Consider the following 57671-nt stretch of genomic DNA (forward strand, 5'->3'; position numbering starts at 1 on the left):
TAAAGATCGTTCCAAATGGAACAGAGTCCGTACTTGATCCGATAGCATTTAATTTTTCTGGACTGTTTGTAGCAATGGTTTTCATACCGTCGAACATGTTTCCATCACCTAACGCCAGAAAACCAAGAACGGGTACAAGGATACCTACTATTAAAAGACCCACTCCGTTAATCGTATCTGAAACAGCAACCGCTTTCAAACCTCCAAAGATTGCATAAACAGCTCCTATGATTCCAATTATCCAAATGAGAAGCCACACAGACTGACCATATGAAATGCCCAAAATTTCTGGCACATCAAACAATTTCAGGATGGTTAAAGCTCCAGAATATAGAGTTGATGGAATAGTCACCAGAATATAACCGAGCATAAAAAGTAGGACCGTATAACGACGAACACCTTCATCAAAACGGGTACTTAGGAACTCAGGCAATGTTGTAAAAGCCCCGCCTAAATATTTTGGCAATAAGTATAGAGCCATAATGACGATGGCAAATCCTGCTGTAACTTCCCACGCCATGTTTGACATATTTGCCCGATAGCCTTGTCCATTAAGACCTATTAAGTGTTCAGCGGAAAGATTGGTAAGAAGAAGTGAACCCGCAATAAATGTTCCGTTTAACCCCCGGCCCGCAAGAAAGTAACCTGTTGAATTCTCGGTTTCACCTTTCGTCTTTAAATATGAAATCCATGCGACGAGCCCCATAAAAAATGTACAAGATATAAGTGTAAAACCAATTCCTGAAAACATTTTCAATCCCCCAGTCCATTCATTATTATCAAATCAAAACTTCTAAATTTTCTCCTATGATCCCTGGGTGTGCCCCCTTCTCAATAAGGGGTTTTCGATCAGGGTGTGCAAGTAGCCATTTGTTTTTCATAAATAGTAATTTATCTTCGTCCGTTATATTCTTCCGTTCAGCTAAAGGAGTTTCTAATGGAGAATTCGTTCCTTCAGGTAAGATCACAATACATTTAAAACCTGAATCATGAACTTTACATGGCGCAAAATGTAGTGTTGTTTCATAAAGTTCAATCGCAGTTCCTTTTGGAATAAAGTAAGCCCTTACATTTTTCGAATGAAATGTGTTGTTTACGATATCTTGTACTTGTCCAAGCAGCAATACCATATCAGTTACAGCAATATTTATCTCACTTCCTTTGTGATACTCTAAACCATTTAGTGTTGAATTACGCCCATTGCAATAACCAATTTGCACTTTCATCTCACCATAAAAGTTTGATTCAAGCCGCTGCTTTATCGGATCTCCTTCAAGCAGAGGGTCTGAAGCTACATAACTATTTTCTCTTTCTGGAATCGTTGTAAAGTGTTCCATCGTCCGACATAAATCAGTAAAATCGTAACCTGTTATAACTTTTCCATACGTGGTGAATGACGAATCATCAATGGATAATACGGAAAAGTTGTTTTTTTTGGTTATTTGAACCTGCAAAAGAATGAACCTCCTCTTGTTTCTTTTTGGAAAAACATAGGTATCTTTACAAATACATCATTACCTTTAGTCTTAAAAAAAATAGGACTGTTTCAGTCGTTGTTTTTCATTGTATGAAAACGCATCCAAAAAATCAAGGCTTTTTTTCAGACAATTCTTTACATTTCAGATTCTTCCTCTGTTAGAGAGGGTTAGTTTTAATTTGCTACCCCCTTCTTTTTTTCCTCTTTGAGATGGAGTTAATAAAAAAAGAAGCTTACTAAAAAATAAGCTCCTTAAATGAATAGTTTAAATTTAATTCAGAATCTAATCAATCGGTTTCTAGTAAGCACCTTCTGAATATGTTAATTCGTAACTATGTGTGTATACTTCGAAAATATTTCCAAATGGATCTTCTACATATACCATCTTAAATGGTTTCTCACCTGGATAGTATTCACGAATAGGCATACGCTGTTTACCACCATGTTGCTTTATTTTCTCAACCATTCCTTCAATATCGGGATCTTGAATACAAAAATGGAATAATCCAGTTTTCCAGTATTCAAAGTTATTTTCGGGTTGTTTGTTCTCTGGGAATTCAAACAATTCGATTCCGATTTTATCACCAGTGGCTAAATGAGCGATTCTAAATGTGTTCCAATTCTCTCCGAATACATCTCGACACATTTGTCCGATTGGAGTATCATCGTTTTGTACATCAGAAGGCTCCATGATAATATACCAACCAAAGACTTCCGTATAAAATTTGATAGCTTCCTCGAGGTTTGGGACAGATAGTCCAATGTGAGAAAAAGTTCTTGGATATGTTAACATAGTATGATATTCCTCCTCATATTTTTTATGACTACAAATACATTATATATGGCTTGTTATCACATGATAAGAACGCACTTTTTTGTGAGAAACTAACCTAAAGGTAAGTAAAGGACTGAATAAAGTATGGACACCCAAATGAATAATAACGAAAAACTAAAATGTTCAATCGAATATACACTAAAGAAGATTGGCGGTAAATGGAAGACCGTTATTTTATGGCATTTAGGAGTAGATGGTAGCCTTAGATATAACGAATTACGCAAATTATTATCAGGTGTGACTCATAAAGTAATGAGTCAGCAATTAAAAGAATTGGAAGAGGATGGGTTCATTGACCGCACCCAATATAATACGATCCCTCCAAAGGTTGAATACGCCTTGACGGAAAAAGGTAAAACCTTAATGCCTATACTTGAACAGATGCACTTATGGGGTACAGAGCATAGTGACAATAGTTAGATTATCCCTATTATATAGTTTTATACGAACAACAAAGCGCAATTCTTTTATTAAGAAATGCGCTTTGCTGTTCGTTTACTATGACAAAAAGAGTGTACACTGATAGTAAATGACTCTCAAAAAGATGCAAGAAGGTGATTCCATGATGAAAGCCGTGCAAGTGACAGGTTATGGAGATGTAGACAAATTAGAAGTTGTCGAACTGCCGATTCCACAACCAAAAGAAAATGAAGTGCTCGTTAAAGTTAAGGCATGTGCTATTAATAATACTGAAATTTGGATGAGAGAAGGAGCCTATGGAACCAATTCAAAATCAGGCTGGCGCCCTGAAGGTGTTCAGTTTCCAAGAACACCTGGATCCGATATAACTGGCACTATTGTAAAAGTAGGGAGTACCGTAAATGATCCTATGGTCGGAAAGGATGTCGTTCTTTTCCCATTTACATCAAGTGGCAAAGAAGGTACCGAACATATTGCGGAAGATATGTCCTTTATTGGCTCTGAGTATGATGGGGGTTATGCAGAATACGTCGTTTGGCCAGCTGAGCTTTGCTATGACATGCCACTTTCCGACTATACAGAGAGTGCCGTTTTCTCTGTAAGCGGTTTGACTGCTTGGCATATGGTTGAACAAATTCAAGTTCAGCCATATGAGACCATTATGGTTACTGGCGCAAACGGTGGTGTCGGTTCTTTAATAGTACAGATCGCCTCTAACGTTTTTGGAGCAAAAGTCATTGCAATCGTAGGGGATTTAGCTTTAAAAGATCAATTGAAAGAGCTAGGTGCAGCCCATGTGTTGTCATATAAGTCCGATAACCTTGCGGAAGAAATAATAGAAACAAATGGCGGCCCTATAGATTCAGTACTAGATGTTGTAGGAGATGCACTGTTCTCCACCTCTTTACACGTATTGAAAAAGGGTGGGAAGTTCTGTACATCAGGATCTGCTGGAGGGCAAAAGACAGAGCTTGATTTTAGAACGTTGTACCTGAAACACATCACTCTGTATGGTTCTGTATTAGGTACACGATCTGAATTCAAGAGGATGCTAGAGGTAATCGCGGAAGGAAAAATGAAGCCAGTCATTGATCGTACCTTCCCATTAGAAGAAGCAAAAGAAGCACAACAATACTTTAAAAATGCAGGGAAATTAGGAAAGATTGTCTTACTACCGTAAAAATAAAGTTGTAACATCCAATTAGAACAAAAGGAAGAAGGAAAGCCGGCCTCACAGAGAGACCCACTTTCCTTCTTTAAAACAACGTTGTAAGTGATTGGTAATTCAATTTATCTTGCTGAAGCTTGGATAAACTACTATCAAGATGTCGAAGAAGCAACGATCGTAACTTTTTCTCATCTCTACTTTCAATGTACTCAATCATTTCTTCATGTTCTAGAATATCCCGTTCCTCATTGTCATTTTCTCCGTTAAAGACATCATAAAGCACCATATAAATCGTAATCCGGTTCAATATTTTCTCCATAAAATCAATCAAATAGCTGTTTCCAGTTGCCTTCGCTAGAACAAGATGGAAAGCATTATTTTTCTCTTGATACATTACGATTTTTCGTTCATGATATGCAATTTTCATTTCATAGAGGTATTGTTTAAGTTGCTGTACTTCATTCACTCCGAGGTTTGAGAATCCTTTTTGAACCGCCATCTCCTCGAGCCCTTTTCTCATTTCAAATGCCTGAATCATCTCTTCGATCGTTGGCTGAACGATGAATGCTCCCTTATTTGGAATGACATTCACTAACCCTTCTGATTCCAGCTTCATGATTGCGCTTCGAATCGGCGTCCTGCTCGCATTGACCTTCTCGGCAATGGCACTTTCAAACAACTGGTTACCAGGGGCAATTTGCCTATTCATGATGGCATTTTTTATGAGTTGATACACCTTTTGCTCTACTGTTTCTTTCCGCATTACAATTAACCCGCCTATACGTTCTTTTATCTTATTTTAACATAGAGAATATGGATTAGGATTAATTTTGAACAAGATTGTTGAACAATCTTGTTCAAAGTATTTCCTTGTGATATATTATCCTACGTATTCAAATAGAACGGAGTGATAATATGAATAATACAGGGAAAGAAATCACATTGATTATTATAGGATCCCTGTTTTTTGCGCTTGGCGTAAACTGGTTTGCTATCCCAAACGAACTTGGGGAAGGCGGCGTTACAGGTATTTCAATGACCCTTTATTATTTATTAGGATGGTCACCGGGTATTACAAACTTCATTATGAACGGCGCACTCTTAGCGATCGGTTATAAAGTTCTAAATAAACGAGTGACATGGTATACCATGGTTGCCATCTTCTTTACCTCACTCTTTATTCATTTAACTGAAGGCATGGGCAAACCCGTCGACATTATGCTTGGGACTGTCTTTGCAGGTGTTTTCATCGGGATTGGGCTGGGGCTAGTGTTGCGTTCAGGGGGAACAACAGGGGGCTCAACCATTATTGCACGGATGCTAAACCAGCATTTTGGCTGGGGTGTTAGTACCTCTATGTTTGTTTTCGATATTCTTGTTGTTATTGGGTCATCGTTTGTTATCGGGATTGAAAATACGATGTACACGGGAATATCCATCTATATTAGCACTAAGATTCTTGATTACTTGATTGATGGTTTTGATACGAGAAAAGCGGTCACGATTATCTCTCAAAGCACGGTAGAAATCGCTGAAAAAGTAAGCGATGAAATGGATCGTGGAGTTACCATTATTAATGCAAGAGGTCATTACTCGAATGAAGCAAAAGATATTTTATATGTAGTAATTAATAAACAGGAACTGTTCCTTTTAAAGAAGATGATCCAACAAGTAGATGAAAAAGCGTTTGTCGTCGTTCACGATGTAAGAGATGTGTTTGGTGAAGGTTTTACATTTCCTAAAACATAAGTAGACCCTTATGGTGATAGTGTTGTTGCCTTGATGGCGTAAGTAAGTTAAAGGAGGTCGATTCCATCTGAATCGACCTTTTTCTAATTCATCATCTCCTATGTGATGTGCTTGTGCGAGCCGTCACAGTTTGGCGGCTTTTGAGATTGTCCACATGTGCAATCATTTAATCCCTTCCCATTGAGAATTTGCTGCACATATTTTTCAACCCTTGAGTCTCGAGTTTTGGATTGTTTGGGCTCAGAAAAATAACGAATATATCCTTTTTGCCGTCCCGGCGTCAATGCTTCAAAAGCCGTTTTCAAGTCTGGCATTTCATCGCATTTATTTTGAAATTCTTCAGGAACTTTTAACTCTGTTGTCTTCTTAACTTTCACTTCCAACCCTGATTTTTCAACTTCTACAGCTTCATTAATATAGGCTTTCAAGACGGTTTCCATCTTAACAATTTCTTGAACATTGGTGAACCGAATTTGGCGCGCTGCCTGTACATTTTCCGTTTGTTGGATCAGAATTCCATGCGTATCCTGCAACAAGGCACCTTTGTGAAACAGAAGTGCACAATATTCTTTAAATCCATGTATTAAAACGATGTTTTTTTTCTCGAACGTGTAACAAGGATGCATCCACTTAAATTCTTCGGTCAGCTCACAGTCAAGAACGATATGTCTCAGCTTTTCAAATTCTTCCCTCCACTTGTCAGCTTTGCTTAAAAATTCATCAACTTTAGGATTGATTGTTCTACTTGTCATCAAAGAACACCTCTCTTAAGTTTTAGATTAGTTTGATTTCTCCAATTCTTTCTGTCAGTTTATATATTCATCAGCCATGACTCATCTTCCTACCCACTCGGGCAAGCTTTCTTGAACTAAACTTTTTCGGTCATAGTGGCGAACTTCTTTCATAATCCTGATACGTATAATAAAAAAGAGCGTTCCTAAACATCTATGCTGCAAAGATGCTTAAGAAAAACTCCTTACTCTTGTACATATTTTCATTTAGCAGTCCATTCATAAAGAATATCTGGGAGATTTTCTTCATTTTCATGCCCTCTACCTATGATTTGAAATCCATGCTTTTCATAAAATCGTTGTGCTTTTTTATTTACTTCAAATGTGTATAGTGTTAATCTCCCAGATGATTGTTCTTTTGCCTTTTTAAGTAACCTTTCCCCCATACCTAGTCCTTGATAATCGTTATGAATATAGAGCTGGCTTATTTCCGAATCGTTATATGCTATTATCCCTATCACTTTTTCATCGAAAAGTGCTATATCAATGTGGAATTCTTTATGTAATATATGATTTAAAAAGTACACATGGTTTTCAAAACTATGAATCTCTTTTTGACCAATCGCCTCGTACTTGCTATCTCTCCACATTTTAACGGTTTGTTCAGCGTATTTTGGAACATAAGGAGCAATTATTATGTTATTTCGGTCCATTCGAGTACATCCTTCCGTTCTTTTTTTAGGAAGCTATCTATTTAAATATGCCTCACCTACAACAATTCTATAGTTTTTCACTTACTTTTAAGAAAAACAGTTCCTCAACAATTGCTCCACTACCGCTCTTCTCTTATACAGAGTCGCACACATTTCTTAAATAATTTTCGGGACTTTAACGTAATTTTATGTAAGTAACTTGACAGTACTAAGTTAAGTATATGTAAAAAATAGTGCACTCTACTTTGTAGTCTGTTTATTCAAAGTTCATTCTTACTAGTATCCTTTCTTAAGAACACCCCTTTAATAAACCCATTTTGAAAAACTTTCATTTGTGTTTTTCACTGTAAAGTCTGAGGATATTTCTCGAAGATAGTTAGATGCTTGTTCAAAGTTTTTGAAGGAAGGTATATTTTTTGCAATATCTTTTTCAGCGTAATCACACCCAACTAAAAATTCAAGAATTTTTCTAGTAATTTCTTTTTCATCCTCTTTTAAGTAAGCTTGATTCTTCTTATCGTTAAGCGTTAACTTGACAACACCTCGGCACATTACACTATCCATCACGAGAATAGACCTTTCACAATTCATCTGATTAAACTTTAAATACTCGCTTTCAAAGGACTTAAAATCATCATTAACATATATTGGTGAGTTGTTTTTATACATTTGGTATTTAGGGAGTACTTTAATTGCAATTTCATGCATAAGCACATTTGTGTTTGCTACTTGTTCAAAAAAAGCATTAAACTCTTCAAATCTCATATCAACTTTTTCATTAATATGAGGTTTTAACGATTGATGAATCTTAGGAATAAAAGGTTTAAGTTCATCCAGATAGTCCATTCCATCCTGACTCAAGGACCCTAGTATTCTTTCAGATCGCTGAGTACCCATAAACAGTTCATATATACGCAAACACTTCCAGCTTAAATCCTTGTCCTTTACTACCTCACCCTGTTCCTTTACAATGAGAAACCGCTTCAGGTTTTTACCAAGGATCGAGGGGAAGATTCCTACAAACTTATATATTTTGTCATCAAAAATCAGATCATTGCTCATGTGAACAGAGCCCAATAACCCTTTTAATGGTTTTGCTGCTTCTAAATAAACACCAGTTGCAGGTGTCATAATTGGTGCCATTGCCATGTTCATTACTCCTTAAGAATCTTTTATTGAAAGATTTACTAGACAGCCCATTTTTTAAATGATTTGTCTGTATTAACGATGGAAAAGTCTCCAGATATTCCTTTTAGATAACGAATAGAATGCTCAAAATTTTTATATGATGGAATTTTATAGGCTAAGTCTTTTTCTGCTTGATCACAGCCTCTTAAAAAATCCACTAAATTTTTCGCTACTTCTATTTGTTGTGAATTTAAGACCTTAAGATTTTCTTTTGTGGTTAATTCAAAACTAACCACACTTCTCGGCAATGCATATTCTAAAAGCCATATGGATCTCTGACAGTTCAGTTCAAAAAATTGAATATACTCTTTATGAAAATCCGAAAAATCATTTAAATAATCAAAAGGTTTTCCGTTTAAGTAAAGTTTGTATTGAGGAAGTATTTTTTTTGTATGATTATGCATAATTAAATCGGTTTTTATCATATAAGAAAAGAAGACCTTAAACTTTTCAAACTCAGCTAGTACAAAATTGTTTACCTTTCCTCTTAAAGTCTCAAAAAGGTCATCTATATGTGGTTCTAGCTCCTTTAAATAATCCATATCTGGCTGACTTAAATGGATCATTAATTTTTCAGATGAATAAACCACCACAAAAAACTCATAAACTCGCAAACACTTCCAGCTCATATCTTTATCTTTTACTACTTCACCCTGTTCACTCATAACGAGAAAGCGTTTTAGGTTTTTACCAAGAATCGTGGGAAAAATTCCTACAAATTTGTAAGTCTTATTATCAAAAATTATATCGTTGCTCATATACACAGAGCCCATTAATCCTTTAAATGGTTTTGCTGCTTCTAAATAAACACCAGTTGCAGGTGTCATAATTGGTGCCATTGCCATGTTCATTTCTCCTTAACTAGACGGCCCATTTTTTAAATGATTTGTCTGTATTGGTAATGGAAAAATCCCCTGATATTCCTTTTAAATAAATAATGGCTTGTTCAAAAAGGAGGGAACAGTATAAGCCAAGTTCTTTTCAGCTATGTCGCATCCATATAAAAACTGCACTACTTTATTTACTACCTCTTTCTGAGTTTGGTTTAAATGTGAAGTTTTATCTTTTGAAAGCAACATTCTCTTTACTACTCGACGTGATAATGCATATTCCAGAAGCCATATAGATCTTTGGCAATTCAATTCAAAAAACTTTCTAAATACATTTTTAAAACCAATAAAATCCGTTTGATAATTAATTGGTTTACCTTCACAATTACTTTGGTATAATGCCCTAATTTCTTTTGCGTAGTCATACATGGTAATATTAGAATCGGCATTATTCATAAAAAATCTTTTGAAACTATCCATATCCTCCTTTACTAAATCATTTACATGTTCTTTTAAAACATCAAATATCCCATTAATATGAGGCTCCATTTCTTTTAATAAAGCATCTCCGGTTCACCTAGTGCCTTTAATAATCCTTCAGAGGATTTGACCACAACAAAAAACTCGTAAACTTGCAAACACTTCCAACTTAAATCCTTATCTTTCACTACTTCACCCTGTTCATTCACAATCAGAAAGCGCTTTAGGTTTTTACCAATTACTGAAGAAAAAATACCAACAAACTTATATATATTTTCATCAAAAATTAGGTCGTTGCTCATGTAAACAGAACCTAATAACCCTTTTAATGGTTTTGCTGCTTCTAAATAAACACCAGTTGCAGGTGTCATGATTGGTGCAATCGCCATGTTTATTCTCCTTAAGAATCTTTTATTATAAGACTTGACTAGACGGCCCATTTATTAAATGACTTGTCTGTGTTAACGATGGAGAAATCTCCAGAAATTTCTTGAAGATAATGAATGGCTTGCTCAAAGTTTTTAAATGACGGAATGGTATAAAATAAGTCTTTTTCGGCTTCATCACATCCTCTTATAAAATTTACTAAATTTTTTGCTGCTTCACTTTGTTGTATATTTAAGAGTTTAAGATTTTGTTTTGTCGAAAATTCCGAAATAACCACACATCTAGGCAATGTATATTCTAAGAGCCAAATGGATCTTTGACAGTTCAGTTTAAAAAATTGTATGAACTCTTTATGAAAAACTGAGAAATTATCTAAATAATCAAATGATTGTCCATTTATGTAACTTTTGTATTGAGGGAGTATTTGTTTTGCGTACTCATGCATAATTAAATCGGTTTTTACCATATGAGAGAAAAAAACTTTAAACATTTCAAACTCAGCTTGTACCCGTTCATTTACCTTTTCACTTACAGCTTCAAAAAGACCATCGATATGTGGTGCCAATCCCTTTAAATAATCCATATCAGGTTCACTCAAGTGATTCAATAAACCTTGATAAGAGTGCACCACCACAAAAAACTCGTAAACTCGCAAACACTTCCAACTTAAATCCTTATCCTTCACTACTTCTCCGTACTCATTTACAACTAGGAATTTTTTTAAGCTTTTACCTAGTAAATAAGGAAAGATTCCTACCAATTTATAAATCTTTCCGTCAAAAATCATATCGTTGCTCATATACACAGAGCCCAATAATCCTTTAAATGGTTTTGCTGCTTCAAAATAAACACCAGTTGCAGGTGTCATGATTGGTGCCATTGTCATGTTTATTCTCCTTAAGAATCTTTTATTGAAAGATTTACTAGACGGCCCATTTTTTAAATGATTTGTCTGTATTAACGATGGAAAAGTCTCCAGAAATTTCTTTTAAATAGTGAATAGTATGTTCAAAATTTTTAAATGATGGGACTGTATAAGCTAAATTTAATGTTGCCTGTCTACAACCCCTTAAAAAATCTACTAAATATTTTGCCGTCTCCCTCTGCTGTTCATTTAAAACTTTAAGGTATTTACTTCTTGTGAATGTTGTGTTTACCACAGTTCTCGGCAATGCATATTCTAAGAGCCAAATGGATCTTTGACAGTTTAGTTCAAAAAATTGGATATACTTATTATGAAAAACGGAAAAATTATTTGAATAATCGAATGGTTGTCCATCTATGTAATTTTTGTATTGAGGAAGTAATTTTTTGGCGTACTCATGCATAATTAAATCGGTTTCAACCATATGGGAGAAAAAAACTTTAAACTTTTCAGACTCAGCTTGTATCTGATCATTTACCTTTTCTCTTACAGCTTCAAAAAGACCATCAATATGTGGTGCCAATCCCTTTAAATAATCCATATCAGGTTCACTCAAGTGAGTCAGTAGTCCTTCAGAAGAGTGCACCACCACAAAAAACTCGTAAACTCGTAAACACTTCCAGCTTAAATCCTTATCCTTCACTACTTCTCCGTGCTCATTTACAACTAGGAATTTTTTTAAGCTTTTACCTAGAAAAGCAGGAAAAATTCCTACCAATTTATAAATCTTTCCGTCAAAAAGTATATCGTTGCTCATATACACAGAGCCCAATAATCCTTTAAATGGTTTTGCTGCTTCTAAATAAACACCAGTTGCAGGTGTCATGATTGGTGCCATTGTCATGTTTATTCTCCTTAAGAATCTTTTATTGAAGATTTACTAGACAGCCCATTTATTAAATGATTTGTCAGTATTAACGATGGAGAAGTCTCCAGAAATTTCTGTGAGATAAAGAATGGCTTGCTCAAAGTTTTTAAATGAAGGCACTGTATAAACTAAGTCTTCTTCGGCTTTATCACATCCCCGTAGAAAATCAACTAAATTTTTTGCCGCCTCCATCTGCTGTGCATTCAAAAATTTAAGGTTTTCATTTCTTGTAAATATAGTGTTAACCACACTTCTCGGCAATGCATATTCCAAGAGCCAAATGGATCTTTGACAGTTTTGTTCAAAAAAATCAATATACTCTTTATGAAAAACTGAAAAATCATCGAAATAATTAAATGGTTTTCCGATCGTGTAACTTTTGTATTGAGGAAGTATTTTTTTTGCATATTCATGCATAATTAAATCGGTCTCTACGATATGGGTGAAAAAGACTTTAAACTTTTTAAATTCAGCTTGTACCCGTTCATTTACCTTTTCTCTTACAGCCTCAAAAAGACCGTCAATATGTGGTGCCAATCCTTTTAAATAATCCATTTCAGGTTCACTCAAGTGAGTCAGTAGTCCTTCAGAAGAGTGCACCACCACAAAAAACTCATAAACTCGCAAACACTTCCAGCTTAAATCCTTATCCTTCACTACTTCTCCGTGCTCATTTACTACAAGGAATTTCTTTAAACTTTTACCTAGTAAAGAATGAAAAATCCCTACAAATTTGTAAGTCTTATTATCAAAAATCAGATCGTTGCTCATATACACAGAGCCCAATAACCCTTTAAATGGTTTTGCTGCTTCTAAATAAACACCAGTTGCAGGTGTCATGATTGGTGCCATTGTCATATTCATTTCTCCTTAAAATAATAGTTACTCAAAACTTTTTTTCACGCTCTCCCTTTCAAAAATTCAACCATTTCTTTGAAATGTCGTTCTGATGATGTGTTAAGTATTTAGTTTTTTTTAGTTGTCATTTAATACTTCTTGGCAGCGCATATTTTAAAAGCCAAATAGAATACTAGTAATTCTTTTCAATAAACTCCAGAAAACTATTGGATATTTAATTACTTCTTTATTTAAAAAACCTTTATATGTAGTTCATAAATTGAGAATTAACCATACACTATTTCATCGTCTTATTCTGTTCATCTTGTACCTCACACCTTTTTTACCAAGTCAATGTCAATGTCCATAAGACTCGACTTCTATTAACCTAACCTTAATAATAAGAATACTTTGTCTTTTTAAAGTAATGCACCCTTTACTTGACTGATAATTTACTCCCCTTCGTTTAAACGGTACAACTAGAAAAAAGTTCCATATTATCATGACATAAATCTTAATAATAGGCTCGTATTTCATCTGAACATAACGTTCTAGGTAGATTGAACTTTTATAAAGATGGAGATATGACATTTGACTTTTATTACTCAATATGGAGAAACAATCAACACATTCCTCCAATCGATGATTGCTATGCCATGAACGTTACACCTGATAGTACAAACATTTATTATTACAGTGACTTCCCATTTGTAAAAATAATTGGTGAAAATAAATTTGAACTCTATGAGGATATTCCAATTGAAGGAAGTGAAGCTTTTGCTATCCGTGGGAACGATGTTTTATTTAGCCAGGATTACGATGCAAAACCTGAAGTATATTTATATTCTCTGCTGGATTAGAAGAAAGTTACTTTTAAAACAATAAAACTTGAAGGAAGTATTTTAAACTATAATTATTCTTTTGGTCGTGGAACAAAGCTATTTTAAATAAAAGAAACAGAGGTGTATATATTAGATATAAAAAATCTAATTACAAAATGAAGCTTATTTTAAAAAGAAATTTTTTAATTTGTTTTCGTGCTTTTACAAAACTCTTTTCTTCTAAAAAAAAGACACTTACCTTATTACAGATAAGCGTCCAATAATTAATTCTTGTTATAAATCGAAAGTTTAATTCTCAGAGTTATTTTATGAGAACATATTTAAACCTTGAATCTTGATATTAAAGCTTGAAGTTCTTCTGCTAAATTTGATAATGACGTTGAAGCATTTTGTATTTCCTCCATTGATGCGAGTTGTTGTTCTGTGGATGCAGCAATTTCTGTTGTGCTATCTGATGTGTGTTCTGTTCCAACAGCAATCTCAGTAATGGCCCCTTGAATGATTTCAAAACCAGTATTCACCTGTTGAGATGTAGAAGCGATCTCACGGATCCGAGAGTGAACATCATCAATTAAAAGTGCCATATTTAAAAACTCTGTGGCTGAAGCTTTGGATAGCTGTATTCCGGAATCTACATCCATTTTGACAGTTTGAATCGTATTTGCCGTTTCTTTTGTATCCAATTGAATCTTTTGTACTAACGTATTAATCTCATTAGCGGAATGACTAGATTTCTCCGCAAGAATTCTTACTTCTTGTGCGACAACAGCAAAGCCTTTACCATGTTCCCCTGCTCTAGCGGCCTCTATTGCAGCATTTAGAGCCAATAAATTGGTTTGATCTGATATTTCATTAATTAGTGTAGTAATGTCACTAATTTTCATCGTCTCATTTAATAAATTAATAAATCCCCGATCAGCAACTTCTACTGAATGATGAATAGAAGACATTTGCTCAACCACTTGTTTAACAGATTGCTCTCCATATTCAGCTTTATTCTTCATTGAAGTTGATATTTCAGCAACTCTGGAAGAATTTTCGGTAATATTCAATAGTGATACTAAAGAGTCTTTAACAGACTGAAGGCTAGTTGATGTCATCGTCGATTGTTGGCTTGCACTTGAAGCAATATGTTGCATTGAATTCGAGATTTGTTCTGAAGTCGCTTTTGACTCTTGTGCGCTCGCCGTAAATTCTTGTGATGAAGCTGCAACTTGTTCAGAAGAAGCACCTATTCTAGTGAGAATTTCTCTTAATGAACCAATAAATTTATTGAATGAAGTAGCGAGTTCACCAAATTCATCTTTATTATTTACTTTAATCGTTTTTGTTAAATCAGCATCTCCATCTGCAATATCTTTCATCTGAGCATTTATTAAACGAAGAGGCTTAAGAATAGAAAATAACATAAGAATTCCTAGGATTATACCTATTACCGATGAACAAACAGTAACTGCTATTATCGCTATTTGACTGAACTTGGCCTTTTGAGTAATGTCATTTTTTAAAGAGTTAACATCTTTATCTAACGAATCCACCATAGAAGAAACAGCTGGATCAAGTACCTCTTTCCTTAATTTACGTTCTTCCCCGAAATGAAGAGCTTTTGCTTCTTCAGAGCCTTTACTGTTAAGAGAGATTACGTCTTGATTAATTTTCCAGAAAGATGAAAAACTTTCTTCAATTGCGTTAATTTGTGTCTTCTCTTTATTTGAAGGATTTAAAGCATAAATTAATTGGAAGGACTGTTGTATATCTTCGGCCTTCTCTTTCATTCCTTCAGCATAATCCATATCTCCAGTAATAAGTAAAGCTCGCTCGTCATTGGATAAACCGGCAAAACGATACTGAATATGTTTAATTAATTTCTGCATTTCCATTTTATCTTTGAGGATAGAATTTTGATTTGTTAGCGTTGAAAGGACGAGCATCGCATATATCCCAACTGCACTTATAGATAAAACCAATAAACTTATGATGATTGAAAACTTCCACTTAATTTTCATAAAACTCATCCTCTTATTTTATTTTAAAACCTGTATTAATGTATATATCGCCACCTTATATGAAAAAGTTAAAATGTAATATTTACCAAATAATAGTTTTGAGTAAAGAGAAAGCTATCTTATTTTTTTCACCCATTTGTTTAGTAAGACGGAGTATTGATTTTTATGAGTAAAATAAAATAAGAAGTCTCATTTTTCTTCATGAGGTATTTTAAGCAAAAGTTGCACAATAAAAGTTGATAGTACGCTTTCTGAATTGTTTATACTAATCCATAAATATCCTTTTTCCCTTAGATTCAATATCGTGAAAGTTCTCGTATAATAAGTTTGCTTGATAGGATAGTTGTTTCTGAAAATCATTTTTCGTTTTAATTTTTACTTGATTTTTTATGTTTGTACCAACAATCTCTTCTATATGTATACGTATCTTTTCACCCTCATTAGATACATAATAACCTTTAATTAATTTTCCATTGTTAACCTTCACTAGTAGTACTAAAATATCAAAATCTCTTAAATCTAATTCTATTTCAATTCCTATGTCACGTTTTAAATAAGTAAGTCTTGTAATCCAAATATCTTTTTTAATAATTGGAGTAGCAAAACCTTTTTCCTCTTCAAGAAATAAGAATTGTCCTAGTGCAGTTCGAATTATATTTTCCATTCTAAACACCTCTACTCCAGCAAGCATTTTTTTCTCTTTGAAAACTCAGTGTTTCACAAATGCATCCAATCGTAGAAGAAATCGTCTAAATTCTTCACTCACAATCAATAATTCTTTCGAAATCATAAATAGCTTTTACTTATTTTATTGTGTAAATAATCTTTTACCATATAGTAAGCACTTACGGTAAATAACTGTGTAATCTTTTGTTGTTTGATCATACCTTCTATTTGATCAAAATTGATTAATTTTACCATTACGTCTTCACCCACATCTAATTCTTGGTCGAAGACTTGATACGCATCAAGTATTAAGTAGCTAACAACCTTATTATCTTGAGTCGCTGGATTTACCATAAACTCCCCTAGTAGGATGGGTTTTGTCTTGGATGTAAAGCCCGTTTCTTCCCTAACTTCTCTCAGAATACCTTCTTCGTAGGACTCATTTACTTCAATTTTACCTGCTGGAATTTCTAAATAAATATCTTGACCGGGATGCCGATACTGTTCAACAAGTACGATTTGATTTTCTTTCGTAATTACTACCGCATTAACCCAGTCTGTATATTCGTTCACATAATAAGTGTCTAATATCCCACCACTAGGAAGCTTGCAACAATCTTTTCTTAGATTTCCGAATGGCGTTTTATATAAATATTCCGAACGAATGATTTTCCATTTTTTCATAGTTATTCTCCTTTTACCTCTAGCTAAAATAACAATTCAACAGAATGGTTAATTTCCCTTTCTAAACCAAACAGTTCCTAGATCATCTGGCTCATTTCATAAAAAAGAGCGCATTTCTTATTACAGAAATGCACCCAATCGGTTACTAGCTATCTCTTTATGGCATCTATAATTAATGAAGGAAAACAAAGCTTATCCCCTTGATTTCGCGGGTCATATTTTTTGGAACGAAAAATAACGCCATCTGCTCCATCCCATTCATTGGAATGGAAATTTCCCTCTTCATCACAGTATTCAAGTAAGTTAACCTCAAATCCAGCACTTTCAAACATACTCGTTATCGTTTTATAATTATGGACTATTTTATGACTAGCTGCTGGGTGGTCCTTAGGTCCGGGGCCTCCAATTTTAACCACATTTTGATATGTCTCATCCTGAAAAAATGCATCAGGAACAGCACAACGTACATAACCAGATGGTTTTAGAAATTTTCTACAAATCTTTGCCGCTTCTAACCCTTCTTCATATGTAAGATGCTCCCAAATGTGTTCAGCCAAAATTGCTGAAATGGAATTAAATTCGAACCTATCAATCCATGTGTCTAGCTTAAGCAGGTTAATCTCATGTTCCTGTGTATGTATCCAACCTGGATTATTATTATATTCCCCTGCTCCAATTACCAGCTTTGTTTCTTTTTGCTTAATTGCCATTTTGTTTCACCTCATATTTAATTCTTAAGTCAAACCCTTCATTTCGATTACCTGTTGCACCTGGTTGATTAAAACTACAAGCTTAGGAAAGTGTTAAGTCTCTATTTTAAATTACAAAAAAACTGAGCAATTTCTTTAACACGATCAAGAGTAATACCTTGTCTTTGTTCTTTTGAAAGTGGGTGATCTGTAGGTTCAAGCTCAATAAACGGACTTAAATCTGTGGAACGGGTATGTACATAGGTTTTTAAATTTAAAGTATCAGGATACAAAGGAAGATCTGTAGATAACCATCCAAACATAGTATCTAATTTTTCTCTATCAGGATCCTCCCAATGCTCTAAAGTAAGTTCAAAATTCTCTTCACTAAGTGAAACCCAAACACCCCAAACAAATGGTTCATTTGAGCCTATGACAGGTATCTCCATACAACCTCGTATAAAGAAGTGTTCCCCATCCATTACACATAGATCATCGTTTATTTCGAAACGTTTTTTCCGTTCTCTTCTTGTAGCTTCTTCATAATAAATAGGTGCAGGGCTTGCATAGTTAAAATGGAGTTCGTTATGGTATTTTCCGCAGCAACTGCATAAGTATCCTTTTATAGCATCTGTCATCTTGTTTCCTCCTAGCTAAAAAACTGCACAAAAAATTTAACTATAGTTACTTACATTGGCCAATATTGCTTTTACTCATTATTAAACAATATCATCATCTATTAGTGATGTTTTTTTTTAAAAAACAAACATTGTACTATATAAAACACTAATAAAAGCCACCAATATTTGAGTGAATAAAAAGGTGTAAGGATCGAAATATATACCATTTGTATATTGATTAAACCAACCAAAGCGATAAATTCTGGAGTCAGGATTGTGTGGATTACCTCCTAAAGCAATGACAAGTTCATTGGCATAATTGATATAATATTAACCTATATATTTAACTTGTTTTTTATTTCATTAATTTCAGCCCTTAACGCCTTAACTTCTTTTGAATGATCTATCCCACTACTAACTGCATATTGAATTATGATAAAAAAAAGTACAAAACCAGCCAAAACTACTGTTATTTCCATAATATCACTCCTAAAATTACTTGCTTCCTATTAAAAACTAGATTGATTGAACTCATTTTTCACCTTTCATCCGATTTCCTTTCGACTTCCTTTATTTCAATAAAAAAGAGCACTTCTCCTTCTTGAAGAAATGCGCCTATTCCTTAATAACTTAACCTATTACTTTTCGTTGCTACCTTAGAAACAGTAAAGGGATTCGTTTCATATGTTAGATCTTTGTCTGCTTCCATTTCTTCTTTTGACAGAATCATTACCCCCACCACATAGCCAATACAAATAAAGACCAACCCGAAGTTAGCATTCCAAGTGTAAGAGTAATAACGATTTGAATATTGAATATAACTTCTTCAATCTTTCTTTTTTTGTAATAGATATACAATAGTACAGAAGTGGATAAGTATAAAAAAATGCTGATTAGAGTTAGAACTGTTAAATAGTAAACTGGTGACATTTTGAAACTATTCTCACTAAGAAAATAAGAAATCCCCTGACTGAACATACCCAACAGAGTCGCCAAAATTAAACATCCCCACAAAAAAACATTTATTCCATTCAAAATTTCATCACCTCACAGTGTAATATTACACTATGAGTATTCTGTTTCATTTTTTATTATCCTTTTTATTGGTATTATTTTGATTATTTAATTTACACATAAAAAAGCGTATCCGTTAAAAATTGGGACGCCATAATATTTGTTTCGGGAGTTTATCGCACCCTTTAGTTAACAAGAATTATCTCTTCTTTTTGAAAGGAACATTGTTGATAATTGGGTATACAAAGGAATTTGCAGGAGGTGCATTGAACGGTGCAGAGGCCACCATGCCATCTAGCGTTTCTTTACCCTTATCAGGGAAATGGGCGTTGCTTGTAGATATCGACGAAAAGTTATGTGATACGCTGGTGATAACTGTTAAACAAAAAGTAACAGAATGACTTCAAAACTGCCAGAATCAGTTACCTAATAAGAAAGTAACATTTCATAAAAAAACAGCACCCCAATTGTTATGTTTCTAACAAGTGGGGTCCATTCAAACATAGGTTTATTTTTGTATTACAACGAAAAATTTAACATGATGGTGGAACACTCTGTGGATGGTTAAATACATTTTCGGGATCATATTTTGCTTTTACTCTTCGAAGTCTTTCAAAGTTTGTTGCCCAATAGGCTGCTCCAAAATTATCAATATTCTCATCTGGAACGTTAACATATGAACCTTTTGTATAAGGTTTTAATAGCTGGCGCACTCTTTCGACTGATGCAAGACTGCTCGCTTCTTCTGATTTATTTACCCAGGTAGCATTCCATTCCGTGTAAAACAATGGACTTCGCCAATAGAAGGCTGTTTTGTTTTTCGGTACTCTGCTAATGGCACCGCCCCAATTTATAAAAAAGAAATTGGATTTTGTTCCTGTTGTTTCTTCTAAAAATTGTCTCATAATGGCAATAGGTTCTTCACGCCAAAGATGGTCTGCCCAAGACGAAGAAAATTTAAAATTCTCGTCTGCAAAAGGTGGTTCAGGAGGATCAAGGAAATCGATGCAATCTGGATAGAACATTGTTTCTATCACTACTTTTGATGGTGTCCCAGCACTTAATAACGGTTCTAATATTTGTGTCAGTTCAGATTTAGAACCTAAGAAAAGTCCAGTTGCATGACATAGTCCATTTACTTTGCTGAAAATTTCAAGGTAGCACCCTAAACGTTCGTCTACAAACGGCATCAAATCTTGCCATGCTTTAAATACCGTTTCTAACTGTTCCCATGGCCAGACAATATCAAAGACAGTTGCGGTTTGAGGGGCACGATGAACCTTAAATGTGTATTCTGTATTATATCCAAACGTACCGCCTCCTCCGCCTCTAGAAGCCCAAAATAAGTCCTCATTACAAGATGAATTGGCTTTGAGAATTCTTCCTTTTGCGTCTACCGTCTCTAATCCAAGGAGATTATCAGATATTAGACCGATTGACCGTGAGAGTACACCAAATCCACCGCCAGTTGTAATGCCTCCTATTCCAACAGTTGGACTATCTCCAAACACAGCCATAAAACCTTCACGAGCTAATCCTTTTACTAACGGCCCAACACGTATTCCTGGTTGAACAGTAGCAATTCCCTTCCTCCTGTCTAAGTGAACGTTTTTCATGTCACTTGTATCAATAACGAGTCCACCCTTAACAACAGAAAGGTTCTTATCGAGAGCATGACGGCCACTTCTTACCCTTAGCGGTACGCAGTTCTCACGTGCCCATTTAATAGCATTACTTACATCACATGCATTTTGTGCAAATACGAAGACAAGAGGATAGGTATTCACATACGGGTTCCAGTTCTTAATAGCTTCATTATAACCGGGGTCTCCTTTAAAGATAACTCTACCTGTTAGCTGTGTTGATCCCATGTATTCAACTCCCCAAAACTTTTGTAGATGATTTACTGTATGAATGAAGAGTTAATACTGTTCAGAAAAACTTTGTAAAACAAGAACCTTATCAGTTCTAAAGGTATTGTTCCATTAAGAATGTACTCACAAAAAAGAGCACATTTCTTATTACAGAAATGCACCCTTTAATGACTTAAGTTTCCTTTTTCAAAAGTTCGCTTAGCCCATTAATTAACTTATACGTCATTTCTTCTGAGACAGTATAGATTGTATTTGTATCATCTGTTTTCATCAGGGTGCTTTTTTGTCCTTTTTCACCAGTCCATAAATGAAAACTTTGCTTAGGATCATTCGTGTAGGTGACATCCAAATAAAACTCAGGATTAGCCATGTTCACTATACCTTCTTCTCTTACAGCACTTAAAAATATGCTTTTAAATGTTTCAAGAGTTTCGCTTTCTTCAAAAACAGTTGAGTTGACTCCTTTTGACTTCGAGATACTAATCTTTGCAATTTTAGTTTCTACTTTCAAATCATTATCTTGTGATTGTAATTCCGTTTTTGTTGTTCCAGCATCTATAGTAGTGTTATCTTCAGATTGGCAACCAAAAAGAATAGCAGACAATAATGTTAAAAATAAAAGCAGGGTAAATTTCCTCATTGATTATAACCTCCAATCGTCTTTTCTCAAATATTCAAATTAGACGAAGAAAACACTCTTAGAGTTTCACGCTTTTCCTCAGAAGATTATTAGCCATCAGCTTTAATCCAAAACTAAAATCTTTCTTTAAAAAACTATATAAATCCGTTTGTAAGTTGAGATAATCCCGCTAAATACACCAACTGTAGAATTTAAATAGTTAGTTGGTCTCTAGCTTCCATACTAAGTCTTCAGGTTTGTCCTTTTCAAAGAATGTTAAACGGTAAACCTTTTTGTAATCTTTATCCGAGAACTCTACTTTATGATTAAATTTCCATTTAAGAATCCATATTCACTGAAAAGATCTTGTTCATCCGTGTTTTCCACAGTGAAGAGCTTTTCTTTATTAACAATTGCGCCGTTTCTCTTTTTTATCTCCAAGTATACATCGATACTACTTATCTCATGATGACACATGATATTACAAACATACTTCTTGTTGGGGCTACTCTTCTTTAGCAGCGAATAAATAGTTTCATATTCTGCTTGTTTTATTGTGTTATAAATTTCTTCTAAAACAGATAAATCCCAGTTGAATTCTTGTGCAGCTTTCTTCATCCCTTCATGAACGATTTCGAGCGTGCCCTCCTTCTTTTCCCTATTAGAAGTCAAAGCCAAAATCGCTTCAACATCAGTCTCCACATAAACAGGAAAATAATTAAAGTTAATATGTGCAAACGGATCGATTTGCTTTGTCTGTTCATGACGGTCTATACAATAAATTTGAATTCCTTTATCTTCTTTTGTATGTAATTTGGGCAAAAGACTACTATAGAAAAACGTAATATTTCTCGTGACATGAAAGAACGTCCAGTTGAGATATTTACTCTTTGGGACGTATAGCTGAATATCTTTGATGATAGGCATAAATTAATCTCCTTATGTCCTTTGATATAAACGGCGATCCAATTTCTTCCCCTGCTTCTGATTACAAATGTACTTCATCTAATCTATATTGGATTTTCCTCATATTTGTTGGCTATCTTTGAATGATTAGTGACTTTCATATTCTATATACATCCGTTTTCAGATTTCATTACAAGTGGTTCTTTTTGCAAAAATAAAAAAATTAAAAGTAACTTAATAAATAATTCCATTCAAAAAGATGCATTCCTTGTTATGGAAACGCATCCGATTGCTGAAAATATATAAAGAACTACAAATTAAAACGCAATATGGCATTTTGAACACATCTGCCCCCCATTTTTTGCCCGAACGGACTTATGACTACACTTTGGGCAAATTACGAAGTTGGTGTTATCGTTATATAACTGGCTTCGATTAAATAAGTATTTATCTCCGAGTCGAATGGAACGAATGAAATTTAATAAACAGATAGAGCCAACTACTCCTACAATCAGTAATAGGATGACTACGAACATGAATCCACACCCCTTAGTCACATTGATTATCTATATTTTACCATATAATTCAAAACAATCTTTATTAACAAATATTGATATTCCACAATCCTGCTAAGTTTGTTCAATAAGTTCAATAAAAAAGCGATAATCCTTCTTGGATTATCGCACCCCTTTTCTGAAATAACACATAAGCTTCCATTAGCTGTTTTTTTTACTGTTCAAATTCAAACGAATAATGCCATTAATATTAAATCTTGATAGCCGCCTTCCAGTTTTACACCTTTTGCTTTTCTACCCTCTTCAAAAAAACCTAGATTTTTATATAACTGGATAGCACCTAAATTATCTTCCATTACCTCAAGGCAAACTTTTTCTATCTTACTGTTATTTTTAGCCCAATTGATTAACGTTTCTAAAAGAGCTCTTCCAATACCATAATTTCGATATTCAGGTAGGATGGTCATTGCAAAAGCCCCTTGATGACTAATCTTTTCATTGTTTCCGTTCTTAAAATCTATTTTACCAACTAACTTGCCATCAACTTCAGCAATAAACTGTACATAATTTGGATTTTCATGATAAGCTTTTAACGTTTTTTGCATAGCAACAACACTCATCTTTTTTATATCCTCAACTGTACTTAGCATATATGGGGCATTTGTTAAAGCTTCTGAAGCCGAATTTAGCATTCTTTCTGCATCCTGCTCTATAGCTTCTCTAATAGTTACTGTTTTTCCATTCTTAGATTTAAAATAAAATACATTAGTTGATAAAATGCTACACACACCCTTTCAAAAAATATTTAATCTGATTTACTTTACTGCAATTCTATTGAATAAATTCTTGTCCTCAAGCCCATGTAACAGCCCTTTTTAAGATTCGAGTTCTAATGGAAAGTTCCTTCTCTTGTTTTCATAAAGAAGGGTGCATTCCTTTTACAGAAATGCACCCAAATGTTGAGCAGAGAAATACTTATTTTGTATCATTTTATTCCATTAAATATGGTCACCCATTTGTAAATGGATGACCAAAATGACATTACTTTAATAAGTTATCTTCTAATAGGCTGCATGATATCGTGTGATCGCTACCGCGTAATCACCTCTTGTAACTCCATGATTCGGTTTAAAAGTAGCAGTAACTGTTGGTTCTAAGTCATAAGGACCTTGTTCTACAGAATAATAGGCATTCAGGATGTTTAGGTCCAAAGCCAGTTGAACATAGCCACGCAGGTTGGAAGGAATATTAGCTGCATCCTCGATGGCGATACGTTCTGAACCGTATTGAACAGTCAATGGTTCGTTGTTTTTTGCTTCTGCTTCTTTTTGCAAGCCAAGACTTTGGATTAACGTATAAGCAAGTTCTGCTCGATTTACTCCCAGGCTTGGTGAGAATTTCCCATCGGCAGTCGGTAAAATGATGCCTTTGTTCTGATGGTTTACATCACGAAGGGCTGCACCTTTCGCGGTAACCGCTTCTACAAAAGCAGAGTCCGTTTCTATTACATCGTTAAAGCTTGAAGCAGATGGAAGGGATTGACGTACACCCACGCCCATCACTAAATATTTAGCAAGGTCTAAACGGGTTAATTTATCATCCGGACGGAAATTGCCGTTTCCATCACTATCCAACAATCTTTCACTGACTCCGATCTTAATGGCCCCTTCAGCAGGATGTCCGCTAATATCATTAAGTCCTGTAAACCCACCTGCTTTTTTGAAAGTTAAATCCCCTTTCACCGTTTCTTCTAATGCAAGAGCACGTTGCAAGCCCTCGACTGTAAGTGTCCATGTTCCAGGCTTTGGTGCAATGACTTGTACGGTACGGTTGGTGTACAGAGTGAACAAAAGGGAAATACCTGAAGTGTAGCGTGTTCCATCTGGTGAAGTTAACACTAGATTTATTGTGTTACCTGTTTCTTCCAAAAGACCTTTCGCATTAATTCTGGCCGTTAATTCGGTAATTCCTTCTTCAACGGTAAATGTTTTTTTGCTTGGGTTAACTGAACTATACGGAATTTCTACTGACTCTCTAGTCACATCAAGCTCAACATTTGCGTTAAAGGTTTTATTAAGATTTAAAGTTGATCCATATGCTCTATTCGTGAATGCTTTATCCACTGCTGCATAGGCATTTACATAACCTGCTCCAACCTCCCATGATTCATGTCCAGGCATGTTCGTCGCGGTTTGCTGAATAATTTGTTTCACTTCGCTAGGAGAAAGGGACGGATTTGCTTCCAATAATAGCGCTACTACACCCGCAATGTGAGGAGCAGCCATTGATGTACCGCTCATTGTTGTATAAAAAGGGAGATAAGCAGGTTCAATGTTTTCTACATCATCCGTTGCTCCCAAGCTGGAGACAGGTGCAATGACTCTCGTAGAGATTATTCCTTCACCAGGCGCTGTAATGGTTGGACGGTCTTCCCACGTAAAGGTTTTACCATCCATTGCAACCGTTCCACCTTTATTAGATACACCACGAGATGAAAAGTCAGCTAACTTTCCTTGTTTAGTACCTGCTGCGACGGTAATTACCCATGGAGCTTTTTTATAGTTTCCTGAAATAGTAGATTCACCAGGCCCTGAATTTCCAGCTGAGAATACGGTTACTATTCCACGATCGTAAAGTTTTTTTGTTGCCACGTTAATAGGATTAAATGGATCAAACTCTGTCCCGGCATCGCTTGTTGTTCCCCAAGAGTTTGTAATCACACGGATATTATATTGAATTTGATGGGTTAACGCATAATCAAAACCGCCAATCGTATCTAAAATCGCTATTGCTGCACCTGAGCCGTACCCAATTAGATTAGCTCCTGGTGCGACGCCTTCATGTTTTCCTGATGATTTTTCACCTGTACCGCCAACAATCCCAGCAACATGCGTCCCGTGTCCGCCGGTGCTGTCCGTATTAGGAATATTTTCTTGGTAGGTAATAGGCAATAAAGCATCTAGAGCATGAAGGTTGGTACTTGCCATTACGTTTTGCACGAGATTCTCACCGTATTTATGATCCTCGTGTGTACCATCGACACCACTATCGTTAACAACAACGCCAATGCCTTTCCCGCTTACAGGAAGGCCGCCATTCAATTTGCGCATGTTATCATCCGTTCGTAGCTTATCAACCCCAGTTAGCGCAGTTGATGCGTTGTTATCGTATTTAACCGTTTGGTTGTGATAGATGGAATAAACTTCTGGATGATTTGCTAGAGCTTTGACTTGATCGAATGTTGCCACTACTCCGGCCATAGGTAAGCTCTCAAATGTCATCCCTTTTGTAATATCTACGTTTTTAAGGAGATTGATTTGAGACTCGGTAGGAGCACCTTCCCCTTTATAGGTAACAATCACTTCTAAACTAGCAGTCGAATCTGAAAATAAAGATAAAAGCTTTGAATCAATTTTTGCAGTTTGTGTCTCTGCACTTGCTGACGAAAACGGTATGGCTGCAAAAAAAGTTAAAAAAGCAAGTGTAAATGCTAAAAAGGTCCTCTTCAATCTAAATACCCCCTAATTGTAAAATTCTGATAACTTGACTTTATTATCCATGAAGAGAGTATCGGCTTCAATTATGCATTCGTACTATATTGTTGTCACAGAAGTAGTACATACCCCCTTTTTTGTCCCGCTCGGTACATTTGGGGATTGCCCTTTTAGTGTACGGTGCTGGACGGCGTGGGTATTGGATGTGTCGGGGAATGTCGGCGAGTGTCGCCTCGCGAATATATTGATATTCTCGTGAAATTAAGCAAAAAATTCGTGAATATATGGTGATTTCTCGTGAAATTATTGATGAAATTCGTGAAATTACAGCTTTCGTAGGTCATTATCGGGCATTTCAACTTTTGCCACCAACGGACGAATGCGCCAAACTGGGTGCAACCGCCAGTAAAAATGAAAGGTGAAATGCACTTGAATAAAATCGAGTTAAAACCACCCATCATTATTAAGAAATTGGAGTCAATAATGAAGAGAGTTCCCAAAACTCATCAGAAACAGCCTCAAATCACAGAAAGACACCGGAGATTTAAATCAGGTTTTAACGGTGAGCAGTCATTAAAATTCTTTTACCGTTATTTGCCTAAGGAGGGGCTGAGCTATCTCCCTGGGTTAAGGATCATGCACGATGATTACTACTTTCAGATGGATCTTCTTATCGTTACACCACACTTCTTCCTTATACTTGAGATCAAAAATCATGCAGGACACCTTTATTTCGATGATAAAATAAAACAAATGATTCGGTCGGTTAATGGAAAAGTTGAGGCTTATGAAGACCCTATTGAACAGGTAAAACGGCAGAGCTATCACTTGGAGAAAATTATAGAGGAATACAAGTTACCAGCTGTTCCGATAGAGAGACTTATTGTGATTTCAAATTCCTCGACCCATGTTGGGTTTTCCCCTTCCTATAAAGAAGCGTTTCAAAGAGTGATCAAGAGCTCTCAGCTTCCCAACAAGTTCGCCGAATATCAGCAAAAGTACCAAGAACCGTTACTAACGAAGAAGGAAATCAGTAAGTATATTAAACAGTTGTTTAAATTACATGACGCCTATGATCCGGATGTTTGCGAGCTCTTCCAAATTAATAAAAGTGAGCTAATGAAAGGTGTGTATTGTCAGAAATGTGACCGGTCTTTCATTATGCAATATATACGTGCAAATTGGCGATGCTCAAATTGTGGGCATACATCGAAAACGACTCATGTTGAAGCACTCATCGATTACGCACTGCTAATCTCGCCAACCATTACGAACCAGCAATGCAAAGATTTCTTAAACTTGCCTTCCCGGAGCATAACGACCCACTTGCTCAAAACCCTCAATCTACCTTATGAAGGGTCCAGAAAATCGCGATCCTACCACTTATTGCCGCTTTTAAAATTCCATAAAGAAAACTTAACTGATGCCTAGGCTTTATCCGTCAGCTTTAGTTGCACTTATACTTTATTCCTAGCCTTGTTGACTGCGTCGTTTATCAATCAGTTAACAAGTTATACTTTCTTAAAGTACAAAAAACACCATACTTCCTATCACGACAGAAAGAATGGTGTTTTTTTTAATTGTATTAATAGTTATTAAAGAAACGCGTCATGGCAACTGCAAATTCTCCGCGAGTAACGTTTTTTGTTGGGTGAAGTGCAGCATGTATGGTTGGCTCTAAGTCATATGGTCCTTGGGTGGATGTAAAATGTGCATTCAAGATTCCCAGATCAAGTGCCAGTTGTACATAGCCCTTTAACTCACCAGGTATTTCGTTTGCATCACTAATTGGTAATCTATCTCCTTTATAAGCAACGGTTACTTCTCCATTAAAGCTTTGAGCTTGCTCTTGTAAACCTAAGCTTTGTACGAGTGAATAAGCGAGTTCAGCACGGGACACCTTCCCTGAACCATTGAACGCCCCACTTTCATCTGACTGCATGACACCTTTATTTTGATAGTTTCCTTTCAATGCTGCACCTTTTGTCAGCACTGCTTCAATGGATGCATTGTCAGTTGTCTGTTCAACTTGACGGATTCCCCCACCCATCACTAAATAGGCAGCTAAGTCATTTCTGGACAAGAATTCATCTGCATAAAATTTCCCATCTAGTTTTGCGTCAAATAAACGCTCGTTAATACCTAACTTAATCCCATCTGCTGCAGGATGTCCTTCAATATCCTGTAATCCCGATAGCGTGTTAGCCGTTTTTTGCGTGATTGTACCAACAACTTTTTCAGGAACTGCAGCCCCAGTATAAGCACTGACTTTCAGTTTCCATTCGCCTGATGCAGGCTGATCAACCGTAATCGTATTTACAAGATCTATACTATACGTGGGGTTAAATCCAGATTCATATTCAACACCGTTTGGATCAGTGATGGTGAATATTAATGGATTTCCTCCTTCTTCCGTATACGTATCTCCGTCTGCGTACATTTTCGCTACAAGCTGAGCTTGGTTTTCTTTTACTTGAAAGATTTTTTCATTAGCAGAAGCTGGGCTGTATTCCATTTCGTAATTTTCTCGCATAACATCCATAGAGCTCGATGCATGAAATGTTTTATTCTTATTTACAGTTGTTCCATATAATTTGTTATGATTCAGCGCGAGATCAACAACTGCGTATGCATTTATATACCCTGCACCAACCTCATAAGCTTCGCGACCTGGTATATTTGTTGCTGTTTTTTGTAAAATTTCTTTTACTTCATTAGGCGACAAAAGTGGATTCGCATCTAAAAGTAAAGCAACTATTCCTGCTGCATGTGGTGTTGCCATCGACGTTCCACTCATATGAGCATAATAAGGAACATGGGCAGGATTTAATTTAATATCTTTTGTTATGGATAAAGCACCAAGCGGGGCGATTACTCGGGTTGATATAATATCAACTCCAGGTGCTGTTATCGTTGGTTCGTCCGTCCATGTCCATGTTTCACCATCTACTTCAAATGTTTGACTGACGCCTCTTGTCCCACGTGAAGAGAATCCTGCTAATTTCCCATCCTTTTGTCCGGCTGAGACAGAAATAACCCATGGAGCCTTTGCATAAGGGTTATGTGTATCTTCATCCGGTCCTGAATTCCCTGCAGCAAACAAAACCACGATTCCCCGATCAAAGCAACGTTTAGTCGCTACGTTTACAGGATCATCAGGAAAGAAATCATCATTCGTGCCCCAAGAGTTTGTAATCACTCGAATATCATAGAGACTTTGGTTCGTTATCGCATAATCAAATCCGCCGATCAAATCAAGGATAAGTACAACTCCCCCAGAACCATACCCAATTAAGTCAGCACCAGGTGCAACTCCTTCATATAGTCCAGAGGACATTTTCCCAGTACCGCCGACTGTCCCTGCTACGTGTGTTCCATGACCGGAATTCGTATCCGTATTCGGGACATTCTCTTGGTAAACGACAGGGGCTAATCCAGTAGACATCGGCATATTGGTTGTACCTAACACGTTTTGTACTAAGTTTTCCCCTAACTTTAGGTCAGGGTGTGTACCATCAACACCGCTATCATTAATAACAACTCCAATACCATCTCCCGATACTGGTAAGCCGCCGTTCGCTTTTCTCATGGCTTCATCTGTTCGGACTTTATCAACGCCCGTTAACTCGGTCCCTTTTGCGTTATAAAAATCTACTTTGCGATTTAAATAAAGAGAGCGTACATCTTTATTTTTTGAAAGAGATGCAATTTGATCTGAAGTTGCTAACACTCCCGCAATAGGTAATGATTGCATCGTAACCCCAGTATCAATTCCTAGTGATTTTAATACATTTATGTTTTCTTTTGTCGGCGCACTTTCACCGTTGAAAGTGACTATGACATTCACTAATCCAGTGTTCTGCTTCATTTCTTCCAATAGATGTTTATCAATTGTTGCATATGTCTGATTTCCATTTGCGTTAGCTTCAATTGAAGGTAAAAACAGACTTACCATTAAGACAATAGCTAAAACCATTACATTCAATCGTTTAATTCGTTTCAAAATTCAAGCCCTCCCTTTTTTCATAAATTTCAGATTATTTCATCTATTAACCTATCACCAATCACTTTTTTTATCTATCATAAGAACGGCATATTTTTAGTTGCAAAAGTAGTAGTTATCCTAGTTCTAATTTTTGATGTAAATAAAATCTCTAATATTTTTTTGCAGAATAGGGACACATTTTCTATATAGAAAAAGAACATGTTTGTAATTTAAGACTCTACCAATTCTCTGTTCAACCTCTTAATGAAAGGGTTCATAAAAAAGGCGTTAATCCTTTTTGGATCAACGCCCGATAGTGGAATAATCCTATTTAAGTTGACTTTCAACTTCCTCACCGTACTTTTCAACTTGTTCATTATCATTCGTAGTATCGTATTTCTTTTCTAGTTTAGGTTTCAGCTTTAACCAAATGACATTCTTCTCATAGATATCTCTGTCAAAATGGTGGTTAAGTTCTTCCAGAGATAACCCCATTGCATCTGCAAATGCTTGATGCTGGTGCAAGTTACTTGTATCTGGACCTTCCTTAATGTAATTCTCTACTTCTTTTTGAGTAACAGAAACTTCGTATTCGTCTTTAGCGATTGATTTCCAAACCCTATCTTCTTCCATCGCCTGTTCAGCAAGCTGTATAACTTGTTCATCCGTTAAATCTGTTATATAGGTTAATTTTTCTTTGGCCAAAATCCTTATAATCCATTTATTTAATTTTCCATCTTCCTCAAGTTCATTTGCTTCAGATACTACTTCTTCAAAAACCATTTTATAATCTTCATACGTGTAAGTATTCGCAATCTCTCTTAGTTCATCATCGCTTTTCATCTTCACATCTAACTGAGTATTTGAATTTGATTGGCAACCTGTAAATAAAATTACCGCCATTATACACAATGCGTGCATTTTAATGAATTTCAACATTTTCTCTCCCTTAAATAAAATCCCCCTTCTTCAACAATCCTGAAGAAATGCACACGTTAGTTGAAGCAGAAAATATTACAAATTTGTTCTTATATCATTTTTATAAATGTCCACTTTGTTTGCTGTTAGCTTAAATGATTTATTTTCCCCATTGATATCTCCAATTTCTGAGACTTGTTTTCTGCCCAGCTCATTTAAAGGAATATCACTTACTCCTTGAGCCTTACCTAGGGAATTCCATTCGATTATTCCGTGCCGAATTAATCTTATGGTAGACATTCTCCACCCTTTTCTTAAGTTCTAGTTCTTCAACTAACCTGCTACTATTCTTTAGCATATAGAAAAAAGTTGAAGATCCTGCATCTCAATCTTCAACTCTGGCCTCTTAGTTGAACATGCAATAACTTACTTGGTTTCACTATTTAATTCCTCAGACCATTTAAGAAACCATTCATCGGGCAAGGAAACTTGAGATAAGTCCAAATTTCGCAACTTTTTATATGGAAATGTGTTAATTAAATATAAATCCCATTGACATTCAATATCTCGTGCAACACTGAATGCTATTTCATCCCTCTCAGTCAAATCAATATCATCATCATCGAAAGCCATCGTAAGGTTATCACACCATTTGGCAAACTCGTATTGAGTAAACTGGTTTTCTTTGTTACAAATGTTATTTAACAGTTCTTTCAAGTTATCGTAAGTATATGGCAAATTAATTGTTGTATCGTTCCATTTCCAATTCATAGAACACCTCCAACTTATTTTTCTGCTGTCTTTTCTACCATATTTAATCTCATTAACCTGCTTATCCTACGGCAGCAACACTATGTATCAATCGTACACGATTATTAAATAAAGGTTTTTAGTATCAATATACTGTACCTGATGAAGCAACACCATAAAGGATTAATTGTTAATACCATATTTTTTATCAAGAAAACAATCTTTGTTCATAACGTTGACTCAATTCCTTGTTCAACTAACCTACTTGATTGTCCAATAAGTTCAAGAAAAACGGCGATAATCCTCCTTGGATTATCGCACCGTATTGCTGAACAAAATTGATTTATTTTTCTGGATTAATCAGTATAGATTTTTTTGGTACAGTACCTGGCTTAGTTGCATGGGGATTTTTTGATTGCTCAAAAGGTATTAAATAATATTATTATAGGTGCGAAGTATTAAAAAAACTTCTTTACTTTCCACTTAAATATTTGGTAAGATTATCCACAATTAATTACATGCTATGAAGAGAAGAGTACAATCGGCAATTCTTCAAAGAGAGCTCCAGTTGGTGAAAAGGAGTAAGAGTTAATGATTAGAAGCAAGCCTCAGAGCAGCACATTGGATCCATGTAGGTGATAGTGTGACAGGAGCTCCTGTTATAGAGCTAGGGTATATGTATGGTCTTCCTACCGTACCTAATAAGGGTAATATGGTGACATATTATTAAACTGGGGTGGCACCACGGCGCGCAACAACTCGTCCTCAAGACAAAGGTCTTGGGGGTGAGTTTTTTTATTGTCCAAGTTTAGATTCACAAAGGAGTGGAGATGAAAATGCGTATAAAAAAGTTGATAAGGTCGTGGAAATACCCTTCCGTTATATTGTCAAGCATTGGTATTTCGAGTATAGGGGAATGGGTGTATTTTATAGCACTAAATTTAATCGTTCTTGATATGATGGGAGTACTTGCTGTCTCAGGTCTATATATACTTAGAGCTTTATCTACTTTATTTACTACCATTTGGTCAGGTAGTTTAATTGATCGATTGAATAAAAAGCATCTTATGGTGTGGCTTACTATATTCCAAGCAGTGTTTATTGCCTTACTGCCTTTACTATCCTCTCTTTGGGCCATATACGCTATTGTCTTTTTTATAAGTATAGCTAGTTCCATGTATGAGCCTACATCAATGACTTACATTACGAAGTTAATTCCTGCTGATCAAAGAAAACGATTTAATTCTCTCCGAAGCCTAATTGATTCTGGGGCATTTGTTACTGGACCTGCAATTGCAGGAATGATGTTTATGATTGGTAGTCCTAATTTTGCGATCTATATGAATGCAATAGCCCTGTTTTTATCAGCACTAATCACATTGTTTATGCCCAATATTGAAAAAAATGATTTTATTGAAACAAAAGAAGAAAAAATAACCTTGAAAGTATTAAAAAATGATTGGAAATTAGTTGTTAATTTTAGTCGTAAACACATGTATATTATGGTCATTTATTTACTATTCAGTGCAGTGATGGTTTTGGCAACTGCTGTAGATTCTCTGGAAGCAGCATTTTCTACAGAAGTGCTTTTTTTATCAGAGAGAGATTATGGATTCCTGGTAAGTATTGCTGGTGTTGGAATAGTTGTAGGCGCCATAGTAAACATAATAATTGTTAAAAAAGTAGCTACCTCTTGGCTGATTGGTCTTGGATCCTTAACGGTTTCAAGCGGTTATATAATTTATGCTTTTTCGGTAAATTTTTTAATAGCAGCAACTGGTTTTTTCATTCTCTCTTTTTCGATGGCTTTTATTAACACAGGATTTGACACATTTTATCAAGATAATGTTCCTGTTGAGGTAATGGGGCGGGTTGGTAGTGTTTATGGTTTCATCGAAGCTTTTTTCATTATTATTGGGACTATAATTTTTGGTATCATAGCTGAATCGATATCTATTCGGTTTGCTGTCATATTAGGAACTTTAGTAATGTTTGCAGTAACGATTATATTATTTATCTTTAATACGCAGCCCACTAAAGCAGAGTATTATTCCGAGAAACATCAGTTACAAACTTCTGTCACTGATTAGAAATGTATAAAATAGCGTTAAGAAATGTGGAGTTAATGTAAGGATGGTTGCAATAGAAACCCAATTTTTCAGTGTCACAATGGGAATTGGGTTTTATTTGTTCAACAGGCTTGCACTTTAACGTAATATCAACTCCATGTTATTTTTGCAAGCAGTTTTTCCGTTAAATGGCCCTATTCATAAAAAAGAGCGCATTTCTTATTACAGAAATGCACCTAGAACAATGGCAATACCTTTATTTGGTCGGATAAAGATTCTGATATGTTTCTACTGTATGTTTAATTAAATCCTTTAAAACATTGGTATCGATATCAGCTAATTTATTTACATAAATACAAGCCTTACTCTTTGTGTATTTACCAAAGTTTTCTAATAATTTTTCTCTTTCTTCACTTTCATAGGCCAAATAAAGACTAATTTTCGCCTTTCTTGGTGAAAAACCTACTAAAGGCGCATCCCCTTCATGTCCTGATGCATACTTATAGTGATAGCTACCAAAGCCTATAATACTAGGACCCCACATTTTTGCGTCGTAACCAGTTACCTCTTGAAAAAGTTTTAATAACTGATACGCATCTGCCTTCTTCTTCTCATTTTCCACACTTTCAATAAATTCTATTACACTATTGTCCGTTTCTTTCATCTTCGGTTCATACATATATGCGCTCTCCTTTTATTTGAGTAAATACTTTTTTACATTATTATTGTCATCATTATTGCAATCTAGAGTAAAAGTCGTCCAATTTCCTTACTTCTTTATCTTTTATGACTCTTATCCTGTACTCCCGTCTAGAAGCTCTAATTTTGTTACGTTATCAAGATTTTTCTTATAAAATTGAGGAAGCGTTTTGTTTCTAAGCTACAACATGCTGATAGAGAAAATAACAAGAACAATGCTATCAATATTTTTGAATTCTCATATAACCTTCCTTACCTCTAGCGTTAAACTCCTTTTACGTTACTTCAATAAAAAAGCGCATTTCTCCTTCTTGAAAAAATGCACCCGATTGAAGAAGATGAAAAAAACTTTGAATAAAAAAACATAGGAAGAATTTAATCTTCCTATGCTTTCAATCCTATTATTTATCTGTTTGTTCTTGCTTCTTTTTCAAATACTCCGCACGTATTTTTTCAAGATGCTTCTTTTTATCAAATTTGGCAGGCGTCTGTTTTTCATGAAACTTTGTCACAGCTACTTTACCTTTGTGATCCAATTGATATTTCCCCAATTTGTTCACCACTTTTCTTATCTTACAAGAGAATCTATTCAACATATATAATATACCTTATTTTACTGCTGCTAACTTTGCATATTTAAGGAAATTAATTAATCAATCTTTTTCAAGAAAAAGATCTTAAATTATCCCTGGTTATTATCCCTTCTAATAGAAGAGATTTGACTACGCCTTTATTTTAAGAAAAAGTGCAACTTGAAGGTAACGAGAAGTTAGTTTCGTTATTATAATTCTTTTATTGAAAGGTAACCTTGGAGGATTTCCCTAAGGTTTTACCCGTTTTGAGTCAACGTTGCAGTCTTTGTTTTTTGTTTTCGTTTACCCCATGGCTTTAAAACGGATATGACAATTACAAAAAGCAATAGTGAAGTTTGAATAATGGAGCTGATAATCAACATGTTTCGATCGTGGAGGTAGACTGGATCGGTCAATGCATCTAAACCTTTAGCCTTTGTTATCTGGATAGAACCTTGAACCCAAATGTTTAACATACTGCCGAGACCGAAAGTAAATAGCGTGATGATTTCTTTTGCTATGATCCAATAGTGTTTAACAAAACCCCAATGCGTTTTAAGGGAAAGAAAAATCCCTGTTATGATGACGCCTAATAGCCCTGGTATGATCATCGAAAGATCAACGATATGCATAAAATGATGAGAAACTTTTAACACTTCTGCAGTATTTGCTGTGAGTGCGGAGATGATGAGAATCCACTGTGTAAAGCTTCCTCCCACAAAAAGAACAGTTGAGATTAAATGAAAGATTAGCCACCAGTTTTTCTTCGTTAATTTTTTTCCAAATTGTTTCTTCATTTTTTTCACCTCTTTCCAAATAATTTAACACCGTTAAATTAAATCTAACACTGTTAAGTTTAAATGGTGAGTGTTACAATTGTCAATAGGCAAAGGAGGAATTTTATGGGAAGAAAAAAACTAACAAGTAAAGATGAAATTCTTGATAAAAATAAAATTCTTAATACAGCAATCAATTTTATCAATACAGAAGGATTAAAAAAACTTTCAATGCGAAATGTTGCAACCGCCCTGGAGACAAGTGCAGCATCTCTCTATTGGCACATTAAAAACAAGCATGAGTTATTACAGCTACTATCAGAGGAGATCGTTAAAAAGGTTCCTTATCCTGATCCAGCGAAAGATTGGAATGAACAAGTCATTGAATTTGGCAAAGGCTATCGAAATGCTTTGCTTACGATTCGAGATTCTGTTGAGATCATGACGGAGACAGTTCCTATGACCGCCGAAAGACTCAATCTGATCGAATATATTTATCAAGTATTAATAAAAGCTGGAGTTAAGGCGAAAGAAGTACCAGCAGCAGCAGGTTTGATTCATAATTATGTTCTTTCTTTTGTGAAAGATGAGATGGCTCATCTTGAACTAGCAAAGGGAGAGGGCGTCTCAATAGAAAAACAAATGCAAGAAACTAGTGAAATGTTTAAAACATTGGACAAAAGTCAATTTCCAGCAATTGTAGAACTTGCTGAGTACTCGGTAAATATACACGGAGAAACAGCGTTTGAATTGGGATTATACATGATATTAGATGGACTATGTAAAAGAATAGAAGAAGGACTTACCTAGAAAAGATCATTAGGTAAGCCCTATTCTTTATCTCTTCAATTCTTGTCCCATACCTTTTAAAAAGTCTAAATCTAGCGCAGTTAACATCTGGGTCCACTCTATAAATAAGTAATTCTAAGTCAAATTCCTGGTAAACAAGACAAACGTCCACGAGTAACATCGCAATAAAAATAAACGTAAGTCCTTTTGGAAGTGGTTTTATTTCAATCTGAACAAAAAGCCTATGAGAGTTTTTATTTTTACACCTCTTTAAAGCATACGGCTTTTAGGACGGAGGCACCACGAGGCTATGTTTAGTGCAGCATATAAAAGCGGAAGGATAATGTGAAACCCGTAATCACCATAATCGTTAACAAACGCATGAGATAAAGCTGCACCAGTCATTAAAAAGAAGATACCAGCGTGAACCCATTCTTTAAGACGAGTAAAACCTGGCACGACGAGAACAATGACTCCCAGCACTTTCCAAACCCCAAGAATGGTCAAGATGTATAATGGGTAACCAAGATTCGTCACTAACTCGACGTTCCCCCCATATTGTATCAATTGCCCAATACCACTCAACATAAGAGCTGCTGCGAGTAATAATGTTACAGTCCAGTATGCAATCATTTTTCCTCGGAACTGGCTTTCTACATTCTCGGCTGTTTCGACGACGATCATCTTACTCATTTGTTTCCTCCTTCTAATGGGTTATGACCACCAATACGGAAATACCGCTTTTACCTTCTTTAATATTCTCCTTTAATGACAAAGAAAGAGCCCCTAATGACTCCAGCGAGTTTCGACTTTTGCCTAGCAAACTTAAACTTTCCTTCTAATTCCTTTGGTACGTTCATTCCTTCAGAAAGCTTAAAGCCTACTGCACGCTTCTTAGAGTCATCAATCGTATACATGACGTTGACCGCAAGACCATCCTCATAAAAGACATAAGCAAACTTAATATTTTCAACTTGAAACCTCGACGTTTCCAAAGGTTTAGCCGCAAACTCAATATCACGTTCTTTTAATATCCCGTTCACATAATCAAGGGTCTCCTGGCTTTGGCTAGCTGGTTCAACCGTAAATGCGTGCTTGTATTTGTTCATAAAGTAACGGGCTTCATTTGCTCGTAAACCAGCAAGCGCTTCTGCAGCAGGCGAAGACTCAAAACCAACCGCAGACACATTTTTAAAATCAACGACATAGGACATTACCATCACTCCTTTTTGTTATTTCCTGACAACAGGAATCCACATTTCACCATAAATCATGCCGTTACGATGCTCCATTTCAACACTTGCATTTGGTCCGCCAACATAGGCAACATTCTTTGCTTCTGGCAGGACTTGACCGAATGCAACGGCAGCAAGCTTGTTATTTAAATCATCAGCCGTCTTCCCTTCTCCTTTAACCACTACGTATTCCCCTTTAGGAAATTGAATCACTCTGGCTTCTTCTGGTGCCAATGCCTCTGTCATGACGCCTGCATAATGCATCATCTTGTTATTCACCGCTTCGTTCACAGCAAAAACGAGGTCATTGGCGGCCATAGATTTTAAAGTGTCCAGCCTTCCATCTTGGCTGACAGCCTCCCAAAAATCTGACTTTTCCTTGTTTATGCCCTCATAATCTGTGTAATCACTCTTAAGCTCCGTTCCAAGACCGATCACGGTAAACCCTTCTTTTTCTTCTAGCATATAATTTGCCATTTACAAAACCTCTTTTCTAATTTTTTTACTTATTTGTATTTTCCGCTTGATAGGTATATCATAATTTTAAATCATGTCAAAAAATGATACTGTTTAGGAGCGCTCATGAAGAAAGTTGAAAGGATCAATATTATCATGCGGTATATTAACAACCGCGCCCGTTTTACCATTTCTGAAATCATGAAGGAGTTTGATATCTCCCGTTCGACAGCTATTAGAGATATCAGAGAAATCGAGACAATGGGGATGCCGCTTGTTGCTGAGGTTGGAAGGGATGGGGGCTATTTTGTCATGCATAATTCCGTACTGCCCGATGTTCGTTTTACAAACAATGAGGTGAAAGCATTGTTTATTGCTTTTATGGCCACAAGAAACCAGCAACTTCCCTACTTAAAAAGCCGGCAGTCTTTAGCTGAAAAATTACTGGGCCTCATCTCCCAAAACCAACAGGATGAACTAGTTCTTTTAAATCAAATCTTGCTTTTTGAAGGAACCAATCCCCATAACCCCGATCTGCTTGATCTTTCTGACCTCCCTGAACCTATGTTAGAAACACTCATCCAAACCCTACTAATAGACAGCTATCTATTCCTTACCATTGAAGAAGAGAAGGGATTAAGGTCATATCCAATTTATCTTCTGCACCTTTATCGTGAAAAAAGCGCTTGGTTTATTGAAGGCTTTGACTTAAAGGAAGAGAAAAAAACGACCATTCCTGTCGACCGTCTTACCGATGTTAAATCTTACCCAGTAAAAAAAAGATTCAGCAAGAAAAAGATTTTAGAAAAACTATGCAAGCAGGAACAAGCCATCAACCTTGTCCTTGAGCTTGGCCCAAAGGCAATTGCACAATTCAAAAAATACCATCCTATAAAAGATTCAATCTCTTATACCAATCCATACCAAACCAAAGCCATTCTAAAGACTTTTATAAATGTCAATAATTTAGAAGAATTGACTGAAATGACAAATTGGCTACTTTTCCTAGGTAAGGATATCAAGGTCAAGGAAGTGCCAATAGAGGTGTTAGAAGGTTTACAAAAGAGATTATGCTCTCTTTTAGCGTAAATATATAATCCATGAATGGTCAGGTTATTCCATACCCTAAATTCCATTTAACACGTGACTTATCTTAGCTACACCTTCATTTTTTCACAGGTCTGCTTCATTCATTTGTTCAATCGTCTGCTTAAGACCTTCAGAATATGGTGTCTGGGGAACTGGTCCAATCCACTTTTCATACTTTTTGCCATTTAATATAACCGGTTCTTCATTTAAATAAAACATTTCAACAACTTCTTTCATCTGACGATTAAATAGACCGAGAAGTCGAATCATGTTCTTTGTAACCGTTGAAACATCTTTCTGAAAACCAGTAAGCTCACGGCATATATGAATGAGCTCGTTGCCTGAAATGATACCTGATCCAGGTATGTTCCAGTTTTGTCCATATGCTTGTTCATGAAGTGACAAGTTAACAATCGCTTTTCCTCCATCTGGTGTATAGATGAACTCCCTGGCTATGTTTTGGTCACCTACATAGCTAGCTTTCTTGTTCTTCACTACATTCATTAGTGTGTAATTCAAAATCGTATTTTCTGCATATGGTCCATAAAAATCAGGGAAATGTGCGATGAACGCAGGTACGTCTGATTGCATGACTATGTTTTCTACTTCTAGTCGAATTCTCCCTTTCTTCGTATGCGGATTTTTTACCGATGTTTCTTGAACCTCTATCTCCTTACTCCTTCCATATGCATAGATATTATCCACTACTGCAAGCTTTGCACCATGTTTCTTTGCGGTATGAAGGATATTGGACATCATAATCGGAAGCTTCTGTTGCCATTCACTATATGGGATGTTTGCAGCGTGGTATATAATATCTGTTTCCCTAGCTGCAGTATCTAGATCGTTTAAGTTAAAAATATCTCCCGAAAAGATCGTAACATTCAGATCTTGATGAAACAGCTTTTCTAATTTCTGGCGATTACGTGCAAAAGCGGTCACCTGAATACCTCTACTTGATAATTCTTTTACAATCGAATACCCCATACCCCCTGAAGCTCCTACTACTAAAGCTCTATTCATTACTCTTCCTCCTCATTATTAACCATTGGTCAATTATTAGTAAAAAAAAAGATTAATCGATTAATCTTTTCATTAAAAACTCCACGTGTACTTCAGCAAAATCTCTGACTTCCTCATAATCCACAACATGGCGGCAATAATGGATGACAAACCCATGCAATGATAAAAATAGACTGTATATCTCTTGAAGCGTGATTTGCTTTTCACATAAAGCAAAAATACTTTGTGCAAATTTCTCGTAACTTTTGTTCGGACCTTGATTAATAAAGTTTCGAACTTCTTCATCCTTTATCAAAAACATGATTTCATAATGATTTTGATGTGTCAGACCAAACTCAATGAAAGCCAATAGAATGTTTTTTAGCTTATTTTTCTTTTCTACCTGATGTTCCAACTCGTTATCCAAAATCTGATCCAACATAGTGAAGTGCTCTTCCACTAATGCATAAAACAACTCTGCTTTGCTTTGAAAATGGTAATATAAAGCACCATGACTATACTTTAATTCTTTTGCTATTTGTCTCATGGATACGTGCTGGTAACCTTTTTCCACAAATAGCTCTCTGGCCGCATTCAATATCATTTGCCGGGTAAGCTCTTGTTTGACCTTTTTTCTTGGTGACATATTCCCTCTCCCTTATTGACCAGTGTTCAATTTATATGGTAATCTAACTTCCTATTTATGTCAAAACTTTAAACATTAAAGGTCGCTTGTATCCTTTTGAAACATACAACTTTTGAAACTTAGGCAAAAATAAATACCACATAACTGTGTTCTCTTCCAAAAAGTTAAAAGAACATAGAGAATCGCATTGCTTTAGCACTTTTTTTTAATATTAATGGACAGATCTTATTCGGCAATTGCACCCGATAACGGAAGATCATTTATGTTAATTTTAGATGATATGAACTAAGTATTTCATTTAATTAATGGATTAAGTAAAAAAGTGCTCATGATTAATTGGGATCAGTGGTAACTAATTGTTAATTCGTTTGTTAACTTCAATCGTAATGAACTCCGGCAAATAATTGGGAGTACATCCTTTTGATACCATTTGATCTTTGTAAAGACCCGTTTTCTCACCAAGTTTAATACAACGTGTTCGGTACTTTTCATCATAAACGCCTATCCAGCCTGCGGTGAAATTCATAGCCCATTGAACTTCCGGTTCCTCCTGCGTAATATTAGCTTCAATTGCAGATAGTAAGTCTGCGGTATTATCAGGCGGTGTTTGTCCAGTCCATCTCAATCGCCCTTGAAAATACCAAAAAGCTCGTCTTTGAAGAGCAGAAGGACTATTTTCCCATAACTCCATCAATGCAATGTTTTTCTTATCTTTGGTGAGCTGATTAGCCAATATCCAATCCATTAAGTTAATTCGCTCATCAAATGTGTGAGTCTGCATATCCTTATCAAGCTTATTTAGTGCATCTTGTGAAAGAAGTTTTTTGTCCATAATTAAGATTGCCAATAATCTGGGCAAAAACTCCCTGGTTAACCAAAGTTCCATAGCTAGTTCATGATCTTTTTTAATGTCCTTCGCAATTTTTCGTAAGTCACCTAACTTAGTTTTACTATTGATCTGAGATAGAATGTTTTCTGCTTTTGTTGAGCGTTTTACTGTGCTCTTATTTTTATTCATTTGTTACAACTCCTTATTAAAGAACTGTTTCATAATATGTTATTAGCGGGATAGATCAATAATTAAATTTCGTTATAAGTCTTATTACTTACAATTTTACCATAACAATGTAAAAGGAGAGATTTATTTCAGCGTTACTTATGTTACGGTTTCCCATTACTAGTGCTAAACTATATCTTCAACAATCTGCCCCGTTTCATAAAGAAACGGCCATTTCTCATTAAAGAAATGCACCCGTTTACGGAAGAAGGTATTAAAGGAATTCCCTATGATTTTATTAGTACGTATCTTCTATTCCCATCTTTTCAAGACAATTAATAAGGACCTTTTTATCAATTCCATTGACTAAAAAATACTTTTCTTTATAAATCGTTCTTATAGCTTTTTTTACATCTTCTTTACTTTGCTTAATGCTATCTAGATTCTTAATAAAAAGGTTTAGTGGTATATCTCCCACCTCATCATGTAAAGGTGGTTGTCGATATATAATTTCTTCGTACTTTTTATAGTAATTTCTAGCAAAAAATCTATTTCTTTTAATACAATCTTCCTTTTCTTCTTCCGTATGTACGATATCTTGTGTTTCTGTTTCTAAGAGAATAGATTTAAGTGATGAGTTTCCTGCTGTAATAGCGTCTTTAATTAATAAATCTTCTAATTTCACTAATGTTTTAGATCCTAGTCCGTTACTTCGTACAAGAGGATTAGTTACTATATATACAATGAATCCTGAATTCACTTCAGCAAAATAGTGTCCTGTTGCAAATGAGACAAGTTGATCTCCTTCCAACCCTATCAAGAAATGATAGTTATTCGGACTTCTAGTCTTAGCATATTGTAAACTTTTTAGAAAAACACTATGTGGTTCTCTTATTTCAATAGGGAATGCTAGATCATATAACTCCATAACCATTTCTAAGTTAAATAAATTATCCTTTGTAATTTCAACCCACTCTACTGTCATAACATAACCACCTAATTAAATATTCCATCAATTGAACCACTAGTTCTATTAATTTTTACATAATTCTTATTCCACAATCCTGCACGTCTGTTCAATAAGTTTCATAGAAAAAACGTTAATCCTTCTTGATCAACGCACCCGATTGTTTAGCATTGACGCAAACAACCCTAGTTAGCTGAATGGGCTGTCGATATCTACTACTATAACATCACATCTACTATCATAGTATTAATGATAAATAGGGTAGCGTCAGGAAAATACGGATTTACAACGATAAGGAAATTCCAAATTAAAAAGCCCAACTTCTCTGCAAAGCAAAATAGAGAAAGTGAGCTTTTCAGTTACTTCATTTATTTATTGAATTCATTAACTGGAAGAAGTATTCAGGTTTATGAGTCTTATTTAGGTTATACCATGAATGTAATGTATCTGGTGTAAATACATCTATTTTTTTTAGTACCTCCATTGCAAATTCCAGAGGAGCTATTCCTGATGCAGTAACTAAATTCGCATCAGATACCGCAGATCCCAACTCATAGAATTTTTCTCCTTTATAGTTAGGACATACCGTTTTAGTGTATTCTAAATTATTACTTGTATGCTTTCTAGTATTTAAGTATCCCATATTCGCAAGGGCGTCAGTTGCACCACAAATTGCAGCAACAATGGTACCAAGCTTTAAAGCCTGGCCGATTCTTTCCAAGATAGGTTGATGAATGTCTTCACTCCAAGTAGTTCCTCCCGGTAAAATTAAAAGATCTTTATTTTCAAAAGTACATTCATCAAGGGACATATCTGGTTTTATGCTCAGCCCTCCCATAGTCGTAATCATTTCTTTACTAGCTCCTACTGTCATTACTTTTAAAGGTGCTAAATCTTTTTTGAAATTCCTTCCTGAGTTTAGTTCAGCTATTAAATATCCATATTCCCAGTCTGACATTGTATTAAATACATATAAAAAAACTTTTTTTGTTTGCATCCAATAGCACTCCAATCACAATTGATATAGCCTATTATAAAATAACTTCCCTGACAGTTAACGTCAGGGAAGTTATCATTCTTGATGAAATTTTATTAATTCCGAAAGAACTTCAATAAGTCTTTTCTTAAGACTTATTGGCTCAATAACTTTAATAGATTTATTGTACGGTAAAAGTAAATAAGGGACATATGTATGTATAATATCTTTTCCAAGAAGAAAAACGGCTTGATTTGAAGTCCGTTCTTGTAAATAATGTCCTAAAAACCAATGTTGGCAAATATCAGCCAATACACTTTTATCCCCATTAATAACCAAAGAAATAATCCCTTCATCCTTATCTTCTATAGGTGGAAGAAGATTTTTTATAAAAAAGTCACGTGCTGAAAAGTTTTCTGGCCGGTTAAACTTGTTTTCGGTTAGCATTAGACTTTCGATTCGATCGACTCTGAAACTACGGATATTATTCCTAAGATGACAGAATCCAATCACATACCACTTATTATTCCAATAGATAATTCTGTACGGATCGACCAATCTATAATTCAATTGCTTTTCGCCACTTTTATGGTAAAGAATTTTTACTGAGTACCCGTCAGCTAAGGCCTGCTCCAACTCCTTCAAAAAGGATTCCATAGAGAGAGAACTTAATCGACTTATTACTTCAAGACTAGTTAAATGTTGATTTATCTTTGTTTCCTGCTCTTGATTTGAGTAATTACTTAGTTTTGAAATGGCCCTATTTAGTGCTTCACCTCCATAATATCCGGCTTCTTCTGCAAAAACAGCAGCGTGAACTAGTGAAGTTTGCTCCTCAAAATCAAAAAATAGAGGAGCCTCAATAAAATTGTTCAATAAAGTGTATCCACCGTTATGTCCTGGTTCTGAAATTATAGGTACGCCACTTGTTGAAATTGTATCAATATAACGATACACAGTCCTTATATTCATCTCTAATTTTTCTGAAATTTGTTTCGCAGTAATTTTTTCACCTGAACGCAGCATCCATATAATTGCTAACATATTGTCAATTTTCGGCATATAATTCCACCTCTATATGAAATTTATATCTCTTTATAAATTTCATATATTTGTTATAATTCATTAACTGTTCCTATCCGATAGCTTTCTATATAATTTTCCTTCAAATTCCTCCGACTATATACTAATACCAATTATTTCAAATATTTTAACTTCAGGCAATCCCTTACTCCACAATCTGACCCTATTCAAAAAAAAGAGCGCATCTCTTATTACAGAAATGCACCCGATTGTTGAAAAAGAAGTTTAAACTAGAATGATTTACTGCCAGATACCAAATACTCCATTTGATAATTCTCCAGAAACAGAAGTTATTTCTTTATTGTTATCGATAATACTCCATACTGGAAATTTCTTTTTTACATTATATATAGAATCTACTATTTCTACTTTTATTCCTGTATTGATTCATTTTTCTTTAAATATATCAATATCATTTATCATAAAAGAATCCAAGATGGAAAACATATTGATTCAATGATGTTCCATCCTCTATAAATTTCTTATCCATAACTTCATTAAATTCTTTCTTTGAGAAATGCACCTGATTGTTGAACAACCCTTTACGTTACAGCCCACTTAAAGCTAATGGTGCTAAAAAGGTGAGTATAACAAACGCTAAGATAATAAGTAGCATAATGTCTAATTTACTCATATGTTTCCTCCAGCTTATTAATCCATTTTATAATATCTTATAGCACTTGGCTTTTTAGACATAAAAAACTTCCAGAGTCACTCTTCTCTGGATGTAAAAGTTACTATCTCTAGATAAAAGCTAGAAAATAAGCTAGATGTCGTAATTAGTTTGTGGATTTGACGTTTGGTCAGGCTTTTCATACGTTACAAAAGTTCCTGCGATAAAATCATGAAGTGAACGTTTATCTTTTCTGAAGATGACCATTAAAATACTAACGATCACTCCTATTCCTATTGTAATCACATAAACAAGTGCAGCAACAATAACACGTAGAGCCATGGTACCAAATCCTACTTTTTCTCCATTTACTTTTGCGATTCGGATTCCTGCGATTTTCTTTCCTAATGTATACCCGTACCAAAGAACTGGAATTACTAGTGCATAAGCGATATTGATTAAGTTCGTGTAAACGTTCTCGTTCCAACTGCTTGTAAGTAAGTAGCTGATTATTGTAATCGGTATAGAAATAATAATTGCATCTAAAATGTTAGCGAGTAATCTAATCCAAAATCCTGCAGGTTGTGTGATCATTGTAGTATTCTCCTTATTCGTTATCATTTTTTAGTATCGTCACAATATCGCGGTCTTTTAACTGAATGGCATGCATTAAAGCAGACATGTACATGTTATCTGTCTGAGATGCGTCTGCTCCTGAATCTAGCATTAGTGTGACCATCTCTGGATTCTCACTGAATACAGCATAGAACAATGAAGTCATTCCCTCAATGTCTGGTAGGTTTGGATCTCCTCCAGCCGTTAGTAGAATTTTTGCAATAACTGTATCTCCGTTCTCGGCTGCAGACATTAATGGGGTGATGCTATCGTAATTCTCATAGTTCGGATCTGCACCTCTTTCAATCAGAAGGCTTACTAATTGTTCATTACCATCTAGAACAGCCCAGTGCAAAGGGGTTAACCCTCCAAAATCCTCTACCTGAATATCTTCGCCGTTATCAATTAATGACTCCACTTTTGAAGTGTCCCCGTTTACAACAGCAACAATTAAAGGTGGGTTGTCTTCGCCATCGATCGGTTCAAACGTTTCTTCGAAGTCTTCATTTAAAAACGTTTCTAGTTTTCCTAAAGTATAGTTACCACCCGCATAGATTAATCCACATCCGATGAGCGTTATTGGTATGAATACCCATTTTAACTTTAAGTTCTTGTAAACTGCGGGTTCTTTATCTTCGAAAAACACATCTATCTCGTGGATTCTCTTAGGCAGCGGAGGATGTGTGGAGAGTATCTCACTGAACCATACGAAAAATCCTTTTTCATTTTCTACTTGTTTTACAAAATCATAACGATCTACGTGTCGGTAGAGAGTCTTCCCTATTGCTAATACGGTTAAGCCGTTCTTAGCAGCCTCGGGATTTCCGATAAAAAATGCAGCATACCGATCACATGTGTATTCACATGCCCTGAGGTACATTTCTGCTATACCCGGAATAAACATGGATGGCATTATAAAAAGCATTTTTGAGATGTGGTTACGTTTGATATGAGCCAGTTCATGAGCAATGACAAAAGTAACCTCATCTTCAGCATCTCTTTCTATCAGCTCAAAAAATTCTGAGTATAGGACTACCATGTTACGTCCGAAAAATCGTGTGGCAAATGCATTAAGGATACCACCCGATTCCATTACATAAACATCCGGAACCTGTTTGATCTTCATTTTCTCACATAGTTCCTTTGTCCTTTCATATACCTTAGGAAATTGAGCAGGGCTTAATTTAACCGCATTGGTCCTGATACGGGCAATCATTAGCCCATGAAAGAATAAAGAGATTAAAATCATCCCTAGAATGATAAAAATACCTACAACCGATAATGCTAAAAAGATATATGAAATAATACTGATAAATAAAACAAACCAATAATACTTGTTCTCGTTTTTATAAACAAGAGCTTTAATGTTATTTTCTTGATCCATGAATCGTCCTTTACTCCTTTGTATCCCCACAGAAAGATTATATCTCAAAACATATTATTGGAATATATTTATTTTTATGGAAAAAGAGACAGTAAATTAAAAATCTCCATATTCCTTATTTTGAATCGCTCCCTTTTTCCAAATGGATCTTTTAAACCTTCTTTTCATTAATATCAATTACTACAAATCAACATAAAAAAGGACGCCTTCTTATTATAGAATAGCACCCGATTGTGTATTAAGGGTTTGTTGTTTATTTATTAGAGAGTGACTCAGCAACCTTAATTAATTCCTTTTTACCAATCTTTTTCTTACTTTCAAGCTTTATAAAAAATTCTTGTTCTGTTCCTGCTTCTCTCCAAGCGATCAATTGCTTATCTTTTCTTTTTTCATAAAAGAACTTTGAGTTTTTTATCTTTTTACTTTCTCCCCAAATAAAGTCACTAGATGCACTCGTCTTATCGGTAATAAGAATGGATAAATGACTATTTTCATTTTTATATTGATAGTTAACTTCTAGACAATTTCTTCCGCAGCTAATGATTGTCGAATACCTTTTGGTGTCCTTAAAAGGGATATAACTTGGTTTAGAGTCTATATTTGCAAGATATTTAGGAGTGTTCATTGGAAAGTGTATAATCGGGACATTAAGAACCAATATACTAATTATTCCTAACAACACTAATGAATAACTAAGACTTTTTTTCATTTACTAATAAATCCAATCTATTTTACTTAGTACTATTCCTACGCTTCATAACAAGTAATGGTTTCAATGCGCTTTAAAAAGCAATGATGCCTTTTCTGGCAGCTGGAACTTTAACTAACGAACCCGTTTATAGAATTAGATTAGGGTTTTTTAGATTAAAGTCGTTTCTAACAGCAGTCCTTTATTATTATTGCTTATTCTCTACAGGGTCTTCGAATAACTTAATCACCGCTAATATTCCAAACGTTACTGCCATTCCATATCCAATATAGAAGAGAAAACTGTTTACAAAGTTTATTAAGTCTTTGAAACTCCCACTAACTATTTCACTAAAAAAACTTAAAGACATAAATCCTATTCCTATTACAAAACTATAAAGATACTTTTGAATTTTATTCATTATAAGATCTCCTTCTTGAAAAATTGCACCCGATTGCGGAAGAACAAGAATCTTAGTTTACTTTCCAATCAACTGCTTTCTTAATTAATTCATCTACAAATTTCTCTTTAACTTCTTGATATTTATGCGTATCATCAGGGAACTGTTTTGCCAAAATCTTTTTAAGGTCTCCGTAATTTTTTGCATCCTCTGGATTATTGATTAAGTAATCTTTAAATGATAAGTGTACGTCAATATTTATATTTCCAAGTTGAAAGATATGAATGTGATGAGATCTCTTATGTTTACTTTTTGTAAAATATCTTCTTCCTGTTATTCCGTGTTCATTCCTTGGTTCATACCCTAAACTCAACATATTCTCATTGAATAAGTTTACTTTCTCGATATCTTTTACAACGATTAAGATATCTATTATTGGTTTTGCATAACCTACTGAAGGTATTGATGTACTACCTATATGATAAATCTCAATTAGCTCATCTTTAAAAATTTCTTTAAGTTTACTTTCTTCTATTGTATATACTTTTCTCCATTCTTCTGTCCAAGGAAGTATTTCTGTCTTTCTCATCGCCACTTGCTCCTCCTGCAAAAATTTTTACTTCTTTAAATTTATAAATTATTCCACAATCCTGCTACGACGATTGTTTAACTAATTCATTAAAACGTGCGTTAATCCTTCTTGAATCAATGGCCCCATTTTTGAATAAGCTCTAATCATAATTTCTTTTCAAAAAATGTTAAGATAATCTGCTCATTTACTATGACTTCATCAACTTTCTGAAAACTATTCTTTTTATAAAATTTCACTGCGGGGGTATTTTTTGATCCAGTTGAAACTTTTATTGTACCAATTCCTTCTTGTCTTTCAACGAAATCCAAAAGGCTCTGGGCAATTCCTTTTCTAAAGTGTTTAGGATCTACAATTAACCGATGAATATCAATTTCTTCATTTTCTATTTTTATTGATATTGCTCCACATAGATTTTCTTGTGAATAATAGCCAAAGAAAGATTCTCCGCATTGTTGTAATTTATTAACTGTATCTTTTAACGGAGGGATTTCAAAACAACCAATTATATTTGCTTCTACTTGATAAGAAGGGATTTGGACGTTTAATACTTCCTCAGTAATTTCTTTATTACTAATATCAATTTTTTTAATCAAGATTATCTCCTCATTCAATCAATTATCTTATTCAGCAATCCTGCTACGTTCGTTCAATAAGTTCCATAAAAAAGGCGTTAATCCTTCTTGGATCAACGCGATTATTGTATAAGATTGATGAGTTTTATCGCCTTACTATATTATTGGCTATGTTAAAGATTCATGTTGATATTTAGAGAAAAAACAGAAATTCCATAAAACTAGAAGTTCTGTTTGGTTTTATTATCTTATCCCCGTTAATGCAATAAGAGATTAACTTCTATTTGCTGGTTTAGCTCAGTAAGAACTATTTAAAAAGTTGTTCATTAAATACATTAATTGAATATACGTTTTCTTCTAATAAGTTATCAATTATCTGCTTTATTACATGCGGTTCTCGTAAATCCTCGTTTTCAAATGTTAAAAGGTCGTTAACTTTTATCCACTTGCTGTCAGTAATTTCATCTTCTTCGAGATTTAATGTACCTCCAGTAACTTCACCAATAAAATGAAATAAAATTACTTGATTGTTCTTATTACTGATAAAATTATATACTCCAGTCGTGCCAATTAGTTTTACATCTAACCCCGTTTCCTCTTTAACTTCCCTCCGAGCTGAATAAAGAATGTCCTCACCATACTCTATATGTCCACTCGGAAAGTTCCACTTATCGACAGCATTAGGTTTATTCTCTTTTATTATTAAAACTTTATCATTATCAAAGATTGATACACTTGCTATTAATACAATTTCATTTTGAGACATCCATTTCTCCTCAATTCTATTTGAAGATTACATTTATCTTTATTATATATAACTAGCCAGCCTAATCTCCATTTTCTTCTTCACATCCTATAAAAAATCTATACAGTTTATTCCATATCCTGCACGTTTGCCTAATAAAAAGAGCTGCATAAACAACTCTTTTGATTTTCTATAAATGCACCCGATTGTTGAATAGTGGATAACATTAGTTAGAATAAACCGATTGGTATTGAAAACATTTCAAAATCCCTTATCTCTGAACCTATTGAACATTGTTTCAATGTATAACTTTTTTGTTCCTCTTCTATTCTTGTCTCTATTTTGTTGCACTTGTATTCTTCAATAAAATCCCCGTCTACTTTATGGGAACTCTTTACCTTATCCCCATCAAAGGTTAAAGTTCTAACACCACGTTGCCCTTCTATCCCGTATTGTACAACTACAACATCGGCTTCAATTTTTTTATTTACATCTTCAACAAACTTATCTAGCAAATGGAGATTTTCAAATTCATTAGAAGTGTTACCTATAATAACTTCTTCTTTTTGAACTTGGGTAGGTTCACTTTCTAATCTCTTTATGGAATTGTCTTCAATATTTTTATCCTCAGTTGCAGATATATTTTGGCTATTTGATTGACAGCCTGAGATTAAAGCCAAAAAGAGTAATATACTTATTTTCTTCATATTACAGCCTCCTAGGAACTTCTAAAACTTACGCGATGTTGTTCAGTTAAACTGCCCCTTTACTTGAACAGAGGGCGGCTGCTTATTCAGCAAACGCCCCCTATAATGGAATATCATCAATATTCTTTTTCATTTTACTAATGATAATCTTTCTGTACATACCATTAAACATTATGGATGTATCTTCTTTGATAGATAAAGTATTCTTATATTTACTGTACAAATTTTCGAAGTTAACTCCTATGTCAGTACCTAATAATTTTATTAGCGGTCTGATTGCTTTTTTAAACTGTGAAAGTCCTTTATCTTTTGGAGTAAATTTATCGAATATAATAATCTCTCCATTTGGTTTCAACACTCTAATCATTTCTTCAAGACACTTATCTGCATCAGGAACGACTGATAATATAAGACTTCCTATAACTACATCAAAATGACTCTCGTTAAAACTCATATCTTGAGCGTCCATCCTAATGAATTTTATTGTTGAGTCTTTAAATTTGTTTCTTGCTTTTTTTAGCATATCATCAGAGTAGTCTATTGCTGTTATATCTAATTCTTTGTGATTGATTAGTTCCAAATCTGCCCCAGTTCCTACACCGACAAAAAGTATCTTTTGCTTTTTCTCGAAATCAGTTCTGCTAAAAATTTCTTTCCGTGCGTTGAGGAATTGCCCAGTGTTAAAGAATTTATCATATATCGGAGACCAAATTTTATATATTATCTCATTCCAACTATTGTTCATTTTACACCTCACTTTATACACCTTGTTCCGTTAAACTGCTCCGATTTTTCAATAAGTTCCATAAAATAGGTGTTAACCCTTCTTGGATCAACACTTCTAGCTAGCGGAATAAATTCTTACCGTTTTTCCTATTCTTCTTAAATTTATAAATGAGCATAACAGCTAGTATTCCTATACTTAAGAGGACAAGAATCCTTATTACGCCCTGTTGTCCATCGAAATATCCATCAAAAACACTTCTTATTTCATATTCTCCGTCACGATAAGCCTTGATATATCGACCATTAGATTCTTCAATTGCTATTACTTCATTGGGGTTAATACCTTTTATTGAATAATACTTAGTCCCTTTTTCATAGGTATTTGAGAAGTTACCAGGATATGATTTCATATCTGAATACTTAGATACCTGACCAATTTCACTGTTAATTTCACTAACATATTCGTCACTAATAACATAAATATTATCCTCCCAAACTACAAATGAATAAGCCCAAGATGTTGCAAGTGATTTAGTTGGAAATATTAAAGTGGATATAAAAACAACTAACATTACAAACGAAAGTAAATGTTTAATTTTTATATTAATCCCCCCTCTATAAGATTAGTCGTTAAAAATCTTTCGTAGGTTACATTGTCTTATTCAACAATCCTGCTCCGGTTTGTTCAATAAATTCAATAGAAAAGTGCACTTCTCCTTCTTGAAGAAATGCACCCGTTAGTTTAAGATATATGGATTGTTGTTTACCAATTTCCTCTAAGTTAATTCTTTTTCCAAACATATCTTTTACCGACTAAATTAAACCCAACTGACTCGTAAAGTTTATTGGGAGCTGGGTATTTTTCTGGCATAGCAGTATATACAGTAGCTTTTTCTGCACCAAGTTCTCTGGCAACAATTAACTCATGTAATAATAATGCTTTACTTATACCTTTCCCTTTATAATCATGATAGCAAGATACTGCTTCAATAGTAACTAGCTTATTCTTTTCATCATACCTTCCACTACTTAGAGCCACTACATTATTATCTGGACCCAAAACTACTAAGTCTAACTCTTTTCTATAAGTTGATGTTTCATAAAAATTATTAAGAATACTCTTATTGAATAATATTCCATAACATAGCTTATAGGCTTTATACACCTCATCAAGCTCTTTCAGGTTCGGTACTGATTCTATGTGAAATCCTTCAGGTAATTCCAAGCGATTCACTGATTTTTTAAGGTTAAAATCCCTTCTTACCCAGTATTCATCCGTCTTGTAGTATCCATTTTCCAATAAAACATTTTCATAGTCGGTGTCGTTGTCGTATATCTCCCATTCGATTTTGTTATCAGCATCGGAATGAAACTTTTCTCCAACTTTTACAACTTCATCATAGATAAACCTGTAATTAGTGGCTATACAAAAGGACCCTTCTTCAAGAAATCCAACTAAATTATCATCATCAAACCATAGAAAAACCTTTTCTAAGGACTCACCGATTGTCTTATTTGGTTCTTCCAATCCACATGACAATGCACATTGAAATTCAAATAAGCTTAAATTATTATCGAACCTTGTCCCATAAGTTTCATAGCTTTTCTCTAAGAAAGTACATATCTTCTCGTAGTCACTAATATCTTTATATCTTCTATAAGTTATTGTCATATTTTGTTCTCCGTCCCTTAGTTTTCCAAAAAAATTCCTTCTTTAATAAACTTCCCGTTTCTGGCATATCCCGTTAATAGTTAGACGGAACCCCAAAGATTAAGTTTCAAATTATTCCGTTAAACTGCTACGTTTGTTCAATAAGTTCCATATGAAAAGGCTAGATAACTTTACTCTCTGATGGGAAAAGGTTTAAGTGTCGCGTACAGTTATACAAAGGACAATCCCACCTGTCTTCTATATGACTTAAAATAGTAATTGAAGTATTATCAATATAAGTCTGCTGAAATTTCTGAGGAAGTAACTTTTGTAAGGTTAATCCGATTAAAGCTCCGTGGCTGACTACCAATATTCGTTTGTCTTTATATGTACAAACTATATCATCTAAAAAGGCTATTCCTCTGTTAGATACAACTTCAAAGTTTTCCATTCCGAGTTCCAAATTACGCCATTCACTACCCCACTGTCGGACTCTTTGTTCTTCCGTAGTGCCTTCAATCTCCCCACAATTTATTTCTCTTACCCTTTCATTAATATGACTAATGGGTAAGCCTATTTTACTTCCAATAATTTCAGCAGTTTCAAAGGCCCTTGATAAGTCACTCGTAATAATCATATCCCACTGTTCTTCAAGAGATAACCTATCTCCAATTTCTGAGGCTTGTTTTCTGCCCAGCTCATTTAATGGAATATCACTTACTCCTTGAGCCTTACCTAGGGAATTCCATTCAGTTATTCCGTGCCGAATTAATCCTATGGTAGTCATTCTCCCACCCTTTTCTTAAGTGTTATTCACAGCCATATGTTCTAAGTTAGCTATTGTCTCACTAAATACTTTATTTGGAACATATCCTAAGTTTTTTATTTTTTGATCAGAATAAATCGGACACTGCACTTCCCTATTAGGCAGCTTTTGAAGTTTTCCTAAAACCTTAATTATTCTCATCCTAAATTCAGTTTCTGGGAAGTTCCCATCAATTGCATTAAATACTTCTCCACTTTTTGCACTTCTAATAACTAAATGTATAAGATCAACTAGGTTATCTGAATGTATCCAGGCAATCATATCTTCAGGGTGAACCCAATCTACTACGTCAGCTTTAATCATTCTATAGACCTGTCTGTCACCCCAATATGAATTTTCTTCTGCACAGATCGAACCTGGTCTTAAAACAACGACATCGAGCCCTTTATCAACATAGCTCATCAGAATGTGTTCAGATTTTGCTTTCGTATGTATGTAAGGTTCCTCGTGTTCTTGTACTATAGGGATATCCTCAGTTATGTGACCTTCGTTGGGTTCACCATACACAGATAGTGTAGATATATGAATAAATTTCTGGACACCGGCTTCTAATGAAAGACTTGCTATATTTTCCACACCTATTACATTTGAATGTGTTGCTTGCTCCATATCATCACCCAAGTAAGCAGCACAATGGACAACGATGTCGACATTAACTAATGATTTTTGTAAAGATGCTCTATTTGTGAGTTCTCCTTGAACTGGAATTATGCCTAATTTCTCATACTTTTTAAAAATAGTTCCATCTCTTACAAGACCTCTCACTTCCTTAGCCTCTTCAAGAAAACTAATAGCTACCCTTTCTCCAAGAGTACCTGTGATGCCAGTTACTAAAATTCTCTTCCCCTTTATTTCCATTTAACTTCCTCTCTCTCATCTCTTTCTATATCCAGTTATGTACATTTGGTAAGCTCCCTATTGCTGAATAGACCAAGCTTTTTTAATAACCTTATTCCACTATCCTGCACAATTGTTCAATACATACCAATTATTTCAAATTATATTTATTAACTCAATCCTAAAATACAATAAAAAAGTACGTCTATTAGAAACGTACTTTAGAAATATCTACTATATAAATCATGCCTTTGCTTCCCACTAAATTGAGCGTATATTTTTGTTGTTTCGCTTTTCTCATGCCCTAATAGACTCTGTATTACCTCAAGAGGTGCTCCATTATTAATCATATTGGTAGCGTAGCTATGACGTAATTGGTGGGGATGAATATTTTTCCTGATTATAGCACGACTAGATATACGCTTTATGATGTACCTCATAAGATCTATACTCATTCTTCTTCTAGGTTTTCTCTCTGTTATAAACAAGCATGCTTCAATATCGTCCCTCGAATCCAGGTACCTTTTTAACCATAAAGAGCAACGAGTATTAAAGTATACCTCACGTTCTTTATCACCTTTTCCGTGAACAATAACTGAGTTTGTTATCCAGTTAATATCATTACGGTTTAGTTTCACTACTTCACCAATACGACAACCTGTTGAGTAAAAGAACTCAAACAAAGCATTCTCCATTGTGTTTTGACAAGATTCCCTTAAATGTTCGATTTCAAGTTCAGTTAGGAATTTTGGAATTCTCTTACCTAGCTTTGGTTCTTTCAACTTAGCTGCAGGATTTTGATTAATAAAACCTTCATCATGAGTCCATTTAAAAAAAGAGCGAATAAACCTAACTCGATGCCCTAAACTTGATGGCTTCAAATGCTCACCTTTCTCGATTAAATAAGCTTTTAACTGATCGGTTTTTACTTCATTCATATCAATGTTTCCAAAATACCGAAGTAACAAATTGTACTGATAAGAATAGGTTTTTAATGTGATTAATGAATACCCTTCTATCTTTTTATCAAGCCGGTATTTCTTCCACGCGTTCGAAAGTAACATTTGACCTCACACTCCATGAACCAATTAAAATTCTATTCTAGTATCGGCATGGATAGGTAAAGCCATTCACTGTTTATTCAACAATCTAATAAAAGCACCCATTATTGAGAAGGCTTAATTTAATAAACGAGATTTTTTTCGAATTCTTCCACTACATTTCTAAACAAACTTGCTTCTTCAAGAAATGGATAGTGATTGCTCTCTTCAAAGATTTCTAAAAAGGAACTAGGTAACAATCTTTGCATTTCTAACGAAAAGGATACAGGGCATTGTACATCATGTCGCCCACCGATAATTAATGTAGGAGTTGTTATAGAAATTAATTGCCTAGTGACATCAAAAATCATTTCTTCCCTAATAAAGAAGTTCATTCTTACTGCAGACATCTTTTTATGAATGTTCAAGGAAAAATACTCATCATATTTCTCAGGTTTAAATAATGATAGTTTAGTTCTCTCTTTTGAAATCTCAAATCTTTCAGCATAGGAGAGATTTTGGTTCTTTAATCGTTCAATAAGCTCTTGCATGTATTCAAATTTAGGATGTCCTTTATGATAAATACATTCTGATGAAGAATTTGCGTATTTTCTTGCTGCAGATCCAACAATAATTAATGATCTTAATGAAGGTGAACAATGAATACCATACAATACCCCTATCATTCCTCCAGTTGAATGTCCCGCATAAATCCAAGATGAATACCCT

Annotated in this window: 65 protein-coding genes and 1 other annotated feature (2 of these 66 cut by a window edge); of the genes, 9 read left to right on the forward strand and 56 right to left on the reverse strand. The window is 34.9% G+C overall.

The annotated features are described in order from the left end of the window. The 3 genes from KUV80_RS09720 to KUV80_RS09730 all read right to left on the reverse strand — a co-directional run. A protein-coding gene (locus KUV80_RS09720) for a solute:sodium symporter family transporter (RefSeq protein WP_222462520.1) crosses the window boundary here: on the reverse strand, positions 1-751 show its 5' end (the start). The gene continues 1028 nt to the left of window position 1, outside the view; 751 of the gene's 1779 nt are visible here — the first part of the coding sequence; the start codon lies at positions 749-751; the stop codon falls past the left edge of the window. A gap of 28 nt (positions 752-779) precedes the next feature. Then, on the reverse strand, positions 780-1454 hold the full coding sequence (locus tag KUV80_RS09725; RefSeq protein WP_246625147.1) for a DUF4867 family protein: 675 nt from the start codon (positions 1452-1454) through the stop codon (positions 780-782). 321 nt (positions 1455-1775) lie between these two features. After that, complete coding sequence (locus KUV80_RS09730; protein WP_222462521.1) at positions 1776-2270, reverse strand: lactoylglutathione lyase family protein; 495 nt, start codon at positions 2268-2270, stop codon at positions 1776-1778. A gap of 126 nt (positions 2271-2396) precedes the next feature. Between KUV80_RS09730 and KUV80_RS09735 the strand changes: the two genes are divergently transcribed. Then, positions 2397-2732, forward strand: a complete 336-nt coding sequence (locus tag KUV80_RS09735) for a winged helix-turn-helix transcriptional regulator (protein ID WP_222462522.1) — start codon at positions 2397-2399, stop codon at positions 2730-2732. Between the two features lie 145 nt (positions 2733-2877). After that, positions 2878-3912 carry a zinc-binding dehydrogenase gene (locus KUV80_RS09740; RefSeq protein ID WP_222463129.1) on the forward strand — a complete coding sequence of 345 codons (1035 nt, stop codon included), beginning with the start codon at positions 2878-2880 and terminating at the stop codon, positions 3910-3912. A gap of 76 nt (positions 3913-3988) precedes the next feature. Here KUV80_RS09740 and KUV80_RS09745 read toward each other — a convergent pair whose 3' ends face one another. Continuing rightward, the gene (locus KUV80_RS09745; protein WP_222462523.1) at positions 3989-4663 is read right to left on the reverse strand and encodes a GntR family transcriptional regulator; all 675 of its coding nucleotides are present in this window, start codon (positions 4661-4663) and stop codon (positions 3989-3991) included. 152 nt (positions 4664-4815) lie between these two features. Here KUV80_RS09745 and KUV80_RS09750 point away from each other — a divergent pair, with 152 nt between their 5' ends. Continuing rightward, positions 4816-5649 (forward strand): YitT family protein, encoded by an 834-nt coding sequence (locus KUV80_RS09750; protein WP_222462524.1) that lies wholly within the window; start codon positions 4816-4818, stop codon positions 5647-5649. Positions 5650-5747: 98 nt separating this feature from the next. Here the strand turns inward: KUV80_RS09750 and KUV80_RS09755 are convergent, their stop codons facing one another. The 9 genes from KUV80_RS09755 to KUV80_RS09795 all read right to left on the reverse strand — a co-directional run bounded on the left by KUV80_RS09755 (position 5748) and on the right by KUV80_RS09795 (position 12629). After that, the gene (locus tag KUV80_RS09755; RefSeq protein WP_222462525.1) at positions 5748-6401 is read right to left on the reverse strand and encodes a DUF1801 domain-containing protein; all 654 of its coding nucleotides are present in this window, start codon (positions 6399-6401) and stop codon (positions 5748-5750) included. A gap of 242 nt (positions 6402-6643) precedes the next feature. Next, positions 6644-7093 (reverse strand): GNAT family N-acetyltransferase, encoded by a 450-nt coding sequence (locus KUV80_RS09760; RefSeq protein ID WP_222462526.1) that lies wholly within the window; start codon positions 7091-7093, stop codon positions 6644-6646. A gap of 303 nt (positions 7094-7396) precedes the next feature. Further along, positions 7397-8242: a hypothetical protein gene (locus tag KUV80_RS09765; RefSeq protein ID WP_222462527.1), complete on the reverse strand. Its 846-nt coding sequence runs from the start codon at positions 8240-8242 to the stop codon at positions 7397-7399. 38 nt (positions 8243-8280) lie between these two features. After that, the gene (locus KUV80_RS09770; protein WP_222462528.1) at positions 8281-9126 is read right to left on the reverse strand and encodes a hypothetical protein; all 846 of its coding nucleotides are present in this window, start codon (positions 9124-9126) and stop codon (positions 8281-8283) included. Positions 9127-9207: 81 nt separating this feature from the next. Then, positions 9208-9660, reverse strand: a complete 453-nt coding sequence (locus KUV80_RS09775; protein ID WP_222462529.1) for a hypothetical protein — start codon at positions 9658-9660, stop codon at positions 9208-9210. Between the two features lie 5 nt (positions 9661-9665). Then, entirely contained in the window at positions 9666-9980 is a 315-nt protein-coding gene (locus KUV80_RS09780) for a hypothetical protein (protein WP_222462530.1), read from the reverse strand. 38 nt (positions 9981-10018) lie between these two features. Further along, positions 10019-10864, reverse strand: a complete 846-nt coding sequence (locus KUV80_RS09785) for a hypothetical protein (protein WP_222462531.1) — start codon at positions 10862-10864, stop codon at positions 10019-10021. A 37-nt stretch (positions 10865-10901) separates the two neighbouring features. Then, a complete protein-coding gene (locus KUV80_RS09790) occupies positions 10902-11747 on the reverse strand; it encodes a hypothetical protein (protein WP_222462532.1) in 846 nt (281 codons plus the stop codon). 36 nt (positions 11748-11783) lie between these two features. Beyond that, on the reverse strand, positions 11784-12629 hold the full coding sequence (locus tag KUV80_RS09795) for a hypothetical protein (RefSeq protein WP_222462533.1): 846 nt from the start codon (positions 12627-12629) through the stop codon (positions 11784-11786). Positions 12630-13192: 563 nt separating this feature from the next. On the opposite strand from KUV80_RS09795, the gene KUV80_RS09800 reads away from it, so the two are divergent. Continuing rightward, positions 13193-13468, forward strand: coding sequence for a hypothetical protein (locus tag KUV80_RS09800; protein WP_222462534.1), 276 nt, complete (start codon positions 13193-13195; stop codon positions 13466-13468). 302 nt (positions 13469-13770) lie between these two features. On the opposite strand, the gene KUV80_RS09805 is transcribed toward KUV80_RS09800, so the two are convergent. The 6 genes from KUV80_RS09805 to KUV80_RS09830 form a co-directional block, all read right to left on the reverse strand. Continuing rightward, on the reverse strand, positions 13771-15456 hold the full coding sequence (locus tag KUV80_RS09805) for a methyl-accepting chemotaxis protein (protein WP_222462535.1): 1686 nt from the start codon (positions 15454-15456) through the stop codon (positions 13771-13773). A gap of 265 nt (positions 15457-15721) precedes the next feature. Next, a complete protein-coding gene (locus KUV80_RS09810; protein ID WP_222462536.1) occupies positions 15722-16147 on the reverse strand; it encodes a hypothetical protein in 426 nt (141 codons plus the stop codon). Positions 16148-16242: 95 nt separating this feature from the next. Then, positions 16243-16806: an NUDIX hydrolase gene (locus tag KUV80_RS09815; protein ID WP_222462537.1), complete on the reverse strand. Its 564-nt coding sequence runs from the start codon at positions 16804-16806 to the stop codon at positions 16243-16245. A 149-nt stretch (positions 16807-16955) separates the two neighbouring features. After that, the gene (locus KUV80_RS09820; protein ID WP_222462538.1) at positions 16956-17516 is read right to left on the reverse strand and encodes a class I SAM-dependent methyltransferase; all 561 of its coding nucleotides are present in this window, start codon (positions 17514-17516) and stop codon (positions 16956-16958) included. Positions 17517-17617: 101 nt separating this feature from the next. Beyond that, positions 17618-18133 carry a DUF2199 domain-containing protein gene (locus KUV80_RS09825; protein ID WP_222462539.1) on the reverse strand — a complete coding sequence of 172 codons (516 nt, stop codon included), beginning with the start codon at positions 18131-18133 and terminating at the stop codon, positions 17618-17620. A gap of 317 nt (positions 18134-18450) precedes the next feature. Continuing rightward, complete coding sequence (locus KUV80_RS09830; protein WP_222462540.1) at positions 18451-18594, reverse strand: hypothetical protein; 144 nt, start codon at positions 18592-18594, stop codon at positions 18451-18453. A gap of 762 nt (positions 18595-19356) precedes the next feature. Between KUV80_RS09830 and KUV80_RS09835 the strand changes: the two genes are divergently transcribed. Continuing rightward, positions 19357-19530, forward strand: coding sequence for a hypothetical protein (locus KUV80_RS09835; protein WP_222462541.1), 174 nt, complete (start codon positions 19357-19359; stop codon positions 19528-19530). Positions 19531-19662: 132 nt separating this feature from the next. Here the strand turns inward: KUV80_RS09835 and KUV80_RS09840 are convergent, their stop codons facing one another. The 5 genes from KUV80_RS09840 to KUV80_RS09860 form a co-directional block, all read right to left on the reverse strand. Continuing rightward, positions 19663-21000: an FAD-binding oxidoreductase gene (locus KUV80_RS09840; protein ID WP_222462542.1), complete on the reverse strand. Its 1338-nt coding sequence runs from the start codon at positions 20998-21000 to the stop codon at positions 19663-19665. Between the two features lie 175 nt (positions 21001-21175). Next, complete coding sequence (locus KUV80_RS09845) at positions 21176-21643, reverse strand: hypothetical protein (RefSeq protein WP_222462543.1); 468 nt, start codon at positions 21641-21643, stop codon at positions 21176-21178. A 294-nt stretch (positions 21644-21937) separates the two neighbouring features. Further along, a complete protein-coding gene (locus KUV80_RS09850) occupies positions 21938-22549 on the reverse strand; it encodes a hypothetical protein (protein ID WP_222462544.1) in 612 nt (203 codons plus the stop codon). 721 nt (positions 22550-23270) lie between these two features. After that, positions 23271-23831: a GNAT family N-acetyltransferase gene (locus tag KUV80_RS09855; protein ID WP_222462545.1), complete on the reverse strand. Its 561-nt coding sequence runs from the start codon at positions 23829-23831 to the stop codon at positions 23271-23273. Between the two features lie 273 nt (positions 23832-24104). Next, on the reverse strand, positions 24105-26552 hold the full coding sequence (locus KUV80_RS09860) for a S8 family serine peptidase (protein WP_222462546.1): 2448 nt from the start codon (positions 26550-26552) through the stop codon (positions 24105-24107). A gap of 414 nt (positions 26553-26966) precedes the next feature. Here KUV80_RS09860 and KUV80_RS09865 point away from each other — a divergent pair, with 414 nt between their 5' ends. Then, positions 26967-27968, forward strand: a complete 1002-nt coding sequence (locus KUV80_RS09865) for a nuclease-related domain-containing protein (protein ID WP_222462547.1) — start codon at positions 26967-26969, stop codon at positions 27966-27968. A gap of 154 nt (positions 27969-28122) precedes the next feature. On the opposite strand, the gene KUV80_RS09870 is transcribed toward KUV80_RS09865, so the two are convergent. The 4 genes from KUV80_RS09870 to KUV80_RS09885 all read right to left on the reverse strand — a co-directional run bounded on the left by KUV80_RS09870 (position 28123) and on the right by KUV80_RS09885 (position 32211). Then, positions 28123-30540: a S8 family serine peptidase gene (locus tag KUV80_RS09870; RefSeq protein WP_246625149.1), complete on the reverse strand. Its 2418-nt coding sequence runs from the start codon at positions 30538-30540 to the stop codon at positions 28123-28125. A gap of 309 nt (positions 30541-30849) precedes the next feature. Next, the gene (locus tag KUV80_RS09875) at positions 30850-31461 is read right to left on the reverse strand and encodes a hypothetical protein (RefSeq protein WP_222462548.1); all 612 of its coding nucleotides are present in this window, start codon (positions 31459-31461) and stop codon (positions 30850-30852) included. A gap of 75 nt (positions 31462-31536) precedes the next feature. Continuing rightward, entirely contained in the window at positions 31537-31740 is a 204-nt protein-coding gene (locus KUV80_RS09880) for a histidine phosphatase family protein (protein ID WP_222462549.1), read from the reverse strand. 126 nt (positions 31741-31866) lie between these two features. Then, a complete protein-coding gene (locus tag KUV80_RS09885) occupies positions 31867-32211 on the reverse strand; it encodes a hypothetical protein (RefSeq protein WP_222462550.1) in 345 nt (114 codons plus the stop codon). A gap of 493 nt (positions 32212-32704) precedes the next feature. Then, positions 32705-32960 (forward strand) — a binding site (T-box leader). 66 nt (positions 32961-33026) lie between these two features. Here KUV80_RS09885 and KUV80_RS09890 point away from each other — a divergent pair. After that, positions 33027-34280: an MFS transporter gene (locus KUV80_RS09890; protein WP_222463131.1), complete on the forward strand. Its 1254-nt coding sequence runs from the start codon at positions 33027-33029 to the stop codon at positions 34278-34280. A 235-nt stretch (positions 34281-34515) separates the two neighbouring features. Here KUV80_RS09890 and KUV80_RS09895 read toward each other — a convergent pair whose 3' ends face one another. The 3 genes from KUV80_RS09895 to KUV80_RS09905 form a co-directional block, all read right to left on the reverse strand. Continuing rightward, positions 34516-34938, reverse strand: coding sequence for a DUF1801 domain-containing protein (locus KUV80_RS09895; RefSeq protein WP_222462551.1), 423 nt, complete (start codon positions 34936-34938; stop codon positions 34516-34518). Positions 34939-35359: 421 nt separating this feature from the next. Further along, positions 35360-35509: a hypothetical protein gene (locus tag KUV80_RS09900; RefSeq protein ID WP_222462552.1), complete on the reverse strand. Its 150-nt coding sequence runs from the start codon at positions 35507-35509 to the stop codon at positions 35360-35362. Between the two features lie 278 nt (positions 35510-35787). Next, positions 35788-36327, reverse strand: a complete 540-nt coding sequence (locus tag KUV80_RS09905) for a DUF2269 family protein (RefSeq protein ID WP_222462553.1) — start codon at positions 36325-36327, stop codon at positions 35788-35790. Positions 36328-36432: 105 nt separating this feature from the next. On the opposite strand from KUV80_RS09905, the gene KUV80_RS09910 reads away from it, so the two are divergent. Next, positions 36433-37116: a TetR/AcrR family transcriptional regulator gene (locus KUV80_RS09910; RefSeq protein ID WP_222462554.1), complete on the forward strand. Its 684-nt coding sequence runs from the start codon at positions 36433-36435 to the stop codon at positions 37114-37116. A gap of 249 nt (positions 37117-37365) precedes the next feature. On the opposite strand, the gene KUV80_RS09915 is transcribed toward KUV80_RS09910, so the two are convergent. The 3 genes from KUV80_RS09915 to KUV80_RS09925 are packed head-to-tail and all read right to left on the reverse strand — an operon-like array spanning position 37366 to position 38807. Next, a complete protein-coding gene (locus tag KUV80_RS09915; protein WP_222462555.1) occupies positions 37366-37788 on the reverse strand; it encodes a DoxX family protein in 423 nt (140 codons plus the stop codon). Between the two features lie 59 nt (positions 37789-37847). After that, positions 37848-38309 carry a phage tail protein gene (locus tag KUV80_RS09920; RefSeq protein ID WP_222462556.1) on the reverse strand — a complete coding sequence of 154 codons (462 nt, stop codon included), beginning with the start codon at positions 38307-38309 and terminating at the stop codon, positions 37848-37850. An 18-nt stretch (positions 38310-38327) separates the two neighbouring features. After that, positions 38328-38807: a GyrI-like domain-containing protein gene (locus KUV80_RS09925; protein WP_222462557.1), complete on the reverse strand. Its 480-nt coding sequence runs from the start codon at positions 38805-38807 to the stop codon at positions 38328-38330. Between the two features lie 105 nt (positions 38808-38912). On the opposite strand from KUV80_RS09925, the gene KUV80_RS09930 reads away from it, so the two are divergent. After that, positions 38913-39875, forward strand: coding sequence for a helix-turn-helix transcriptional regulator (locus KUV80_RS09930; RefSeq protein ID WP_222462558.1), 963 nt, complete (start codon positions 38913-38915; stop codon positions 39873-39875). A gap of 84 nt (positions 39876-39959) precedes the next feature. On the opposite strand, the gene KUV80_RS09935 is transcribed toward KUV80_RS09930, so the two are convergent. The 22 genes from KUV80_RS09935 to KUV80_RS10040 all read right to left on the reverse strand — a co-directional run. Then, complete coding sequence (locus KUV80_RS09935; protein WP_222462559.1) at positions 39960-40898, reverse strand: SDR family NAD(P)-dependent oxidoreductase; 939 nt, start codon at positions 40896-40898, stop codon at positions 39960-39962. Between the two features lie 52 nt (positions 40899-40950). After that, positions 40951-41523: a TetR/AcrR family transcriptional regulator gene (locus tag KUV80_RS09940; protein ID WP_222462560.1), complete on the reverse strand. Its 573-nt coding sequence runs from the start codon at positions 41521-41523 to the stop codon at positions 40951-40953. Positions 41524-41875: 352 nt separating this feature from the next. Beyond that, entirely contained in the window at positions 41876-42541 is a 666-nt protein-coding gene (locus tag KUV80_RS09945) for a DNA alkylation repair protein (RefSeq protein ID WP_222462561.1), read from the reverse strand. A 277-nt stretch (positions 42542-42818) separates the two neighbouring features. Further along, a complete protein-coding gene (locus tag KUV80_RS09950; protein ID WP_222462562.1) occupies positions 42819-43505 on the reverse strand; it encodes a GNAT family N-acetyltransferase in 687 nt (228 codons plus the stop codon). A 346-nt stretch (positions 43506-43851) separates the two neighbouring features. Further along, entirely contained in the window at positions 43852-44484 is a 633-nt protein-coding gene (locus KUV80_RS09955) for a type 1 glutamine amidotransferase family protein (RefSeq protein WP_222462563.1), read from the reverse strand. Positions 44485-44559: 75 nt separating this feature from the next. Then, positions 44560-45525, reverse strand: a complete 966-nt coding sequence (locus tag KUV80_RS09960; protein WP_222462564.1) for a helix-turn-helix transcriptional regulator — start codon at positions 45523-45525, stop codon at positions 44560-44562. Positions 45526-46312: 787 nt separating this feature from the next. Next, positions 46313-46753 (reverse strand): RDD family protein, encoded by a 441-nt coding sequence (locus KUV80_RS09965; protein WP_222462565.1) that lies wholly within the window; start codon positions 46751-46753, stop codon positions 46313-46315. A 13-nt stretch (positions 46754-46766) separates the two neighbouring features. Further along, positions 46767-48158: a M48 family metallopeptidase gene (locus KUV80_RS09970; RefSeq protein WP_222462566.1), complete on the reverse strand. Its 1392-nt coding sequence runs from the start codon at positions 48156-48158 to the stop codon at positions 46767-46769. A 253-nt stretch (positions 48159-48411) separates the two neighbouring features. Next, complete coding sequence (locus KUV80_RS09975; RefSeq protein WP_222462567.1) at positions 48412-48867, reverse strand: hypothetical protein; 456 nt, start codon at positions 48865-48867, stop codon at positions 48412-48414. 187 nt (positions 48868-49054) lie between these two features. Then, a complete protein-coding gene (locus KUV80_RS09980) occupies positions 49055-49267 on the reverse strand; it encodes a hypothetical protein (protein WP_222462568.1) in 213 nt (70 codons plus the stop codon). Positions 49268-49319: 52 nt separating this feature from the next. Beyond that, a complete protein-coding gene (locus KUV80_RS09985; RefSeq protein WP_222462569.1) occupies positions 49320-49835 on the reverse strand; it encodes a GrpB family protein in 516 nt (171 codons plus the stop codon). Positions 49836-49981: 146 nt separating this feature from the next. After that, positions 49982-50431, reverse strand: a complete 450-nt coding sequence (locus KUV80_RS09990; RefSeq protein ID WP_222462570.1) for a GNAT family N-acetyltransferase — start codon at positions 50429-50431, stop codon at positions 49982-49984. 286 nt (positions 50432-50717) lie between these two features. Then, complete coding sequence (locus KUV80_RS09995) at positions 50718-51176, reverse strand: NUDIX hydrolase (RefSeq protein ID WP_222462571.1); 459 nt, start codon at positions 51174-51176, stop codon at positions 50718-50720. A gap of 209 nt (positions 51177-51385) precedes the next feature. After that, the gene (locus tag KUV80_RS10000) at positions 51386-51862 is read right to left on the reverse strand and encodes a DUF4362 domain-containing protein (RefSeq protein ID WP_222462572.1); all 477 of its coding nucleotides are present in this window, start codon (positions 51860-51862) and stop codon (positions 51386-51388) included. A gap of 100 nt (positions 51863-51962) precedes the next feature. Then, entirely contained in the window at positions 51963-52607 is a 645-nt protein-coding gene (locus KUV80_RS10005; RefSeq protein WP_222462573.1) for a class I SAM-dependent methyltransferase, read from the reverse strand. 100 nt (positions 52608-52707) lie between these two features. Further along, positions 52708-53160 (reverse strand): hypothetical protein, encoded by a 453-nt coding sequence (locus KUV80_RS10010; protein WP_222462574.1) that lies wholly within the window; start codon positions 53158-53160, stop codon positions 52708-52710. 76 nt (positions 53161-53236) lie between these two features. Beyond that, entirely contained in the window at positions 53237-53389 is a 153-nt protein-coding gene (locus KUV80_RS10015) for a hypothetical protein (RefSeq protein ID WP_222462575.1), read from the reverse strand. After that, entirely contained in the window at positions 53370-54260 is an 891-nt protein-coding gene (locus KUV80_RS10020) for a GNAT family N-acetyltransferase (protein ID WP_222462576.1), read from the reverse strand. The genes KUV80_RS10015 and KUV80_RS10020 overlap by 20 nt, the downstream gene beginning before the upstream one ends. A gap of 160 nt (positions 54261-54420) precedes the next feature. After that, the gene (locus KUV80_RS10025) at positions 54421-55026 is read right to left on the reverse strand and encodes a histidine phosphatase family protein (protein ID WP_222462577.1); all 606 of its coding nucleotides are present in this window, start codon (positions 55024-55026) and stop codon (positions 54421-54423) included. 15 nt (positions 55027-55041) lie between these two features. After that, positions 55042-55923 (reverse strand): NAD-dependent epimerase/dehydratase family protein, encoded by an 882-nt coding sequence (locus KUV80_RS10030; protein WP_222462578.1) that lies wholly within the window; start codon positions 55921-55923, stop codon positions 55042-55044. 200 nt (positions 55924-56123) lie between these two features. Further along, positions 56124-56966: a tyrosine-type recombinase/integrase gene (locus tag KUV80_RS10035; protein ID WP_222462579.1), complete on the reverse strand. Its 843-nt coding sequence runs from the start codon at positions 56964-56966 to the stop codon at positions 56124-56126. A 119-nt stretch (positions 56967-57085) separates the two neighbouring features. Then, positions 57086-57671, reverse strand: partial view of an alpha/beta fold hydrolase gene (locus KUV80_RS10040; protein ID WP_222462580.1) — the 3' portion only. It continues 266 nt past the right edge of the window; 586 of the gene's 852 nt are visible here — the last part of the coding sequence; the start codon falls outside the window, past its right edge; the stop codon is at positions 57086-57088.

This window comes from Fictibacillus nanhaiensis, assembly GCF_019801215.1.
Lineage (GTDB): Bacteria > Bacillota > Bacilli > Bacillales > Fictibacillaceae > Fictibacillus > Fictibacillus nanhaiensis_C.

What these genes read in the sequence shown, in the direction of transcription:
- KUV80_RS09730 (WP_222462521.1), bottom strand. Translation starts at nt 2,270, where the DNA reads ATGTTAACATATCCAAGAACTTTTTCTCACATTGGACTATCTGTCCCA.
- KUV80_RS09735 (WP_222462522.1), top strand. Translation starts at nt 2,397, where the DNA reads ATGGACACCCAAATGAATAATAACGAAAAACTAAAATGTTCAATCGAA.
- KUV80_RS09740 (WP_222463129.1), top strand. Translation starts at nt 2,878, where the DNA reads ATGAAAGCCGTGCAAGTGACAGGTTATGGAGATGTAGACAAATTAGAA.
- KUV80_RS09745 (WP_222462523.1), bottom strand. Translation starts at nt 4,663, where the DNA reads ATGCGGAAAGAAACAGTAGAGCAAAAGGTGTATCAACTCATAAAAAAT.
- KUV80_RS09750 (WP_222462524.1), top strand. Translation starts at nt 4,816, where the DNA reads ATGAATAATACAGGGAAAGAAATCACATTGATTATTATAGGATCCCTG.
- KUV80_RS09755 (WP_222462525.1), bottom strand. Translation starts at nt 6,401, where the DNA reads ATGACAAGTAGAACAATCAATCCTAAAGTTGATGAATTTTTAAGCAAA.
- KUV80_RS09760 (WP_222462526.1), bottom strand. Translation starts at nt 7,093, where the DNA reads ATGGACCGAAATAACATAATAATTGCTCCTTATGTTCCAAAATACGCT.
- KUV80_RS09765 (WP_222462527.1), bottom strand. Translation starts at nt 8,242, where the DNA reads ATGGCAATGGCACCAATTATGACACCTGCAACTGGTGTTTATTTAGAA.
- KUV80_RS09770 (WP_222462528.1), bottom strand. Translation starts at nt 9,126, where the DNA reads ATGGCAATGGCACCAATTATGACACCTGCAACTGGTGTTTATTTAGAA.
- KUV80_RS09775 (WP_222462529.1), bottom strand. Translation starts at nt 9,660, where the DNA reads ATGGAGCCTCATATTAATGGGATATTTGATGTTTTAAAAGAACATGTA.
- KUV80_RS09780 (WP_222462530.1), bottom strand. Translation starts at nt 9,980, where the DNA reads ATGGCGATTGCACCAATCATGACACCTGCAACTGGTGTTTATTTAGAA.
- KUV80_RS09785 (WP_222462531.1), bottom strand. Translation starts at nt 10,864, where the DNA reads ATGACAATGGCACCAATCATGACACCTGCAACTGGTGTTTATTTTGAA.
- KUV80_RS09790 (WP_222462532.1), bottom strand. Translation starts at nt 11,747, where the DNA reads ATGACAATGGCACCAATCATGACACCTGCAACTGGTGTTTATTTAGAA.
- KUV80_RS09795 (WP_222462533.1), bottom strand. Translation starts at nt 12,629, where the DNA reads ATGACAATGGCACCAATCATGACACCTGCAACTGGTGTTTATTTAGAA.
- KUV80_RS09800 (WP_222462534.1), top strand. Translation starts at nt 13,193, where the DNA reads ATGACATTTGACTTTTATTACTCAATATGGAGAAACAATCAACACATT.
- KUV80_RS09805 (WP_222462535.1), bottom strand. Translation starts at nt 15,456, where the DNA reads ATGAAAATTAAGTGGAAGTTTTCAATCATCATAAGTTTATTGGTTTTA.
- KUV80_RS09810 (WP_222462536.1), bottom strand. Translation starts at nt 16,147, where the DNA reads ATGCTTGCTGGAGTAGAGGTGTTTAGAATGGAAAATATAATTCGAACT.
- KUV80_RS09815 (WP_222462537.1), bottom strand. Translation starts at nt 16,806, where the DNA reads ATGAAAAAATGGAAAATCATTCGTTCGGAATATTTATATAAAACGCCA.
- KUV80_RS09820 (WP_222462538.1), bottom strand. Translation starts at nt 17,516, where the DNA reads ATGGCAATTAAGCAAAAAGAAACAAAGCTGGTAATTGGAGCAGGGGAA.
- KUV80_RS09825 (WP_222462539.1), bottom strand. Translation starts at nt 18,133, where the DNA reads ATGACAGATGCTATAAAAGGATACTTATGCAGTTGCTGCGGAAAATAC.
- KUV80_RS09830 (WP_222462540.1), bottom strand. Translation starts at nt 18,594, where the DNA reads ATGGAAATAACAGTAGTTTTGGCTGGTTTTGTACTTTTTTTTATCATA.
- KUV80_RS09840 (WP_222462542.1), bottom strand. Translation starts at nt 21,000, where the DNA reads ATGGGATCAACACAGCTAACAGGTAGAGTTATCTTTAAAGGAGACCCC.
- KUV80_RS09845 (WP_222462543.1), bottom strand. Translation starts at nt 21,643, where the DNA reads ATGAGGAAATTTACCCTGCTTTTATTTTTAACATTATTGTCTGCTATT.
- KUV80_RS09850 (WP_222462544.1), bottom strand. Translation starts at nt 22,549, where the DNA reads ATGCCTATCATCAAAGATATTCAGCTATACGTCCCAAAGAGTAAATAT.
- KUV80_RS09875 (WP_222462548.1), bottom strand. Translation starts at nt 31,461, where the DNA reads ATGTTGAAATTCATTAAAATGCACGCATTGTGTATAATGGCGGTAATT.
- KUV80_RS09880 (WP_222462549.1), bottom strand. Translation starts at nt 31,740, where the DNA reads ATGTCTACCATAAGATTAATTCGGCACGGAATAATCGAATGGAATTCC.
- KUV80_RS09885 (WP_222462550.1), bottom strand. Translation starts at nt 32,211, where the DNA reads ATGAATTGGAAATGGAACGATACAACAATTAATTTGCCATATACTTAC.
- KUV80_RS09890 (WP_222463131.1), top strand. Translation starts at nt 33,027, where the DNA reads ATGCGTATAAAAAAGTTGATAAGGTCGTGGAAATACCCTTCCGTTATA.
- KUV80_RS09895 (WP_222462551.1), bottom strand. Translation starts at nt 34,938, where the DNA reads ATGTATGAACCGAAGATGAAAGAAACGGACAATAGTGTAATAGAATTT.
- KUV80_RS09905 (WP_222462553.1), bottom strand. Translation starts at nt 36,327, where the DNA reads ATGAAGAAACAATTTGGAAAAAAATTAACGAAGAAAAACTGGTGGCTA.
- KUV80_RS09910 (WP_222462554.1), top strand. Translation starts at nt 36,433, where the DNA reads ATGGGAAGAAAAAAACTAACAAGTAAAGATGAAATTCTTGATAAAAAT.
- KUV80_RS09915 (WP_222462555.1), bottom strand. Translation starts at nt 37,788, where the DNA reads ATGAGTAAGATGATCGTCGTCGAAACAGCCGAGAATGTAGAAAGCCAG.
- KUV80_RS09920 (WP_222462556.1), bottom strand. Translation starts at nt 38,309, where the DNA reads ATGTCCTATGTCGTTGATTTTAAAAATGTGTCTGCGGTTGGTTTTGAG.
- KUV80_RS09925 (WP_222462557.1), bottom strand. Translation starts at nt 38,807, where the DNA reads ATGGCAAATTATATGCTAGAAGAAAAAGAAGGGTTTACCGTGATCGGT.
- KUV80_RS09930 (WP_222462558.1), top strand. Translation starts at nt 38,913, where the DNA reads ATGAAGAAAGTTGAAAGGATCAATATTATCATGCGGTATATTAACAAC.
- KUV80_RS09935 (WP_222462559.1), bottom strand. Translation starts at nt 40,898, where the DNA reads ATGAATAGAGCTTTAGTAGTAGGAGCTTCAGGGGGTATGGGGTATTCG.
- KUV80_RS09940 (WP_222462560.1), bottom strand. Translation starts at nt 41,523, where the DNA reads ATGTCACCAAGAAAAAAGGTCAAACAAGAGCTTACCCGGCAAATGATA.
- KUV80_RS09945 (WP_222462561.1), bottom strand. Translation starts at nt 42,541, where the DNA reads ATGAATAAAAATAAGAGCACAGTAAAACGCTCAACAAAAGCAGAAAAC.
- KUV80_RS09950 (WP_222462562.1), bottom strand. Translation starts at nt 43,505, where the DNA reads ATGACAGTAGAGTGGGTTGAAATTACAAAGGATAATTTATTTAACTTA.
- KUV80_RS09955 (WP_222462563.1), bottom strand. Translation starts at nt 44,484, where the DNA reads ATGCAAACAAAAAAAGTTTTTTTATATGTATTTAATACAATGTCAGAC.
- KUV80_RS09960 (WP_222462564.1), bottom strand. Translation starts at nt 45,525, where the DNA reads ATGCCGAAAATTGACAATATGTTAGCAATTATATGGATGCTGCGTTCA.
- KUV80_RS09965 (WP_222462565.1), bottom strand. Translation starts at nt 46,753, where the DNA reads ATGATCACACAACCTGCAGGATTTTGGATTAGATTACTCGCTAACATT.
- KUV80_RS09970 (WP_222462566.1), bottom strand. Translation starts at nt 48,158, where the DNA reads ATGGATCAAGAAAATAACATTAAAGCTCTTGTTTATAAAAACGAGAAC.
- KUV80_RS09975 (WP_222462567.1), bottom strand. Translation starts at nt 48,867, where the DNA reads ATGAAAAAAAGTCTTAGTTATTCATTAGTGTTGTTAGGAATAATTAGT.
- KUV80_RS09980 (WP_222462568.1), bottom strand. Translation starts at nt 49,267, where the DNA reads ATGAATAAAATTCAAAAGTATCTTTATAGTTTTGTAATAGGAATAGGA.
- KUV80_RS09985 (WP_222462569.1), bottom strand. Translation starts at nt 49,835, where the DNA reads ATGAGAAAGACAGAAATACTTCCTTGGACAGAAGAATGGAGAAAAGTA.
- KUV80_RS09995 (WP_222462571.1), bottom strand. Translation starts at nt 51,176, where the DNA reads ATGTCTCAAAATGAAATTGTATTAATAGCAAGTGTATCAATCTTTGAT.
- KUV80_RS10000 (WP_222462572.1), bottom strand. Translation starts at nt 51,862, where the DNA reads ATGAAGAAAATAAGTATATTACTCTTTTTGGCTTTAATCTCAGGCTGT.
- KUV80_RS10005 (WP_222462573.1), bottom strand. Translation starts at nt 52,607, where the DNA reads ATGAACAATAGTTGGAATGAGATAATATATAAAATTTGGTCTCCGATA.
- KUV80_RS10010 (WP_222462574.1), bottom strand. Translation starts at nt 53,160, where the DNA reads ATGTTAGTTGTTTTTATATCCACTTTAATATTTCCAACTAAATCACTT.
- KUV80_RS10015 (WP_222462575.1), bottom strand. Translation starts at nt 53,389, where the DNA reads ATGTTTGGAAAAAGAATTAACTTAGAGGAAATTGGTAAACAACAATCC.
- KUV80_RS10020 (WP_222462576.1), bottom strand. Translation starts at nt 54,260, where the DNA reads ATGACAATAACTTATAGAAGATATAAAGATATTAGTGACTACGAGAAG.
- KUV80_RS10025 (WP_222462577.1), bottom strand. Translation starts at nt 55,026, where the DNA reads ATGACTACCATAGGATTAATTCGGCACGGAATAACTGAATGGAATTCC.
- KUV80_RS10030 (WP_222462578.1), bottom strand. Translation starts at nt 55,923, where the DNA reads ATGGAAATAAAGGGGAAGAGAATTTTAGTAACTGGCATCACAGGTACT.
- KUV80_RS10035 (WP_222462579.1), bottom strand. Translation starts at nt 56,966, where the DNA reads ATGTTACTTTCGAACGCGTGGAAGAAATACCGGCTTGATAAAAAGATA.